This window comes from Nocardioides litoris, from assembly GCF_006346315.1.
Classification (GTDB): Bacteria; Actinomycetota; Actinomycetes; order Propionibacteriales; family Nocardioidaceae; genus Nocardioides; species Nocardioides litoris.
This window is the reverse complement of sequence record NZ_VDMR01000002.1, coordinates 794,612-848,739: the sequence shown is the minus strand read 5'-3', so window position 1 is coordinate 848,739 and position 54,128 is coordinate 794,612. Positions and strand designations below refer to the sequence as shown.

At 76.2% G+C, this 54,128-nt stretch carries 61 protein-coding genes (2 of these 61 running past the window's edge); 26 read left to right on the top strand and 35 right to left on the bottom strand.

The window, feature by feature from the left end; all coding sequences use genetic code 11:
- A protein-coding gene (locus FJQ57_RS12125) for an acetyl-CoA hydrolase/transferase family protein (RefSeq protein ID WP_139980491.1) crosses the window boundary here: on the top strand, positions 1-191 show its 3' portion. 1,024 nt of this gene lie to the left of the window's left edge; 191 of the gene's 1,215 nt are visible here — the last part of the coding sequence; its start codon lies off the left edge, out of view; its stop codon occupies positions 189-191.
- Positions 192-217: 26 nt separating this feature from the next.
- On the top strand, positions 218-1,579 hold the full coding sequence (locus FJQ57_RS12120; RefSeq protein ID WP_139980489.1) for a cytochrome P450: 1,362 nt from the start codon (positions 218-220) through the stop codon (positions 1,577-1,579).
- On the opposite strand, the gene FJQ57_RS12115 is transcribed toward FJQ57_RS12120, so the two are convergent.
- Positions 1,566-1,931 carry a hypothetical protein gene (locus FJQ57_RS12115; RefSeq protein WP_139980487.1) on the bottom strand — a complete coding sequence of 122 codons (366 nt, stop codon included), beginning with the start codon at positions 1,929-1,931 and terminating at the stop codon, positions 1,566-1,568. The genes FJQ57_RS12120 and FJQ57_RS12115 overlap by 14 nt on opposite strands.
- A 74-nt stretch (positions 1,932-2,005) precedes the next feature.
- Here FJQ57_RS12115 and FJQ57_RS12110 point away from each other — a divergent pair, with 74 nt between their 5' ends.
- Complete coding sequence (locus tag FJQ57_RS12110) at positions 2,006-3,217, top strand: PQQ-dependent sugar dehydrogenase (protein WP_139980485.1); 1,212 nt, start codon at positions 2,006-2,008, stop codon at positions 3,215-3,217.
- A gap of 9 nt (positions 3,218-3,226) precedes the next feature.
- On the opposite strand, the gene FJQ57_RS12105 is transcribed toward FJQ57_RS12110, so the two are convergent.
- From FJQ57_RS12105 to FJQ57_RS12085, 5 genes are all read right to left on the bottom strand, one after another.
- The gene (locus FJQ57_RS12105) at positions 3,227-3,589 is read right to left on the bottom strand and encodes a DUF1330 domain-containing protein (RefSeq protein WP_139980483.1); all 363 of its coding nucleotides are present in this window, start codon (positions 3,587-3,589) and stop codon (positions 3,227-3,229) included.
- A gap of 41 nt (positions 3,590-3,630) precedes the next feature.
- A complete protein-coding gene (locus tag FJQ57_RS12100) occupies positions 3,631-3,912 on the bottom strand; it encodes a Fe-S cluster assembly protein HesB (protein ID WP_139980481.1) in 282 nt (93 codons plus the stop codon).
- Positions 3,913-4,060: 148 nt separating this feature from the next.
- Positions 4,061-4,744: a GerMN domain-containing protein gene (locus tag FJQ57_RS12095; RefSeq protein ID WP_170219407.1), complete on the bottom strand. Its 684-nt coding sequence runs from the start codon at positions 4,742-4,744 to the stop codon at positions 4,061-4,063.
- Positions 4,741-6,123 (bottom strand): sensor histidine kinase, encoded by a 1,383-nt coding sequence (locus FJQ57_RS12090; RefSeq protein ID WP_139980477.1) that lies wholly within the window; start codon positions 6,121-6,123, stop codon positions 4,741-4,743. The genes FJQ57_RS12095 and FJQ57_RS12090 overlap by 4 nt, the downstream gene beginning before the upstream one ends.
- Positions 6,120-6,821: a response regulator transcription factor gene (locus FJQ57_RS12085; RefSeq protein ID WP_246081762.1), complete on the bottom strand. Its 702-nt coding sequence runs from the start codon at positions 6,819-6,821 to the stop codon at positions 6,120-6,122. The genes FJQ57_RS12090 and FJQ57_RS12085 overlap by 4 nt, the downstream gene beginning before the upstream one ends.
- A gap of 196 nt (positions 6,822-7,017) precedes the next feature.
- Between FJQ57_RS12085 and FJQ57_RS12080 the strand changes: the two genes are divergently transcribed.
- Entirely contained in the window at positions 7,018-7,326 is a 309-nt protein-coding gene (locus tag FJQ57_RS12080; protein WP_139980473.1) for a PRC-barrel domain-containing protein, read from the top strand.
- A gap of 83 nt (positions 7,327-7,409) precedes the next feature.
- Positions 7,410-8,159, top strand: coding sequence for an SDR family NAD(P)-dependent oxidoreductase (locus FJQ57_RS12075; RefSeq protein WP_139980471.1), 750 nt, complete (start codon positions 7,410-7,412; stop codon positions 8,157-8,159).
- Between the two features lie 24 nt (positions 8,160-8,183).
- Here the strand turns inward: FJQ57_RS12075 and FJQ57_RS12070 are convergent, their stop codons facing one another.
- The 3 genes from FJQ57_RS12070 to FJQ57_RS12060 all read right to left on the bottom strand — a co-directional run bounded on the left by FJQ57_RS12070 (position 8,184) and on the right by FJQ57_RS12060 (position 12,165).
- Positions 8,184-8,981, bottom strand: a complete 798-nt coding sequence (locus FJQ57_RS12070; RefSeq protein ID WP_139980469.1) for a hypothetical protein — start codon at positions 8,979-8,981, stop codon at positions 8,184-8,186.
- A gap of 96 nt (positions 8,982-9,077) precedes the next feature.
- Positions 9,078-11,219: a PQQ-dependent sugar dehydrogenase gene (locus FJQ57_RS12065; protein ID WP_246081761.1), complete on the bottom strand. Its 2,142-nt coding sequence runs from the start codon at positions 11,217-11,219 to the stop codon at positions 9,078-9,080.
- 196 nt (positions 11,220-11,415) lie between these two features.
- Complete coding sequence (locus tag FJQ57_RS12060) at positions 11,416-12,165, bottom strand: SDR family NAD(P)-dependent oxidoreductase (RefSeq protein ID WP_139980467.1); 750 nt, start codon at positions 12,163-12,165, stop codon at positions 11,416-11,418.
- A gap of 126 nt (positions 12,166-12,291) precedes the next feature.
- Between FJQ57_RS12060 and FJQ57_RS12055 the strand changes: the two genes are divergently transcribed.
- Complete coding sequence (locus FJQ57_RS12055) at positions 12,292-13,407, top strand: PAS domain-containing sensor histidine kinase (protein ID WP_170219406.1); 1,116 nt, start codon at positions 12,292-12,294, stop codon at positions 13,405-13,407.
- A gap of 57 nt (positions 13,408-13,464) precedes the next feature.
- On the opposite strand, the gene FJQ57_RS12050 is transcribed toward FJQ57_RS12055, so the two are convergent.
- Complete coding sequence (locus tag FJQ57_RS12050) at positions 13,465-14,187, bottom strand: transporter substrate-binding domain-containing protein (RefSeq protein WP_139980462.1); 723 nt, start codon at positions 14,185-14,187, stop codon at positions 13,465-13,467.
- A gap of 128 nt (positions 14,188-14,315) precedes the next feature.
- Entirely contained in the window at positions 14,316-14,819 is a 504-nt protein-coding gene (locus tag FJQ57_RS12045) for a MarR family winged helix-turn-helix transcriptional regulator (protein ID WP_170219405.1), read from the bottom strand.
- A gap of 92 nt (positions 14,820-14,911) precedes the next feature.
- On the opposite strand from FJQ57_RS12045, the gene FJQ57_RS12040 reads away from it, so the two are divergent.
- Together FJQ57_RS12040 and FJQ57_RS12035 are read left to right on the top strand one after the other, a co-directional pair.
- Entirely contained in the window at positions 14,912-16,117 is a 1,206-nt protein-coding gene (locus tag FJQ57_RS12040) for an FAD-dependent monooxygenase (RefSeq protein ID WP_139980460.1), read from the top strand.
- Between the two features lie 134 nt (positions 16,118-16,251).
- Complete coding sequence (locus FJQ57_RS12035; RefSeq protein WP_139980457.1) at positions 16,252-16,611, top strand: STAS domain-containing protein; 360 nt, start codon at positions 16,252-16,254, stop codon at positions 16,609-16,611.
- A gap of 16 nt (positions 16,612-16,627) precedes the next feature.
- Here the strand turns inward: FJQ57_RS12035 and FJQ57_RS12030 are convergent, their stop codons facing one another.
- The 3 genes from FJQ57_RS12030 to FJQ57_RS12020 are packed head-to-tail and all read right to left on the bottom strand — an operon-like array spanning position 16,628 to position 20,019.
- Positions 16,628-17,443: an alpha/beta fold hydrolase gene (locus FJQ57_RS12030; RefSeq protein WP_139980455.1), complete on the bottom strand. Its 816-nt coding sequence runs from the start codon at positions 17,441-17,443 to the stop codon at positions 16,628-16,630.
- A 28-nt stretch (positions 17,444-17,471) separates the two neighbouring features.
- The gene (locus tag FJQ57_RS12025) at positions 17,472-18,659 is read right to left on the bottom strand and encodes a thiolase family protein (protein WP_139980453.1); all 1,188 of its coding nucleotides are present in this window, start codon (positions 18,657-18,659) and stop codon (positions 17,472-17,474) included.
- Positions 18,660-18,681: 22 nt separating this feature from the next.
- Positions 18,682-20,019: a cytochrome P450 gene (locus FJQ57_RS12020; RefSeq protein WP_246081760.1), complete on the bottom strand. Its 1,338-nt coding sequence runs from the start codon at positions 20,017-20,019 to the stop codon at positions 18,682-18,684.
- Between the two features lie 61 nt (positions 20,020-20,080).
- Here FJQ57_RS12020 and FJQ57_RS12015 point away from each other — a divergent pair, with 61 nt between their 5' ends.
- Positions 20,081-20,695, top strand: coding sequence for a TetR/AcrR family transcriptional regulator (locus FJQ57_RS12015; RefSeq protein ID WP_170219404.1), 615 nt, complete (start codon positions 20,081-20,083; stop codon positions 20,693-20,695).
- 97 nt (positions 20,696-20,792) lie between these two features.
- Here FJQ57_RS12015 and FJQ57_RS23610 read toward each other — a convergent pair whose 3' ends face one another.
- Both FJQ57_RS23610 and FJQ57_RS12010 read right to left on the bottom strand, forming a co-directional pair.
- Positions 20,793-20,918 (bottom strand): hypothetical protein, encoded by a 126-nt coding sequence (locus FJQ57_RS23610; protein WP_281284261.1) that lies wholly within the window; start codon positions 20,916-20,918, stop codon positions 20,793-20,795.
- 10 nt (positions 20,919-20,928) lie between these two features.
- Positions 20,929-21,849 (bottom strand): ferritin-like domain-containing protein, encoded by a 921-nt coding sequence (locus FJQ57_RS12010; RefSeq protein ID WP_139980447.1) that lies wholly within the window; start codon positions 21,847-21,849, stop codon positions 20,929-20,931.
- 398 nt (positions 21,850-22,247) lie between these two features.
- On the opposite strand from FJQ57_RS12010, the gene FJQ57_RS12005 reads away from it, so the two are divergent.
- Both FJQ57_RS12005 and FJQ57_RS12000 read left to right on the top strand, forming a co-directional pair.
- A complete protein-coding gene (locus FJQ57_RS12005; RefSeq protein WP_211348875.1) occupies positions 22,248-23,483 on the top strand; it encodes an Nramp family divalent metal transporter in 1,236 nt (411 codons plus the stop codon).
- Between the two features lie 75 nt (positions 23,484-23,558).
- Positions 23,559-23,798 (top strand): response regulator transcription factor, encoded by a 240-nt coding sequence (locus tag FJQ57_RS12000; RefSeq protein WP_246081759.1) that lies wholly within the window; start codon positions 23,559-23,561, stop codon positions 23,796-23,798.
- Positions 23,799-23,828: 30 nt separating this feature from the next.
- On the opposite strand, the gene FJQ57_RS11995 is transcribed toward FJQ57_RS12000, so the two are convergent.
- Positions 23,829-25,535, bottom strand: a complete 1,707-nt coding sequence (locus tag FJQ57_RS11995; protein WP_139980443.1) for a dihydroxyacetone kinase subunit DhaK — start codon at positions 25,533-25,535, stop codon at positions 23,829-23,831.
- A gap of 165 nt (positions 25,536-25,700) precedes the next feature.
- Here FJQ57_RS11995 and FJQ57_RS11990 point away from each other — a divergent pair, with 165 nt between their 5' ends.
- From FJQ57_RS11990 to FJQ57_RS11955, 8 genes are all read left to right on the top strand, one after another.
- Positions 25,701-26,846: a heme/hemin ABC transporter substrate-binding protein gene (locus FJQ57_RS11990; protein ID WP_139980441.1), complete on the top strand. Its 1,146-nt coding sequence runs from the start codon at positions 25,701-25,703 to the stop codon at positions 26,844-26,846.
- Between the two features lie 7 nt (positions 26,847-26,853).
- Positions 26,854-27,984 (top strand): FecCD family ABC transporter permease, encoded by a 1,131-nt coding sequence (locus FJQ57_RS11985; protein ID WP_139980439.1) that lies wholly within the window; start codon positions 26,854-26,856, stop codon positions 27,982-27,984.
- A 4-nt stretch (positions 27,985-27,988) separates the two neighbouring features.
- A complete protein-coding gene (locus FJQ57_RS11980; RefSeq protein WP_211348874.1) occupies positions 27,989-28,822 on the top strand; it encodes a heme ABC transporter ATP-binding protein in 834 nt (277 codons plus the stop codon).
- Positions 28,819-30,039: a hypothetical protein gene (locus tag FJQ57_RS11975; RefSeq protein WP_139980437.1), complete on the top strand. Its 1,221-nt coding sequence runs from the start codon at positions 28,819-28,821 to the stop codon at positions 30,037-30,039. Before FJQ57_RS11980 ends, FJQ57_RS11975 begins: the two co-directional genes overlap by 4 nt.
- A complete protein-coding gene (locus FJQ57_RS22965) occupies positions 30,036-31,472 on the top strand; it encodes a hypothetical protein (RefSeq protein ID WP_211348873.1) in 1,437 nt (478 codons plus the stop codon). The genes FJQ57_RS11975 and FJQ57_RS22965 overlap by 4 nt, the downstream gene beginning before the upstream one ends.
- Positions 31,469-32,953 carry an Ig-like domain-containing protein gene (locus FJQ57_RS11965; RefSeq protein ID WP_139980435.1) on the top strand — a complete coding sequence of 495 codons (1,485 nt, stop codon included), beginning with the start codon at positions 31,469-31,471 and terminating at the stop codon, positions 32,951-32,953. Before FJQ57_RS22965 ends, FJQ57_RS11965 begins: the two co-directional genes overlap by 4 nt.
- Before the next feature lie 106 nt (positions 32,954-33,059).
- On the top strand, positions 33,060-33,740 hold the full coding sequence (locus FJQ57_RS11960) for a biliverdin-producing heme oxygenase (RefSeq protein ID WP_139980433.1): 681 nt from the start codon (positions 33,060-33,062) through the stop codon (positions 33,738-33,740).
- Between the two features lie 62 nt (positions 33,741-33,802).
- Complete coding sequence (locus FJQ57_RS11955; protein WP_139980431.1) at positions 33,803-34,009, top strand: hypothetical protein; 207 nt, start codon at positions 33,803-33,805, stop codon at positions 34,007-34,009.
- 14 nt (positions 34,010-34,023) lie between these two features.
- Here the strand turns inward: FJQ57_RS11955 and FJQ57_RS11950 are convergent, their stop codons facing one another.
- The 10 genes from FJQ57_RS11950 to FJQ57_RS11905 form a co-directional block, all read right to left on the bottom strand.
- Positions 34,024-35,562: an SLC13 family permease gene (locus tag FJQ57_RS11950; protein WP_211348872.1), complete on the bottom strand. Its 1,539-nt coding sequence runs from the start codon at positions 35,560-35,562 to the stop codon at positions 34,024-34,026.
- Positions 35,559-37,127, bottom strand: a complete 1,569-nt coding sequence (locus FJQ57_RS11945; protein ID WP_170219403.1) for a sensor histidine kinase — start codon at positions 37,125-37,127, stop codon at positions 35,559-35,561. Before FJQ57_RS11945 ends, FJQ57_RS11950 begins: the two co-directional genes overlap by 4 nt.
- Positions 37,117-37,500: a hypothetical protein gene (locus FJQ57_RS22510; RefSeq protein ID WP_170219402.1), complete on the bottom strand. Its 384-nt coding sequence runs from the start codon at positions 37,498-37,500 to the stop codon at positions 37,117-37,119. The genes FJQ57_RS11945 and FJQ57_RS22510 overlap by 11 nt, the downstream gene beginning before the upstream one ends.
- The gene (locus FJQ57_RS11935) at positions 37,500-38,696 is read right to left on the bottom strand and encodes a glycerate kinase family protein (RefSeq protein WP_139980427.1); all 1,197 of its coding nucleotides are present in this window, start codon (positions 38,694-38,696) and stop codon (positions 37,500-37,502) included. The genes FJQ57_RS22510 and FJQ57_RS11935 overlap by 1 nt, the downstream gene beginning before the upstream one ends.
- A gap of 135 nt (positions 38,697-38,831) precedes the next feature.
- Positions 38,832-39,320, bottom strand: a complete 489-nt coding sequence (locus FJQ57_RS11930) for a hypothetical protein (protein WP_139980425.1) — start codon at positions 39,318-39,320, stop codon at positions 38,832-38,834.
- A gap of 104 nt (positions 39,321-39,424) precedes the next feature.
- Positions 39,425-39,964 (bottom strand): RBBP9/YdeN family alpha/beta hydrolase, encoded by a 540-nt coding sequence (locus FJQ57_RS11925; protein WP_139980423.1) that lies wholly within the window; start codon positions 39,962-39,964, stop codon positions 39,425-39,427.
- A gap of 343 nt (positions 39,965-40,307) precedes the next feature.
- Complete coding sequence (locus tag FJQ57_RS11920; RefSeq protein ID WP_139980421.1) at positions 40,308-40,550, bottom strand: DUF6458 family protein; 243 nt, start codon at positions 40,548-40,550, stop codon at positions 40,308-40,310.
- Between the two features lie 123 nt (positions 40,551-40,673).
- Positions 40,674-41,294, bottom strand: a complete 621-nt coding sequence (locus FJQ57_RS11915; protein WP_211348871.1) for a TetR/AcrR family transcriptional regulator — start codon at positions 41,292-41,294, stop codon at positions 40,674-40,676.
- Positions 41,295-41,367: 73 nt separating this feature from the next.
- The gene (locus tag FJQ57_RS11910; protein ID WP_139980417.1) at positions 41,368-41,976 is read right to left on the bottom strand and encodes an NAD(P)H-dependent oxidoreductase; all 609 of its coding nucleotides are present in this window, start codon (positions 41,974-41,976) and stop codon (positions 41,368-41,370) included.
- A 73-nt stretch (positions 41,977-42,049) separates the two neighbouring features.
- Complete coding sequence (locus FJQ57_RS11905) at positions 42,050-42,484, bottom strand: RidA family protein (protein WP_139980415.1); 435 nt, start codon at positions 42,482-42,484, stop codon at positions 42,050-42,052.
- 49 nt (positions 42,485-42,533) lie between these two features.
- On the opposite strand from FJQ57_RS11905, the gene FJQ57_RS11900 reads away from it, so the two are divergent.
- Positions 42,534-43,013, top strand: coding sequence for a MarR family winged helix-turn-helix transcriptional regulator (locus tag FJQ57_RS11900; protein WP_246081758.1), 480 nt, complete (start codon positions 42,534-42,536; stop codon positions 43,011-43,013).
- Between the two features lie 85 nt (positions 43,014-43,098).
- Here FJQ57_RS11900 and FJQ57_RS11895 read toward each other — a convergent pair whose 3' ends face one another.
- From FJQ57_RS11895 to FJQ57_RS11885, 3 genes are all read right to left on the bottom strand, one after another.
- A complete protein-coding gene (locus FJQ57_RS11895; RefSeq protein WP_211348870.1) occupies positions 43,099-44,112 on the bottom strand; it encodes an MsnO8 family LLM class oxidoreductase in 1,014 nt (337 codons plus the stop codon).
- 173 nt (positions 44,113-44,285) lie between these two features.
- The gene (rpmG, locus tag FJQ57_RS11890; protein ID WP_139980411.1) at positions 44,286-44,453 is read right to left on the bottom strand and encodes a 50S ribosomal protein L33; all 168 of its coding nucleotides are present in this window, start codon (positions 44,451-44,453) and stop codon (positions 44,286-44,288) included.
- 58 nt (positions 44,454-44,511) lie between these two features.
- Positions 44,512-45,264, bottom strand: coding sequence for a 3-keto-5-aminohexanoate cleavage protein (locus FJQ57_RS11885; RefSeq protein WP_211348869.1), 753 nt, complete (start codon positions 45,262-45,264; stop codon positions 44,512-44,514).
- A 126-nt stretch (positions 45,265-45,390) separates the two neighbouring features.
- Between FJQ57_RS11885 and FJQ57_RS11880 the strand changes: the two genes are divergently transcribed.
- The 3 genes from FJQ57_RS11880 (at position 45,391) to FJQ57_RS11870 (ending at position 48,666) form a co-directional block, all read left to right on the top strand.
- The gene (locus FJQ57_RS11880; RefSeq protein WP_139980409.1) at positions 45,391-46,656 is read left to right on the top strand and encodes a sensor histidine kinase; all 1,266 of its coding nucleotides are present in this window, start codon (positions 45,391-45,393) and stop codon (positions 46,654-46,656) included.
- Positions 46,653-47,339, top strand: coding sequence for a response regulator (locus FJQ57_RS11875; RefSeq protein WP_139980407.1), 687 nt, complete (start codon positions 46,653-46,655; stop codon positions 47,337-47,339). The genes FJQ57_RS11880 and FJQ57_RS11875 overlap by 4 nt, the downstream gene beginning before the upstream one ends.
- Before the next feature lie 112 nt (positions 47,340-47,451).
- Positions 47,452-48,666 (top strand): serine hydrolase domain-containing protein, encoded by a 1,215-nt coding sequence (locus tag FJQ57_RS11870; protein WP_246081757.1) that lies wholly within the window; start codon positions 47,452-47,454, stop codon positions 48,664-48,666.
- A gap of 80 nt (positions 48,667-48,746) precedes the next feature.
- Here the strand turns inward: FJQ57_RS11870 and FJQ57_RS11865 are convergent, their stop codons facing one another.
- Positions 48,747-49,454, bottom strand: coding sequence for an SDR family oxidoreductase (locus FJQ57_RS11865; protein WP_139980405.1), 708 nt, complete (start codon positions 49,452-49,454; stop codon positions 48,747-48,749).
- A gap of 87 nt (positions 49,455-49,541) precedes the next feature.
- On the opposite strand from FJQ57_RS11865, the gene FJQ57_RS11860 reads away from it, so the two are divergent.
- Together FJQ57_RS11860 and FJQ57_RS11855 are read left to right on the top strand one after the other, a co-directional pair.
- Complete coding sequence (locus FJQ57_RS11860; RefSeq protein ID WP_211348868.1) at positions 49,542-50,120, top strand: TetR/AcrR family transcriptional regulator; 579 nt, start codon at positions 49,542-49,544, stop codon at positions 50,118-50,120.
- A 138-nt stretch (positions 50,121-50,258) separates the two neighbouring features.
- Positions 50,259-51,161 (top strand): SDR family oxidoreductase, encoded by a 903-nt coding sequence (locus tag FJQ57_RS11855; RefSeq protein WP_139980401.1) that lies wholly within the window; start codon positions 50,259-50,261, stop codon positions 51,159-51,161.
- A gap of 307 nt (positions 51,162-51,468) precedes the next feature.
- Here the strand turns inward: FJQ57_RS11855 and FJQ57_RS23605 are convergent, their stop codons facing one another.
- The 4 genes from FJQ57_RS23605 to FJQ57_RS11840 form a co-directional block, all read right to left on the bottom strand.
- Positions 51,469-51,600 carry a hypothetical protein gene (locus FJQ57_RS23605; RefSeq protein WP_281284260.1) on the bottom strand — a complete coding sequence of 44 codons (132 nt, stop codon included), beginning with the start codon at positions 51,598-51,600 and terminating at the stop codon, positions 51,469-51,471.
- A 159-nt stretch (positions 51,601-51,759) separates the two neighbouring features.
- On the bottom strand, positions 51,760-52,128 hold the full coding sequence (locus FJQ57_RS11850) for a DUF5994 family protein (RefSeq protein ID WP_139980399.1): 369 nt from the start codon (positions 52,126-52,128) through the stop codon (positions 51,760-51,762).
- Positions 52,125-52,349: a hypothetical protein gene (locus tag FJQ57_RS11845; RefSeq protein ID WP_139980397.1), complete on the bottom strand. Its 225-nt coding sequence runs from the start codon at positions 52,347-52,349 to the stop codon at positions 52,125-52,127. The genes FJQ57_RS11850 and FJQ57_RS11845 overlap by 4 nt, the downstream gene beginning before the upstream one ends.
- 194 nt (positions 52,350-52,543) lie before the next feature.
- Complete coding sequence (locus tag FJQ57_RS11840) at positions 52,544-53,383, bottom strand: helix-turn-helix transcriptional regulator (protein ID WP_139980395.1); 840 nt, start codon at positions 53,381-53,383, stop codon at positions 52,544-52,546.
- A 97-nt stretch (positions 53,384-53,480) separates the two neighbouring features.
- Between FJQ57_RS11840 and FJQ57_RS11835 the strand changes: the two genes are divergently transcribed.
- Positions 53,481-54,128: the 5' portion of an SDR family NAD(P)-dependent oxidoreductase gene (locus FJQ57_RS11835; protein WP_139980393.1), read on the top strand. It continues 159 nt past the right edge of the window; 648 of the gene's 807 nt are visible here — the first part of the coding sequence; its start codon is at positions 53,481-53,483; its stop codon lies beyond the right edge, outside the window.

Below are 54,128 nucleotides of genomic sequence, written 5' to 3'. Positions count from 1 at the left end.
TCGTGCCGCTGGTCGACGAGCCGGTGACGTCGTTCCAGCCGAGCGCCGTCGTCACCGAGCAGGGCCTGGCCGCGATGTTCGGGCACGACCAGGCCACCCAGGCCCGGCACCTCGTCGACCACGCCGCCCACCCGGCCGTGCGCGAGGAGCTGCGCGAGGAGGCGGTCGAGCTCGGGCTGCTCCGGGCGTAGGCCTGCGGCCCCGCTAGCGTGCGGTGGTGACCGAGGTGAGCCGGACCCGCCCGACCGAGATCGGGCTGCCCGGCCCGACCCCGCGGGACATGCTGCGGTCGATGCGGTTCATCAGCCGGGAGCCGCTGGCCTTCCTCGGCCGGATGGCCGCCGAGCACGGCGACACCGTCGCGTTCCCGATCCCGGGCCCGCCGGTGCTGCTGGTCAACGACCCGGCCGACGTGCAGCGGGTGCTGCGCACCGGTGGCCGCAGCTGGTCCAAGCAGACCGTGCAGTACGCCGCGTTCGCGCGGGTCACCGGGCCGGGCCTGCTCGCGGCCGACGGACCGACCTGGCTCGCCCACCGGCGCGTGGCCGCCCCGGCCTTCCACCACGAGCGCATCGAGGCCCTCGGGGGGCTGGTGGGCGAGGCGGTCGACGACGCCGTCGCGGCCCGGCTGCGCACGCCGGCCTTCGCCTCGGGCGACGTCGCCGACCTCGCCGAGCTGTGCCACCACGTCGGGCTCGACGTCGTCGGACGCACCCTGTTCTCCGTCGACCTCACCGGCCAGGCCGCCGAGCTGCTGCGGACGACGGGATCGGCGGCCGAGCTCGTGGTGCGGCAGGGCCGCTCGCTGGTCTCCACCCTCGCCTGGGCCCCCACGCCGACCAACCTGCGCCTGCTGGCCGCCCGGCGACGCCTGGCCCGGGCCACGGCCGGTCTCGTCGCGCAGCGCCGCGACGCCGTGGGCCCCGGCGCGGCGTCGTACGGCGACGACCTGCTGGGCCTGCTGCTCGACAGCGACCTCACCGACGAGCAGGTGGGCGACGAGCTGGTCACGATGGTCATCGCCGGCCACGAGACCGTCGCCTCGGCGCTGTCGTGGACGCTGATGCTGCTGGCCGAGCACCCCGCGGCGCAGGACCGGCTGCGGGCCGAGGTCGCCGCCGCCGGCGAGGTCTCCTTCCTGCGCCACCGCGAGGCACTGCCGTTCACCCGCGCGGTGGTCGACGAGGCGCTGCGGCTCTTCCCGCCGGCCTGGGTGGTCTCCCGCCGCGCCCGCGAGGACGACCACCTCGCCGGGCGCGACGTGCCCGCCGGCACGTTGGCCATCATCAGCCCCTGGCTGGTCCAGCGCCGGGCCGAGGACTGGCCCGACCCCGAGGCGTTCGACCCCGGGCGGTTCGCCGACGGGGCGACCCAGCGGCCGGCGTACCTGCCGTTCGGGGCGGGGCCGCGGCTGTGCATCGGTCGTGAGCTCGCGCTCGCCGAGATGGTGGTGGTGCTGGCCCGCCTGCTGGGCGAGTTCCGCGTGTCGTTGCCGCCGGGCTACGTGCGCCCGGCCCCCGAGACGCTCGCGGCGGTCCAGCCCGAGGGCGGCATGCCGCTGGTCGTCACCCGGGCCTGACCAGCCGCACCCCGAACGGGTACGCCGCGAGCTCGCGGCCGTCCGGCCCGGCGAGGAGCAGCTCGTGCCCGCCCTCCTCGAACAGGTCGACCAGCACGTCCTCGTGCGCGTAGCGGCCCGGCGGGAGCACCGTCAGCCGGTGCGCCACGGCGCTCGACCCGTCGGGCCGGCGCACGCCGACCTCGAGCTCGACCGGCCCCTCGTCGGCACCCGACCACACCACGACGACCGCGAGCCGCACGGTGCCCGGCAGGTCGGCCACGACCACCTCGCCGAACGCCGCCCCGGCGACCTGCAGCCGGTCGTCGACGGTCGCGGCCGCGAGGCCCGGGAAGAAGCCGTGGACCCGCACCCGGCCAGTCAAGACACCCCCGCCCACGGCCGCCCCACCCCGGCGGGGTTGGCCGCGGGGGAGACGATCGAGGCATGACCCGACGCCGCCGGTCCCGCCCGCTCCTGCTCGCCGGCCTGGCCGCGAGCGCCGCGCTCGTCGCCGGGTGCTCCTCCGACGGCGACACCGAGGACGCGCTCGAGGGCGGCAACACCGCCGCCGGCGCGCAGACCGCGGCCGCCGTCCCCGAGGACGAACGGCCGTTCGACGTCGAGCCGGTCGACACCTTCGGCGAGCCGTGGGCCATGGCCTTCCTGCCCGGGTCGGGCGACCTGCTGGTCACCGAGCGCAGCGGCGTCCTGCACCTGCGCGACCAGGAGACCGGCGCGCGCGTCGAGGTCGCCGGGGTGCCCGAGGTCGTCGCTGCCGGGCAGGGCGGCCTGGGCGACGTGCTCCCCGCGCCGTCGTACGCCGAGGACGGGGCGCTCTACCTCAGCTGGGTCGAGGCGGGCGACAGCGGCACGTCGGGCGCGGTGGTGGGCCGGGCCCGCCTGGTCGACGCCGACGGGGCGCAGCCGCGGCTCGAGGGCCTCGAGGTGGTGTGGCGCCAGGCGCCGAAGGTCGACGGCGACGGCCACTTCTCGCACCGGCTGGCCCTCGACCCCGACGGGCAGCACCTCTACGTCAGCTCCGGCGACCGCCAGCAGGGCGACCCCGCCCAGGACACGACCAACACCCTCGGCAGCATCGTGCGGCTGACCCTCGACGGCGAGCCCGCACCGGGCAACCCGCTGGCCGGCCAGGGCGACGCGTCCGCCGAGATCTGGAGCTGGGGCCACCGCAACCCGCTCGGCCTCGAGTTCTCCCCCGACGGCACGCTGTGGTCCTCCGAGATGGGTCCCGAGGGCGGCGACGAGCTCAACCTGGTCGAGCCGGGCGGCAACTACGGCTGGCCCGAGGCGTCCAACGGCAGCGACTACGGCGGCGGGGAGATCCCGGACCACGCGGAGGGCGACGGGTTCGTGGCGCCCCTGGCCTGGTGGACCCCGAGCATCTCCCCCGGCAGCCTGATGGTGTACGACGGCGAGGCGTTCCCCGACTGGCAGGGCGACGCGTTCCTCGGCGCGCTGTCCGGCGAGGCGCTGGTCCGCGTCGACCTCGACGGCCGCACGGCCGGCGCCATCGAGGCCTGGGACATGGGCCAGCGCATCCGGGCCGTCGAGCAGGCCCCCGACGGGTCGGTCTGGCTGCTGGAGGACGCCGGCTCCGGGCGGCTGCTGCACCTGACGCCGGCCGGGGGCAGCTGACCCCCGACGTCAGGTGATCTCGGACGTGGGCTGCAGGACGGCCTCGACGAGGGCGCCGCTGCGCAGGTGGGTGCCGGCCTGGTAGGCCGGGTCACGCACCATGGCGGAGAAGGCCCGCCGCGTCGGGTAGCGCACGAGCAGGACGGCGTCCCACGCCTGGCCCTCCTCCGCGACCAGGGCGGTGTCGCCGCGTCCGTGGTAGACGAGCTCGGCGCCGTGCACCGTCGCGGTCGCCCGGAAGTGGCGGACGTACTCGGCGTACGCCTCCTCGCCGCCGGGCGCGAAGCGCAGCAGGTTGAGCATGACGACGGGGCCGTCGGGGTCGGCCTCGATGAAGGCCTTGAGGCCGGGGCCGGTGGGGTCGATGGCCACAGGGCCTCCTGGGCGGTCGGGAGTGGACGCCCAGGATCGTCTCAGGCCGCGTCGACCAGCCGGAACTGATGCCGGCCGCGGTCGTCCGTCGTGACGTCGAGGACGTGCCCGTCGAGCTCCGCCTCGACGCCGGGTGCGAGGTAGACGCGGGCGCCGTCGAGGAGGACCTCCTGCGCGCCGCCGGTCGGCTCGGCCACCGCGGCGACGGTCAGCCGACCGTCACCGACCGGGTCGGCGATCTGCAGGCCCGACGCCGACCCGAGCCGCGGGTGGCTGGTGAGGGTGCGGATGACGGACAGGGCGGGCGCGGTGACGGTGACCATGGGGTCCTCCTGGTGATCGGTGTCGGGTCCGGGCCGCCGGGTGGGGCGGCCGACCCCTCCATGCAGCCAGCGGCCGCCGCCGCGGACAAGGGTGCCGCCGGCTTCGGCGCAGACCCGGCGGTCGGTCGTCATCCGGCTGCAACATGCCTCAGGGGCAGCCGCCCAGGCCCGCCCGGTCGGCGCCCGCGACGAGCTGCCGGTAGTCCTCTGCCCCCACCGCCGCCTCGGTGAGCGCCCCACCGGGCAGGGGCACCGGCACGGGCTGCTGCTCGGCCTCCCCGTCGGGGTCGGCACCCGGGTCGACGCCGTCGGTGGCGTCGGTCGCGGTGAGCACGACCGTGTCGACGCCCGGGCCGGAGACGACGGTCAGCACGACCTGGCCCACCGCCAGGGGCAGGCGCTCGGCGCTGATGGCCCCCGACGTCGTGAGGGCGAGCACGGCCGTGCCGTCGACGACCTCGGTCACGCGCAGCGATGACTCCGGCGGCAGGGCGGTGGAGCGGCCGCGGGCGCGCTCGTCGTCCGTGGGCCCGGCGACCAGGGCAGCCACCAGGGCCTCGGCCGCCGCGAGCGGTGGGTCGTCGCACCTCGCGTCGACCGGCGAGGGGGCCAGCCGCGCGCCGTCCTCCCAGTAGACAGCGGGCCCTCCGGGCACGGACTCCGCGGCCGAGGGCGGCGCCGACGGGCCGACCGGGTCGAGCAGGCGGTAGGGCACGTCGGCGTCGTCGACCCGCACCACCGGGTCGTCGGTCGGCACCCCGCACGAGGCCGTCGCCCCGGCCAGCACCCCGGCCAGCACCCCGGCCAGCACCCCGGCCGCCGCGCGCCTCACGACCGGTCCCCCACCGACGGCAGCCGGACCACGAAGTCCGCGCCGCCCCCGGCCCGCGCCTCGCACCACACCTGGCCGCCGTGGTTGACGACGGTCTGCCGCACGATGCTCAGCCCGAGCCCGCTGCCGGTGCCGACCTTCTGGCCGCCGGCCCGGGCGAACCGCTCGAAGACCCGCTCCCGCTCCTCGGCGGGTACGCCGGGGCCGTCGTCCTCGACGTGCAGCTCGACGACCCCGGGCAGCCCGACCACCCGGACGCGCCGCAGGCCGCCGGCGTGGATGGTCGCGTTGCGCACGAGGTTGGCCAGCGCGCGCACGACCTGCGGTCGGTCGACGCGCACCGTCCGGGCCAGGGCGGCGGCGTCGCCCTCGAGCCGTCCCTCGGCCGGCACCGACGCTGCGGCGAGCGACTGGTGCACGAGGTCCGCGACCCCGACGGGGGACGGGTCGCGCTCCCGCGCTCCGGCGTCGAGGCGGCCGATGACGAGCAGGTCCTCCAGCGCCAGCCGGAAGCGCGCGAGCTCGTCGGACATCAGCGCGACCGCGCTCGCCGTGCGCGGGGACAGGTCGCTCGCCCCCTCCAAGAGGCTGAGACTCGTCGTCAGGGTCGTCACCGGCGTCCGCAGCTCGTGGCTGACGTCGGCGGCGAACCGGGCGTCCCGCTCGATGCGCTCCTGCACGGCGTCGACCATCTCGTTGAAGGCCACGACGAGCGGCTCGAGGTCGGGGTCGCCGCCGGCGTCGAGCCGGGTGGTGACGTCGCCGTCGGCGACCCGGGTGGCGGCCCCCGCGACCCGGCGCAGCGGGCGCAGCACCTGCCGCACGGCGGCGCGGCCGACCAGCGCCCCCGCGACCGTGGTCACGACCGCGCTCGTCCACAGCGCGATGGCCAGCGTCGACAGCGTGCGGTCGAGCTCCTCGGCCTCGACCACCTCGTAGTACTCGCCGCCCACGGCGGGCAGCGGCACCCCGACCACGACCGACGGCGGGTCGGTCTCGTCGGTCCACGCCAGCGCCACCGAGCCGTCGGCGACGACCGGCCGGACCTCGTCGGTGAGGTCGGGCCCGGCGGCGTCGAGGCTGGAGGAGTACCAACGGCCGTCGAGCCGCAGCAGGATGACCGCGCCCGGCGGGGGCGAGATCGAGCCGAGCACGTCGCTCACCTCGGCCCCCGAGGTCAGCAGGCTGTCGCGCACGAGCGCGGCATCGGCGTACGCCTGCCGGGTGGCGGTGCGCTCGCGCTGGTCGACCAGCTGGTGCCGGGCCGCCAGGTAGGTGCCCAGGGCCAGCACCGCGGAGATCAGGAGGGCGCCGACCGCGAACGCGAGCGTGACGGTCGCGCGGAGGCCGGCGCGGCGCCGCGGGCGCGGCCGGCTCATCGCACGTCGAGGCGGTAGCCCAGGCCGCGGACGGTGACCAGCACCGTGGGCGAGGACGGCTCGGGCTCGATCTTCTTGCGGAGCCGGCGCACGTGCACGTCGACCAGGCGCTCGTCGCCGTGGACGCTGTGGTCCCACACGTGCTCGAGCAGGGCCTCGCGGCTCAGCACCCGCCCGGCGTGGTCGAGCAGCACGCACAGCAGCCGGTACTCGGTGTGCGTCAGGTGGACCTCCGCACCCGCTCGGGTCAGCAGCGCCGCGCCCCGGTCGAGCACCAGGCCGGAGGCGGGGTCGACGACCTCGAGGTCGGCGTCGGGCGAGCGCTCGCTGCCGGCCATGGCGGGCCGGCGCAGCAGCGCCTTGAGCCGCGCCTTGAGCTCGGGCACCTCGAACGGCTTGGTGACGTAGTCGTCGGCGCCGGCCTCGAGCGCGGCCACCACGTCCTGCACCCCGTCGCGTGCCGAGACGACGACGATCGGCGCCTCGGTGGTGGGGCGCACCCGCTGGATGAAGGAGAACCCGTCCATCCCGCCCAGCACCAGGTCGACCAGGATGAGGTCGGGCGCGCGCGCCGCGACCACCTCGAGCGCCTCCTCGGCGCGCGAGGCCTCGTCGACGTCGTACCCCGCGTCCTCGAGCACCAGGCGCAGCGAGCGCCGCAGGCCCACGTCGTCCTCGAGCACGAGCAACCGGGTCATCACCGCACCCTAGTGGGGCCCCGGTCGCGGCCCGGTCGACCCGCTGCGCTGTCACACGACTGCCGCACGGCGGTCCGGGCCGTCGTCATCTGCGCCGGGCACGCTGGACGTACGTCGACCCGCCCGGTCCCCGGTGGGCCCGGGCGGGGTCGACGCCCAGCCGTCCGACCCAGCAGCCGAGCCGCGGAGGTGCCCCATGGACCCGACCCGAGACGCCGTGCGCCGGGTGCGCGAGGCGCCTGCCCCGCTGCATGGTCGGGTGGTCGTCGACCCCCACGGCCACCGCGTGGGCGAGGTCGACCGGGTCGTGGTCGAGGACGGGACCGGGCGGGTGCTGCAGCTCGTGGTGGCCTCCGGCGGCCTGCGCGGCCTGGCCCGGACCCACCGGCTGGTCCCGGCCGACTCGGTGCTCGGGGTCGACGACCGGGTGCACGTCTCGATCTCGCACCGCACGATCCACGAGGGGCCGAGGTTCGACCTGCCCCGGCAGCAGGTCCGGGGCTGACCGACCGGCTCCACCCCTCCGGCGCTGCCGCCGGCACCGGTCGTCGTACGACGATGGGCCGACCACCTCGGGAGGAGCCCACCATGTCGTCGCCCGCCGCCGCCCGGCTCGACGCCCGGCTCGACGGTCGGGTCGCGCTCGTCACCGGGGGCAGCCGCGGCATCGGGCTCGCGGTCGCACGCGGCCTCGGGACGCTCGGCGCCACGGTCGTCCTGGTGGGGCGCTCGCCCGGCCGGGCGCGCGAGGCCGCCACGGCCCTGGTCGAGGAGGGTGTCGACGCGGTCGGGTTCGACTGCGACGTCGCCTCGGCCGAGGCCGTGGCCGCGCTGCCCGACCGGCTGGGCCCCCTGGCCGCCGTCGACGTGCTCGTCTGCTCGGCGGCGGTCATGAGCGAGCGCACCGCCAAGACGCTGCGCACCAGCGAGGAGGAGTGGCGGCGGGTCATGGCGACCGACCTCGACGGCACCTGGCGCACCATGGCCGCCTTCGTGCCGGGCATGGTCGAGCGGCGCTCGGGCCGGGTCGTCGCCCTCAGCGCGTGCCTGGGCCGGATGTCGGGGCCGGGCACCGCGGGCGGGCTGGCGCCCTACCGGGTCGCCAAGGCGGGGGTCAACGCCCTGGTCCGCAACCTGGCCCACGAGCAGGGGCTCGGTCGGCGCGGTGTCCTCGTCGACGCCACCTGTCCGGGCCACTGCCGCACCGACATGGGCGGGCCGGACGCGCCCCGCTCCGCCGAGCAGGGGGCCGACACGGCGGTCTGGCTGGCCATCCGCCCGGCCGACGGCGCCCGCACCGGCCTGCTGTGGGAGGACCGCCAGGTCGTCCCCTGGTGAGGTCCCGCCCGACGGGAGCGGCGCTCAGCGGTGCCGCACCCGGGCGACCTGGGCGGCGACCCCGACCCCGCCGCCGAGCAGGAGCAGCACCGCGGCCGCGCCCTGCAGCACCACGGCCACGAGCGGACCACCGTCGAAGACCAGCACCACGACGGTGACGGCGGCCGCGACCACCGTGGCGACCGACGCCACCACCGACCGCGGCGCGAGGGCGAGGCGCAGGCCCACGAGCGCCGCGACGACACCGACGATCGCCGCCCGGTGCGAGGGCTCGTAGCCGCTCGGGGCGTCGGGTGCGGCACCCTGGGCGGCCAGGAGCAGCGCGGCCCCGGCGACCGCCACCCAGCCCGGGGCGGCCGACGGCTCGGCGTACCAGCGGGGCCAGGGGCGCGTGCGCGCCTCGCGGGCCACTCGGGTGGCGGCGCGGGCGTGGGCCGCGACCTCGGGGCCGCCGGCCTGCCGGGTGCCGGGGTCGGGGCCGCGGAGCACCCGGCCCGTGCGCACGTCGTCGACGATCGTGGCCGGGTCCTCGCTGCCGGGGACATCGTAGAAGAAGCCGCTGCGCCACGCGCCGACGGCGCCCACGGCGAGGACGACCGCGCCCGCCCCGACGACCGGCCAGGTCGACCCGAGCGCCTCGAGCCCCATCAGGCCGAGCGCTGCGATGATCGAGCCCAGCAGCAGCACCAGCAGGCTGGCCCACACCCAGCGCGGGCGCACCGCGTGCGTCCGGGGCGCCCGGTCGTGGGCCCCCGGCCCGTCCCGCCGGTCGCCGTCGTCCTGCCGGTGCCGGTCCTCGCCGTGGTCGCGGTCGTTCGTCACCCGCCGCCGGTACCCACCCGGGGCCTCGTACGACGGCGGGGCCCGCGGCCCGTCCGGAGCGGACGGGACGCGGGCCCCCGAGGTGGTGCGCCCGGGTCAGGGAGCCGTGGTCGGCTCCAGGCGGACCTCGGTGCTGCCGGTGAGCTCGCCGTCGTCGTACTGCGCGACGAAGACGGCGCTCAGGTCGTCGGTGGCCGGGTCGTGGCCGCCGGGGACCGTCGTGGTGAGCGTGCCCGTGCAGCCGGCGGCCGTGCTCTGCGGGTGGCCGTGGCTGTCGTGACCGAGGATGTAGGTCACGGTGACCTTGGAGCAGTCGACCGGCTGGTCGTCGGTCACGGTCACCTCGTAGGCGACGGAGTCACCGAAGGCGAAGGTGTCGCCCGCGGTCGGCGTCACGAACTCCAGGACCGGCGCCTGGTTGCCCACGACGATGTCGACGTCGGCCGAGGCGTGCCGACCACGGTGCTTGCCGCCGACGTCGGTGACGGTGAGCGTGGCCCGGTAGGACCCCTCCTCGCGGTAGGTGAAGGAGGGGTTCTTGGCGGTGGAGTCGAAGCGACCGTCACCGTCGAAGTCCCACTGGTACTTCAGCTGGTCGCCGTCGGGGTCGACGGTGCCCTCGCTGGAGAACTTCACGCGCAGCGGCGGCATGCCGGACGAGGGGGTCGCGGTCACCTTCGGCTGCGGGCTGCGGTTGCCGCCCACGCCGACGTGGTCGATGCGGGAGAGCTGGGCGTCGGGGTTCTCGGCGAAGTAGCCGTCGCCGTACTCGAGGACGTAGAGCGCGCCGTCGGGGCCGAACTCCATGTCCATCGGGTTGTCCACGACGATGCCCGGGACGACGTCCTCGATGGCGCCGACGCCGCCCTGGCCGTCGAGGTGGACGCCCTTGATCCAGTCACGGCTCCACTCGTAGAGCAGCGGGGTGTCGTCGTACTGCTCGGGCCAGGCGACGGGGGTCTTGCCGCGGGTCTTGCGCACGTCGTACTGGTAGGCCGGGCCGGCCATGGGCGAGATGCCGCCGGTGCCGAGCTCGGGGAACTCGGCGGACTCGTCGAAGCCGTAGAAGATCTCCGGCTTCTCCGTCGGCGGCAGCTTCTTCAGCCCGGTGTTGTGGGGCGAGTCGTTGCGGGGCGCCGCGCAGTCGAACGGCTCGCCGGAGGTCTCGGTGGCGAAGTCGTAGTCGACGTACGGGAGCTGGTCGGTGGCGCAGTAGGGCCACCCGTAGTTGGCCGGCTCCTCGATCTGCACCCACTTGCCCTGGCCGTCGGGACCACGCTCGGGGTCGGGGGTGCGGGCGTCGGGCGAGTAGTCGGCGACCCACAGCTTGTCGGTGCGCGGGTGGATCTCGATGCGGAACGGGTTGCGCAGGCCCATGGCGTAGATCTCGGGCCGGGTGCCCGCCTTGCCCGGGCGGAACATGTTGCCCTTCGGGATCGTGTAGCCGCCGCGCTTGCCCGGCTTGATGCGCAGGATCTTGCCGCGCAGGTCGTTGGTGTTGGCCGAGGTGCGCTGGGCGTCGAAGGCCGGGTTGCGGCCCTCGCGCTCGTCGATCGGGATGAAGCCGTCGGACTCGAACGGGTTGGAGTCGTCGCCGGTCGCCAGGATCAGGTTGCCCTGGGAGTCGAAGACGATGTCGCCGCCGACGTGGCAGCAGATGCCGCGGTCGACGGGCACGTCGAGCACGCGCCGCTCGGTGCCCTGCTTGACCTGGCCGTCGACGAACTTGAACTTCGAGAGCCGGATGACGCCCTTGTACGGCGCGAAGTCGGCCGGCGTGCCCTCGAACGGCGCGTCGCCCTCGTTGATCGAGGTGGTCGTCGGGTCGTCGGCCGGCGTGTCGAGCGGCGGCGAGTAGTAGAGGTAGACCCAGGGGTTCTTCTGCGCGTCGAAGTCGGGCGCGAGAGCGATGCTCTGCAGGCCTTCCTCGTCGTGCTGGTAGACGTCGATGCGACCGGCGATCGAGTTGACCCCGGTCTCGGCGTCGTTGTGCCAGATGACCCCCTCGCGCGTGGTGTGCAGGACGTCGCCGTCCGGAAGCACCGCGAGGTCCATGGGCTCACCGGGACGGTCGTTGAGCGTGACCTTCTGGAAGGCCGCGTCGGGGACGGGTGCGGGGGTGTCCTCGTGGCCCGGGTGGGCGTCCGCCGGGGCGGACAGCCCGCCGGCGGCGGCGAGGGAGAGGGTGACCGAGCTGGCCGCGATCGCGGCCAGGACGCCCGAGAAGCGTCGTTGCACGTGATGGCTCCTTGTGTGGTGGACGAGGCGGGCGCCGCCTGCCCCGTGCAACCGCGTTCCGGTGCGGCCCGAGTGACGCCCGTCACGCAGAACCTAGGGCGTGGTCTAGACCTGGTCAACGACTTGTCCCGCTCCGCGACCCAAAAGGTCCGGAACTTCCGTCTCGGGGAAGCCAAAAGGGCCCGGCCCCGTCGGGTCAGGCGAAGACCGGGCCGGGTCGGCCGCCGTCGAGGGTCACCACGGCGCCGTTGGCGATCGCGGCGCGGGGGCTGGCCAGGAAGGTGATCGCGGTCGCGACCTCTTCGGCGGTGACCGGGCGACCGAGGGCGTTGGCCGAGGCCTGCTCGGCGTACGCCGCGTCGCCCTCGGTGCGCTCGGTGACGGTCAGGCCGGGGTGGACGCAGACGACCGCGATGCCGTCACCGCCGAGCTCGTCGGCGAGGTTCTTGCTCAGGGCCACGACCCCGATGTTGCGCACGGACCCGGCGATCGAGCCGGTGCTGCGGGCGTTCATGCCGCTCACGTTGACCACGGCACCCCCGCCGGCGGCGCGCAGGTGCGGCACCGCGGCGCGCACCACCCGGGCGTAGCCGAGGACCTTGGTGTCGACGTTGGCCAGGAACGCGGCGTCGTCGAGCCCGGCCAGCCCGGACGGCCCGCCCGGGGTGGCGCGCGGGGCCGCGCAGTTGACCACGACGTCGAGCCGACCCAGGCGTGCGGCCGCCTCGTCCACGGCCGCCCGGACCGCGGCGTCGTCGGTGGTGTCGGCGGTGACGGCCACCGTGTCGTCGCCGACCGACCGGGCCGCGGTGGCGAGCGTCTCGGGGTCGCGCCCGAGCAGCGCCACCCGGCACCCCTCGGCGGCCAGCGCCCGCGCCACCGCGAGGCCGATGCCCCGGCTCCCGCCCGTCACCAGCGCCGCACGTCCGTCGAGACCGAGGTCCATGCGGCCACGGTAGCCACGAACCCGCGGCTCCCTGCCGGTGCGGGCCCCTGCCGGTCCCTCGCTCGTCCGGGTGAACGGAGCCGGGGGCGGCCCCGTGCCTCCGGGTGCATCGGCGAGACTGGGCCGGTGACCGACTGGGGCGGCACCACCGAGCAGGCCGACGAGGCGTGCAGCGCCGGCGCGCCCGCACCGTCGACCGGACTCCTGGCCAACGTTCCGGACGCCCACGTGGCGGTCGACCTCGACGGCGCCATCACGGAGTGGAACCCGGCCGCCGCGGCGACCTTCGGGTGGACCCGCTCCGAGGCGCTCGGGCTCGACGTGGGCGAGCTGCTGCTGAACGCGCGACGGGCGGCCAACCACCGTCGCCAGCTCGACGACTTCCGGGCGACCGGCACCTCGACCATCCTCGGCCGCCACCCCGACGTGCCGATGTCGACGCGCGACGGCCGGCTGCTCCGGGTCGACTGCGTGGTCTGGGTCGTCGACGACCCCGACGGCCCTCCTGCGCTGCACACGCTGATGAGCGACGTCACCGGTCGCTGGGCCGCCGTCGACGACCTGCGCCGGGCCACCGACGACCTCAGCGCCTTCTCGGCCGCGATGGCCCACGACCTCCGCGTCCCGCTGACGACCGTCCGGGGGTGGTCGGAGCTGGTCCGCGACCAGGCGGCACCCGGGTCGCCGATCTCCGGGTGGACGGACCGGATCGACGCGGCCGTCGACCGCGGGGTGGCGCTCATCGACGACCTGATGGGCTACCTCGACGTGGGACGGGTCCTCGCCGACCGCACCCCGGTCGACCTGGCCGTCGTCGTGCGCAGGGCGTTCGCCACCGAGGTCGAGGCCCGGCCCCGCCGGGCCGTGCTCGACCTGCGCGAGGTGCCCGTGGTGCGCGGCGACGAGCGCCTCCTGACCCAGCTGTTCGCCAACCTCCTCGGCAACGCCTTCAAGTACGTCCCGGACGACCGCACCCTCGAGCTCGTCGTCGACGCCGTCGTCGACTCGCCGCGGGGCACGACGACCGTGCGGGTCGCCGACAACGGCACCCCGGTCGCCGCGGCCGACCGCGGGCGCATCTTCGCGATGTTCGAGCGCGGGTCCGGCGTGCCGGACGCCACCCACGGGTCCGGCGTCGGGCTCGCGGTCGCCCGGCGCATCGCCGAGCTGCACGACGGCAGCATCGCCCTCGACCCCACCGCGGGCGACGGCAACCGGTTCTGCGTGCGGCTCGGCACCTGACCGGACCCCGCGGCCGATCGGGGGCAGCGGTCAGCGGTCAGCGGGCTCGGGCGACGGTCAGTCGACGGCGAGATCGGGGTCCTGCCCCGACCGGGCCAGCTCGGCCCGGACGAAGCCCGAGGCGAGCAGCTCGCCGACCAGCCCGTCGACCAGGGCGACGGCCTCGTCGTCACGGTCGAGCGGCACCGCGAGGGCCTGCCGGATCTGCATGAACGCCGGCTCGAGGACGCGGTGCGCTCCCCCGCCGGCGCCCCCATCCTCGACGAAGGCGGTCGCCGGCTGCCGGATGGCCGCACCGACCTCCAGGCCCTCGTCGAGGTAGACCTGCAGGCCCTCCGCGCCGCGGACCACCTCGGCCTCTTGGAGGCTGCGGCTGAGGTGGAGGTCGTAGGCGGACCCCTCCTTGACCCCGACCCGGGTGCCCGGCCGGTCGACCTCGGCGGCCGTGGCGGGACCCCGACCGGCCGGGGCGACGTACACGCCCTCGATCGTGAGGTAGGCCCGCGTGAACCGCACCTCGCGGGCCCGGGCGGGCTCGGCAGCGAGGAACGCCACGTCGGCCTCGCCGTGCACGAGGGCGGCGAGCGAGAGGCGGGCCGCGTCGACGCACCGGAGGTCGAGCGGCCGGTCCAGCCGCCGCGCGAGCTCGCGCGCGAGGGCGACGGTCACGCCCGCGGGGTCCTCGGGCGTGCCGGTCGCCAGGACCGGGTTGCCGAGGTTGACCACCACCCGCAGTGCACCGGTCGGGGCGAGCCGCGCCGCGACGTCGAGCGGGTCCACGTGGCCTCCTGGTGGGTTCTGTCCGGCCCCGACCGTCTCACGGCGACGGTGCTCCCCACCCACCTGGGCCACCTGCCAGGACCGGCACCTGCCGGCACCCGATCCCCGCCGGGCCGGGCCGAGGCGCGTCAGGGCCGCGGGCCCCGGAGCCGGTCGACCGCGGAGCGGTTGGCCCGGTCGAGGGCCTCCAGGAAGCGGGCGACCGCCTCGAGGTCACGCGGCTCGGCCGCCTGCAGCGTCGCCGCCACCTCCTGGCCGGCCTCGCGCAGGAACGCGCGCACGGCGTCACGCGCCGCGGGCGTGGGGCGCAGGGTCACCCGACGCCGGTCGGCGCTCTCGCGGGTGCGGGTCACGTGACCGGCCGCCTCCAGCCGGTCGAGCAGCAGCGACGTCGCCCCCGAGGTCATGCCCATCCGGTGGGCGAGCTCGACGGGGGCCAGCGGACGGCCGGCCTCGGCCTCCCAGGCGACGTGGCTGAGGGCCGAGGCGTCGGAGGACGGGAGCCCGAGCCACCGCGCCAGCAGCTGGCCGACCGCGGCGTTGCTGAGGTCCCAGGCGTGCAGGGCGTGCATGACCCGCACGCGCGAGCCGTCCCAGTCGGCGGTCAGCGGGTCCAGCGCGGCGTCGTCCATCTGTCCTCTCGGCCCTCGTCTCGGCGGCCCCGAAGGGGTGAGCAAACCCGATATACCTTTGCTGCAAAGCAACCATCGGAGGTAGGACCACCATGGCACAGACCAGCACCCCCCGTCGGGCCCTCGTCTCGGGCGGGAGCATCGCCGGGCTCTCCGCCGCCTACTGGCTGGCCCTCGACGGCTGGCAGGTGACGCTCGTCGAGCGCGCGCCGGGCTTCCGCGACGGCGGCCAGAACGTCGACGTCCGGGGTGTCGGGCACGAGGTCCTCGACCGGATGGGCCTGGTCGAGACGATCCGGGCCCTCGGCACCGGCGAGACCGGCACGGTCGCCGTCGACGAGGACGACCGGGTCGTGGCGATCTTCCCCGACGTCGGTCCCGACAGCGCCACCGCCGAGCTCGAGGTCCTGCGCGGCGACCTGGCGCGCGCGATCCACGACGTGCTGCCGGCCGACGTCGAGGTCCGCTATGACGAGACCGTCAGCGAGGTCGTCGACCTCGGCGGCACGGTCCGGGTCACGACCACCCGGCGGCCCGCGGAGGAGGTCGACCTCCTCGTCGTGGCCGAGGGCGTCCGGTCGACCACCCGCGACCTGGTCCTCGACGGCGGCGACGTCGAGCTGCGCCCCCTCGGCATCGACATGGTCTTCGGCACGATCCCGCGGCTCGAGTCCGACGACACCCGGTGGCGCTGGATGACGACCACCGGCGGCCGGCAGGCGCACCTGCGCCCCGACGGCCGGGGCGGGACCCGCGCGATCCTCTCCTTCGCCCCGAGCCGACAGGTCTCCGACCTCGACCCCGCCGCCCGGCAGGCCCTCCTGGAGGAGCGGTACGCCGGCGTGGGGTGGGCCGTCCCGCGCATCCTGCGCGGCCTCGCCACCAGCCACGACGTGTACGCCGACTCCCTCACCCAGGTCCGCGCCCGCACCTGGCACCGCGGACGGGCGGTCCTGGTCGGCGACGCCGCCTGGTGCGTCACCCCGCTGGGCGGCGGCGGCGCCACCCTGGCCCTGACCAGCGGCTACGTCCTCGCGGCCCAGCTCTCGCGGGCCACCGACGTCCCGGCGGCCCTGGAGCGGTTCGAGGCCTGGATGCGGCCGCTGGTCGACGACGTGCAGACCCTGCCGCCCGGCCTCGACCGGCTGGCCTACCCGCGCACCGCCCTCGGCCTGCGGGCGTCACGGACGGTCACCCGGCTGGTCACCTCGCGACTGCTGCGCCCGATCGCGGCGAGGGCCACCCAGGTGGCCCACACCGACCAGGAGCTGCCGCGCCTCGAGCCGTCGTCGGCGTGACCGCACCCGCGGTGCGCAGCCGTCGTCCGGTCCGCGCCCGCACCGGCCCGCACCGATCGCGGAGCCCCTCGCCGTCCGCTCCGGCGAGACCTGGACTTACGCTGTAAGGGTGAGACCGGTGGGGGACGACGGGCGTGGCTGAGGACCACGTGACCGGCGGCGACGTGCTGCTGGTCGATGCAGGACCGGGTCGCGTCCTCGTCGTCCTCACCGGGTTCATCGAGCTCGCGGACGTGCCCGACCTCAAGGCCGCCCTGCTCGAGGCCACCCGGGGCGACGGGCGCGAGCTGGTGCTCGACCTCGGCGCCGCGCGCTGGATCAGCAGCCCGGGTCTCGGGGTGCTCGTCGGCACCCACCGGCGGATCGTCGCCCGGGGCGGCCTGATGGTGCTGTGGCGACCCCAGCGCGTGCTCGCCGCCAACCTGAGCATGCTCGGCCTCGACCGGGTCGTCCCCGTCGTCCACGGCGACGAGGTGCCCTTCACCTCCGCCTGAGGCGGCGTGCGCCGCGTCAGGCCGGTCCGCGTGCGGCGGACTGCTCCTCCACCAGGGCCACGCACGCCTCGGGGTCGTCGGAGAACGGCAGGTGTCCACACCCCTCGAGCCGCAGGTGCCGCGCGAACGGCAGCGCCCGCCGGGCGCGCTCGGCCTGGGTCCGGCCCGGCAGCACCCGGTCGAGCGACCCCCAGGCCACCGCCACCGGCACGTCGGGCAGGGCGCCGAGGTCGAGGCCCGGTCCGGTCAGGTCGTAGCCGGCGAAGCTGCGCCGGGCGGCCGCGAACGCCTCCGCCCGCACCAGGCCGTCGAGCTGCCGCAGCAGGTCGTCGCGGGCCAGGGCCTCCGGGCGGGCGACGACGCCCCAGCCCAGGGCGTGCCGCACCGCGGCGCTGCGGCTCGCGGCCGGGACGACGGGCCCCCCGGCTCGGGCCCCCGCGCGGAGCACCGTCAGCAGCGACTGGCACCAACGACGGCCGGCGGCGCCCCAGAAGCCGACCGGCGCGAACGCGGTGACCGCCGACGCGGCCCCCCGGCGACCGGTCTCGAGCGCGACCCCGCCGCCCAGCGAGCTGCCGACCACGTGCGGCCGGTCGAGGCCGAGCTCGCCGAGCAGACCGACCAGCCAGTCGGCGTACCCCACGGGGCCGGGACGGACCGCCGGGTCGGGCTCGGAGCGGCCGAAGCCGGGCAGGTCGACCGCGACCACCTCGTGGGTGCGGGCCAGGGCCGGGACGACGGGGTCGAAGACCTCCAGCCGGCTGCCGAGCCCGTGGACCAGGACCACGGGCGGCCCGTCACCGGTGCGTGTCAGGTGGACGTGGGGTGCCATCGGACCAGCGTCGCAGGTCGCCCGAAGCTCAGCCGACGTTCTCGAGGACCACGGCGAGGCCCTGGCCGACGCCGATGCAGATGGCGGCCAGCCCCCACCGCTCGCCGCTGTCGCGGAGCCGGTGGGCGAGGGTGCCCAGGATGCGGGTGCCGCTGGCACCGAGGGGGTGACCGATCGCGATCGCCCCGCCCCAGGCGTTGAGCAGCTCGGGGTCGCGCAGCCCCCGCTCGGTCCAGGCGTCCAGGCAGGCCAGCGACTGCACCGCGAAGGCCTCGTTGAGCTCGACGGCGCCCACGTCGGCCCAGCCGATCCCGGCCCGGGCCAGCGCCTTCTCGGCCGCCTCGACGGGGGCGAACCCGAAGTCCTGCGGGTCGAGTGCGTGCGCCCCGCGCCCCGCGAAGCGGGCCAGCGGGTCGAGGCCGACGGGGGCGTCGGCCGAGCCGATGAGCACGGCGGAAGCGCCGTCGTTGAGCGGGGAGGCGTTGGCCGCGGTGATGGTGCCGTCGGGGCGGAACGACGGCGTGAGGCCGGCCAGCTTCTCCACGCTGGACCCGGGCCGGATGCCCTCGTCCCGCTCGAGGTCGACGCCCGGCACACCGACCACCAGGTCGTCGTAGCGGCCGGCCTCCCAGGCGGCGTGGGCCAGGTCGTGGGAGCGGACGGCGAGCTCGTCCTGGCGCTCGCGGGAGATGACGAACCGCTCACCCAGGGCCTCGTTGGCCTCGCCGAGCGAGACGGTCCACTCCGCCGGCATCCGCTCGTTGACCAGCCGCCAGCCCAGCGTCGTGGAGACTGCGGTGGTGTTGCCGGCCGGGAAGGCCCGCGACGGCTTGGGCAGCACCCACGGCGCCCGGGTCATCGACTCCACGCCGCCGGCGACCACGACGTCCGCGTCACCGGTCTCCACCGCCCGCGAGGCGGTCATCGCGGCGTCCAGGCTGGAGCCGCAGAGCCGGTTGACGGTGGTGGCCGGCACCGAGGTCGGCAGGCCGGCGAGCAGGACGGCCATCCGGCCGACGTTGCGGTTGTCCTCGCCGGCACCGTTGGCGTTGCCCCACACGACGTCGCCGATCGCGGCCGGGTCGAGGTCGGGGGCCTTCGCCAGCACGCCGGTCAACGCGACCGCCGCGAGGTCGTCAGGACGCACCTCGGCCAGCGCGCCGCCGAAGCGGCCGAAGGGGGTGCGGGCGGCGGCGTACAGGTAGGCGTCGGGCACCCGGCGAGCCTAGTGCCGCGGGTCAGCCCGGCAGGCGCGCCGGGAGCGCGGCGTACCCCCGCAGGATGCGCGTCGCACGCCGCCGCGCGCCGGCCTCGAGGGCCAGGTCCGGGAAGCGTTCGTGCAGCGTGCGCAGCCCCACCTCGCCCTCCATCCGGGCCAGCGCGGCGCCGAGGCAGTAGTGGCGGCCGGAGGAGAAGGACACGTGCTGGTCGGCCTCCTCGCGGGTGACGTCGAACCGCTGCGGGTCGGCGAAGACCTCGGGGTCGCGGTTGGCGCCGGCGAGGAGCGTGGTGACGACCGCGCCGCGCGGGACGGGCCGGCCGCCGAGCTCGGTGTCCGCCACCACGGTGCGGCCGGTGAGGAGCACCGGCGGGTCGTAGCGCAGCACCTCGTCGACCGCGCGGGGCCACAGCGCGGGGTCCTCGAGCAGCGTGCGGCGCTGGTCGGGGTGGCGGTGCAGCAGGGCGATGCCGTTGCCGAGGAGGTTGACGGTGGTCTCGAACCCGGCCGCCAGCACCAGCCCGGCCGTCGCCTTGAGCTCCACGTCGGTCAGCTCGACGCCGTCGTCGTCCTGGGCCAGGACGAGCTGGCTGAGCAGGTCGTCGCCGGGGTGGCGGCGTACGGCGGCGATGTGGTCGTCGAGCCAGCGCTCGAAGCGCCGCAGCGACCGCTCCACGGCGCGGAACCGCCCCAGCGGCAGGCCGATGTCGAGGCTGGGCGCGGCTCCCTCGCCGAACTCCAGGACCCGGGCCCGGTCGGCGTCGGGGACCCCCAGCACCTCGGCGATGACGGTCACCGGGAGCAGCGCGCAGTAGCGCTCGACCAGGTCGACCGTCCCGTCGGGCCCGCGGTGCTCGAGCAGGTCGTCGAGCAGGTCGTCGGCGATCTGCTGGGTGCGCTCGCGCAGGCCGCGCACGGCCTTGACCGAGAACACCCGCGTCACGAGCTTGCGGTAGCGGGTGTGCTCGGGCGGCTCCGTCGCGAGCAGCGAGGGCGGCGTGAGGGGTCCGATGGGCGTGCTGCGCTCGGCCCAGCGACGGACGGGACCGAGGGCGCCCCCGGCTCCGAAGTCGACGCCGGCCCGGACGTCGGGGCTGCCCAGGACCTCCTTGACCACCGCGTGGGTCGCGGTCACGTAGGCGAAGGCGCTCTTGTGGATCGGCCCGTGCGAGCGGACCTCCTCGAAGAGGCCGAGGGGCAGGGCGCCGTCGGTACCGCCCGCGCCGCCCGACGCGGTCGCGGTGATCAGCTGCGCCTGCAGGTCGCCGCGGCGGGCGCCCGCCTGGATGCCGAGCCGGGGCACGGCGTGGTTGAGACCCCACCGGGTCAGGGACGCCGCCTCGTCGACCAGCAGCACAGGGATCCTCCGTCAGGCTCGATACCGTTGAGTATCCAATACTCTGCGGTATCGTGCGCCCGTGTCAACCGCCAGCGGCCGTCGGCGGCCCCCCCGGGCCGAGGTGCGCCAGACCCTCGTCGAGGCCGCGGCCCGCGTCTTCGCCCGGTCCGGGATCGACGCCGCCTCGCTCGACGAGGTGGCCGCCGAGGCGGGGCTGACCAAGGGCGCGATCTACTCCAACTTCGCTGGCAAGGCCGACCTCGTGGAGGCCGTCGTCGCGGCCAACCTGCGCTCCCACCTCGACACCGGCCTGGCCGCCGTCGAGCCCGGCGGATCGATGAACGACCGGGCGCAGGCACTCGGCGACGAGCTCAGCCGCAGCTTCCTCGACCAGCCGGAGCGGCACCTGCTGTTCCTCGAGCTGTGGCAGCGGGCGGTGCGCTCCGCACCTGACGGGCGGCTCCGCGACGACACGCTGCTGGCCCACCGCCGCGAGCTGCACGACACCGTCACCGCGGCGATTGCAGCCAACGCGGCGGACGCCGAGGCCACCCTGCCCCTTCCCCCGGAGGAGCTCGCGACCGTGCTGCTCGCGCTCTCGCACGGCTTCGCGATGGAGCTGCAGGTCGACCGGGCGCACGTCCCCGACGACCTGTTCGGCCGGGTGCTGGCCCTGCTCGTGCGCGAGGGCTGACGCGGCGGGCACCCCCGGCACCCCGGAAGCCGACCCGCGGCCCCGGGCGCACGGGGCGCCCAGGGCTGCGAGCCGGCTCGTCCAGGCCGGGTGGAGCTCAGGCCGCCGGACCGACCGACCGGTCGACGAGCGGCGCGGGGGCCGAGGCCCGCAGCAGCATCCCAGCCCGGGCGAGGACCGCGAGCCAGATGACGACGGCGACCAGGTACTCGGGCGCGATCATCGCGGGCGCCTCAGGCCGACCGGCGGATCGGGCCGTTGACGCCCCGCGGGAAGAACCCGCCGCGGCCCACCGACTTCGGGTTGAGGTACACGATGTTGAGCACCTGGCCCGGGGTCCGGCTGACGACGAGACCGTTGCGGTTGGTCGGCACCAGGTTGGCGTCGCCGTTGCCGCGCCGGATGCCCTGGTCGAGGTCGCTCTTGCCGTCGAGGGAGTCGCGGGCGTTGGAGATCTTGTTGGCCTGGGACTGCAGGCCCTTGGAGAAGAGCGCGGTCCGCACGATGCCGGCGTGGTAGGCCTCCACGGCGAGCAGGCCGGCCGCCGCGTCGAGGTAGGTCTTGTTGTCGATCAGGGGCGCCGCGCCCTTGTACGCCGTCACGCCGACGTCCTCGAACAGGAAGGCGCCGAGCAGGAAGTTGTTCTCGTTGGCGTAGGGGTCGAAGGTCTGGTCGGCGCCGATGAGGCCGGCCGCCCGCGCAGCGGCGGTGAAGCTGCTCCGGATGTCGATGCGGGGCCGGGCGACCTTGGCCTTGCCGAGGGCGGAGCGCAGGAGCTTGACGTGCGCGAGCTCATCCCCGGCGATCTCCTCGGCGTACTTGCGGATCGCCGGCGTCTCGAAGTTGACCTGGCGACCACCGGTGACCGCGCCACGCTGGCCCCGGCCCCCGGTCATCTTCTCGCCCAGGCCACGACCGAAGGCCGCCTGCTGGTAGAACTCCGCCTCCAGGTACTCCAGGTTGAGGGCGAAGTTCAGGATGGCCGAGTCGCTCGGGCCGGCCGCGTTCGCCGCACCGGGGGCCAGCGCGCCGAGGGCGCCGGCGCCGACGACGCCGAGGCCGCCGGCCCCGGCCGCCTTCAGGAACCGGCGCCGGTCCGCGGGGTTCTCCGCGCTCCGCGTGATCATGTCATTCAGGACGAGCTTGCCGAACATGAATTCTCCTGGGGTCGAAGGTGCGACTGGGCGCGACAATTCACCCGACCACGTCGGAATTGTCTGCCAGCCACGAAGAGGTTGCGTCGAAATAGACCGATCACCGGAAATCGGCGTCCACGGACGCGCAACCGTGCTGTGTCGTGACGAGGTCCGTGGCCAGCATTGTTGCTGGTCACGGCGCCTTTCGGAGGCGTCTGCGTCACCCGGCGGAGCATCACGCAACACCCGGCGACCCAGGTTTGTCACCACCCTGGACCGAAATTCTTCTCAACTTCCGGCGGCCATGAATTCCTCATGCCGGCTCCGTGAGAAATATCGGCCCCAGGTGGTGACACGGCGGGTCCCGCGGGTTTATCTCTCAGAGGTCGAGGTCGTGGCGAACCACGGAGGTGGCGGTGTACCAGCAGTCGACGAGCACGCGGGCCCGAGCCCGGTTGCGAGGCTCCCTGCCGCTGCTCGGCCCTGCCTTCGTGACGGCGATCGCCTACGTCGATCCCGGCAACTTCGCCACCAACGTCACCGCCGGCTCGACGTACGGGTACCTGCTGGTCTGGGTGGTCATCGTGGCCAACCTGATGGCCATGCTCGTCCAGTACCTCTCGGCCAAGGCCGGCATCGCGACCGGCAAGAGCCTGCCGGCGCTGTGCCGCGAGCACTTCCCCCGGCCCGTGACCCGCGGGCTGTGGGCCCAGGGCGAGCTGGTGGCCATGGCGACCGACCTGGCCGAGGTCGTCGGCGGCGCCATCGCCCTCAAGCTCCTCTTCGACCTCCCGCTGCTGGCGGGCGGGCTCATCACCGCGGTCGTCGCCTTCGGCCTGCTCACGCTGCAGAGCCGCGGGCACCGCCCCTTCGAGCTGGCCATCACCGGCCTGCTGGGGGTGATCCTGCTCGGCTTCCTGTACGACGTCTCGCGCAGCGGGCTGCAGCCCCTGGCCCTGCTCGACGGTTCGGTCCCGCGCTTCGAGGGCACCGACAGCGTGCTGCTCGCCGCCGGCATGCTGGGCGCCACGGTCATGCCGCACGCCATCTACCTGCACGGCTCGCTGACCAGCCGTCGCTACCGCCGCACCACCGAGGCGGACCGCGTGGCCCTGCTGGGGAGCCAGCGCACCGACGTCATCGTCGCGATGACGGTCGCCGGGCTGATGAACCTGTCGCTGCTCGTGGTGGCGGCCGAGACGCTCAGCGGCGGCCCGGCACCGGTCGACACGATCGAGGGGGCGCACGCCGGGCTGGGCACCGCCATCGGACCGGTCGCGGCCCTGCTGTTCGCGCTGGCCCTGCTTGCCTCGGGGTTCGCCTCCTCCAGCGTCGGCACCCTCGCGGGCCAGGTCGTCATGGAGGGCTTCCTGCGGATGCGGATCCCGCTCGTCGTACGCCGCCTCGTGGCGCTCACGCCGGCCCTGGTGGTGCTGGCGGTCGGTGTCGACCCGACCCGCGCCCTCGTGGTCTCCCAGGTCGTGCTGTCCTTCGGCATCCCGTTCGCGCTGGTGCCGTTGATCCTCTTCACGCGACGGCCCGACATCATGGGGCGCCTGGTCAACCGCCGGTCGACGACCTGGGTGGCCTCGGTCGTCGCCGCGGCGATCATCGCGCTCAACGGTGTCCTCATCGCCCTGACGTTCTCCTAGGCACGGACCCATCCGGCGGCCGGATCGCGCCGAACACCCCGGGCGCCCCCACGCACCGAACACCCGGGAGACACCGTGTTCCACAGTGCTGCACCGACCCCCGACGAGGGCCGCCTGACCAGCCGCGAGACCGAGATGCTGCACCTCATCGCCCTGGGCCTGACCAACCCCGAGATCGTCGCGGCGACCTCGTTGTCCATCAACTCGGTCAAGACGTTCATCCGCTCGGCCTACCGCAAGATCGGGGTCGACAAGCGGGAGCACGCCATCGCCTGGGCCCGCGACCGCGGGTACGGCCAGGCCACCCCGGCCTGACCGGCGGCCCTCACGTCCGGGGCCGCGCGGTCACCGGCCGGCGACGAGGTCGTCGAGGTCGTCCCCGACCCCGGCGTCCGGAGTGCCGAGCCCGCGCCCGACGATCGCGGCGAGGATGATCGCCACCACGACGGCCCCGGGGTCCGGGGCACCCAGGGCCCGCTCCCCGAGGTAGCTCGCCCGGCCCCGGGTGGCCACCAGCCCCGCGGTGGCGCGGGCGCCGTCGATGGCTGCGACCACCGAGTCCCGGTCGAGCGGCCGGGGCGGGTCGCCGGCCACGGCCGGGGCGAGGGCGTCGAGCAGGGTGCGGTCCCCCGGCACCGCGCCCCCGACCCGCGAGACCGCGTCCTGCCCGGCCCGCAGGCCCGCGGCCAGCGCCGTGGGGAGGTCGCCGTCGGCGGTGCCCTCGGCGGCGCCGGCGACCTCGGCGAAGACCAGCCCCAACAGCGGTCCGCTCGACCCGCCCACGTCGTCGAGGAAGGCGCCGGCGACCGCGGCGAGGTCGGCGGCGAGGTCGGCGTCCGGCCCGGGCGCCCGGCGGAGCGCGGCCTGCATCCCGTTGACCACGTTGGTGCCGATGTCGCCGTCGCCGGCGCGCTGGTCGAGCGCGTTCAGGTCGGCCCGCCGCGCGTCGAAGGTCGCCGCGAGGCCGGCGAGCCAGACCGACGGCTCCCGGTCCTCCGGGGCGCCCTCGCGGGCGTCACCGTCACCGTCGGCGTACGCCGCGGGGGCGTCGTCCACGGGCCGGGGGGTCGGCAGCGCGACGGTGTCGTGCGGGGCGAACCAGTGCGGGAGCCAGTCCTCCTCGACCGCCGTCAGGGTGATCGAGAAGCCCCGCATGTCGAGGGCGGAGACGACCGTGCCGGTGACCGCGCTGCGCACGCGGCGCCCGGCCTCGTCGAGCACCCGGGCGGCCTCGGTGGCGACGTGGGCGAGCTCGAGGTTGCCGGTGCCGCCCAGCCCGTTGACCAGCAGGAGGTACCCCTCGGGGGCGTCCGGCAGGGCGGCGAGCAGGTCGCCGACCATGCGCGCCACGAGAGTGCCGAGGTCGTCCCGGTCGATGGTCGCCGCCGCGGTCTCGCCGTGGATGCCGACGCCGTACTCCACGGAGCCCGCAGCCACCTCGAAGGCGGGCTCCCCGGTCTCCGGCGAGGTCTGCGCGCCATGGGCGACGGCCAGGGTCCGTGACCGCGCGGCGACCCGGCGGCCGAGGTCGACGAGGTCGTCGAGGTCGGCGCCGGTGTCGGCGGCCGCGCCGAGGATCTTCTCGACCACGACGGTGGCGCCCGTGCCGCGACGACCCACGTCCTGGCCCTCCGAGCCGAGGTCGTCGTCGACGAGCACCTCGGCGACCCGGTGGCCCTCGGCCCGGAGCCGCTCGGCGGCGATGGCGAAGTTGATCCGGTCGCCGGTGTAGTTCTTGACGACGTGCACGATGCCGCCGGGCTTGGCCACCCGGGCGGACGCGGCGTGCACCTGCCGGTTGTGGGGCGAGGTGAACACCTCGCCGGGCACGGCGGCGTCGAGCCCGCCCACGCCCACGAACCCGGCGTGCATCGGCTCGTGCCCTGCCCCGCCGCCGCTGACGAGCGCCACCCGGCGCCCGGCGGCCGGCTGCCGCGCCCACACGTACGCCGGCGCGGTGCTGACCCCGACCGCGGACCCGGCCACGAGGACGAGACCGGGGAGGGCGTGGACGGACGGTGAGGCACCGTCGGCGAAGAAGCTGCGGGCCATGTGGTCGTCTCCTCGGGGCTGTCGGGTGTCGCCTCCGTCCCTACCACGACCGGACGACCACCGGGCGGCCGACGGGTCCGACCGACCCCGCGTCTCGGCAAATTAGGTTAGGCACGCCTTACTTAGGCTAGCCTTGCCTGACTCGCCGCCGACGACAGGACGTCCATGCCGCACCCCGTGGTCCCGCACCGCCGCACCACCGCCGCCGCCCGGGCCGCCCTCGCCGTGGCGGCCCTGGTGCTGACGGCCCTGGTCGCGGCGTGCAGCCCGGCCGTCGACGCCGCCGGCGGCGAGACCGGTGACGGCCGGTCGGCGACCGCCGTCCCGGCCCTGGCCGACGTCGCCCCCCTCGCCGACCCTCGGGGCTGGGACGGCCCGGTCTCCGTGCGGCTGCCCGACCCGGCCCTCGACCCGGTCGACGACCCGCGGCCCTCGCTGCCGGCCCGGGTCACCGACGCCCAGGGTGACGAGGTCGTCGTGACTGACGTGAGCCGCATCCTCGCCCTCGACATCTACGGCACGCTCGCGCACACGGTCTTCGAGCTCGGGCTCGGCGACCGCGTCGTGGGCCGCGACGTGTCGGCCCAGTTCCCCGAGGCCGCCGACCTCCCCCTGGTGACCCAGGGTGGCCACGAGCTGAGCGCCGAGGCGATCCTCGCCCTCGACCCCACGGTCGTGCTGACGGACTCCTCGCTCGGGCCGTACGACGTGCTGCTGCAGCTCGAGGACGCCGGCATCCCGGTCGTCTTCACCGACTCCCGCCGCGGCATCGACAACATCGCCTCGCTCACCCAGGAGGTCGCCGACGCGCTCGGCGTGCCGGCGGCGGGGCGGGAGCTCGGCGCCCGGCTGGAGCAGGAGGCCCGGGCGACCGTCGACGAGGTGGCCGACGTGGCCCCGCAGGACCTGGCGGGCCGCCTGCGCACCGTCTTCCTCTACGTCCGCGGCCAGGCCGGGGTCTACTACATGTTCGGCGAGGGCTCCGGCGCTGACGAGCTCATCACCGCGGCCGGCGGCTACGACGTCGCCGAGGAGATCGGCTGGGACGGCATGCAGCCGGTCACCGACGAGGCCCTGGTCGAGGCCGCGCCCGACGTGCTGCTGATGATGGACGAGGGCCTGGAGTCGGTCGGCGGGGTCGACGGCCTGCTCGAGCGGTTCCCGGCCCTGGCCAACACGCCGGCCGGCGAGCACCGCCGGGTCGTCTCGATGGACGACGACGTGGTGCTGAGCTTCGGCCCTCGCACGGCCGACGTGGTCGGCGCCCTGGCCGTCGCGCTCTACGCACCCGACGCCCTGTCGGCCGGGTGAGGGCCCGATGACCCAGACCGTCCCGGCCGCCGCCCCACCGACGCCGGCGCCGACGCCGACGCGGGGGCGACCCGGTCGGCCCGGCCCGGCCGCGCCACGGCGTACCCGGGCGGCGCACGTGGCCTTCGTGGTCGCGCTCCTGGCCGGGGTCGTCGTGGCGAGCCTCGTCGCGGCCGGCTCGGGCCAGAGCCCGATCCCGCTGCCGGAGGTGGCGGGCTCGGTGCTGCACCGGCTCGGCCTCGACCTCGGCCCCCTGCCGACCGCGCCCCGCGGCGACGCGACGCTGTGGACGGTGCGCTTCCCGCGGGTCGCCATGGCGCTGGTCGTCGGCGCCGCGCTCGGTGCGGCGGGGGCCCTGATGCAGGGCGTGTTCGGCAACCCGCTCGCCGAGCCGAGCGTCGTCGGCGTCTCGGCCGGGGCCGCGGTGGCCGCGGCGGCGTCGATCACCTTCGCCTGGACCTTCGCCGGGGAGTGGACCATCGCCCTGTGCGCCTTCGCCGGCGGCCTCGTCACGACCCTCGCGGTCTACGCGCTCTCCCGCGCCGACGGCCGCACCGAGGTCGTCACGCTCGTGCTCACCGGCATCGCGGTCAACGCCGTCGCCGGGGCGGGCCTGGCCTTCCTGCTGTTCGTGGCCGACACCCAGGCCCGCGAGCAGATCGTCTTCTGGCAGCTCGGCAGCCTCAACGGCACCCGCTGGCCGTACGTCGGCGTCGTGGCGCCGTTCGCGGTCGTGGGCTGCCTGGCCGCGCTGGCCTGCGCCCGCCGGCTCGACCTGCTCGCCCTCGGCGAGCGCCCCGCCCGCCACCTCGGCGTCGACGTCGAGCGGCTGCGCATCGGCCTCGTGGTCGTCGTGGCGCTGCTGACCGCGGCCGCGGTCAGCTTCTGCGGGATCGTGGCCTTCGTCGGCCTGGTCGTGCCCCACGTCGTGCGCATGGTCACCGGGCCGGCCCACCGGGTCGTGCTGCCGGCCTCGATGCTCGCCGGGGCGCTCGTGCTCGTGGTCGCCGACACCGTGGCCCGCACCTTCGTCGCCGGCGCCGACCTGCCGATCGGCATGCTCACCTCGCTCGTGGGCGGCCCGTTCTTCTTCTGGTTGCTGCGCCGCACCCGGCGCAGCGCCGGTGGGTGGGGGTGACCCGGTGACCGCCTCCACGGCCCTGCTCGCCCGCGGCCTCGTCGTCCGGTACGGCGCCGCGACCGTCCTCGACGGCGCCGACCTCGAGGTGCGCCACGGCGAGGTGCTCACCCTCGTGGGGCCCAACGGCGCCGGCAAGTCGACGTTGCTCGGCGCCCTGTGCGGCGACGTCGACCTCGCCGGCGGCAGCGTCGAGGTCCTGGGCCGACCGCTCTCGTCCTGGCGGCTGCGCGACCTGGCCCGCGAGCGCGCCGTGCTGGCCCAGGAGCACCGGGTCTCCTTCCCCTTCCCGGTGGCCGAGGTCGTGCGGATGGGCCGGGCGCCGTGGCGCGGCCGTCCCGAGGAGGACCTCGACGACGACGTCGTCGCCGAGTCCATGACCGCGACCGAGACCACCCACCTCGCCGACCGGCCGTTCGTGGCGCTCTCCGGCGGCGAGAAGGGACGCGCGTCCTTCGCCCGCGTGCTCGCCCAGCGCACCGGCGTCCTGCTGCTCGACGAGCCCACCGCCGCCCTCGACCTCGGGCACCAGGAGGCGGTGCTGGCCCGCGCCCGCGCGCGGGCCGACGAGGGCGCCGCCGTCGTGGTCGTGCTGCACGACCTGAGCCTGGCCGCCGCCTGGTCCGACCGGGTCGCGCTGCTGGCCGCCGGCCGGGTCGTCGCCGACGGCCCCCCGACCGACGTGCTGCTGGCGTCCCGGCTCACCGAGGTCTACGCCCACCCCGTCGAGGTCCTGCGCCACCCCGCCACCGGCGACCTGCTCGTCCTCGCCGACCGCTCGGCCCGGCCCCCGGCCCGACCCCCGGCCCGCCTCCCGCACGGACAGGAGCACCCGTGAAGCGCCTGCTGCACGCGACCCTCGTCGCCCCCCTGCTGCCCGCCCTGGCCGTGGCCACCCCGGTCGCCGCCCCGCCGGCCCACGCCCAGGGCCGGGTCGAGGTGGCCAACGACCGCGGCGGCGCGGAGGCCGACCTGCGCTACCGCACGTCGCTGACCGTGCGCGGTGCCGGCTTCCAAGCCGTGCCGGGCGGGTTCGGGGGCGTCTACGTGATGTTCGGGTGGGTCCGCGACCCCGGCGGAGGAGCCTGGCGCCCGACCCGGGGTGGCCTCACCGGCCAGGACTACCGCTACGTCCCCGACGCCGAGGACGCCGCCGACAGCCAGGGGTACCTCCGCTTCGTCGCCTTCCCGGGCAGCTCGACCGCGGGCGAGGCCACCGCCGTGGTCGGCCGCGACGGGTCCTTCGAGGTCGACCTGACGGTGCCCGGGCCCGTCTTCCGGAGCGTCGACCGCGCCGGGGAGGTCGTGGAGGTCGACTGCCGCGAGGTCACCTGCGGCGTCATCACCCTGGGCGCCCACGGCGTCAAGAACGGCCGCAACGAGACCTTCACCCCCGTCCGCTTCGCCCGGGTGTACGACGCCGAGCCCGCCGCCCCCGCCGAGGCCGAGCCCGACCCGAGCCCCGCCGCGGGCGGAGCCGGACCCGCCGCCGGCGCCACCCCGCCGACCGCCCCCGCTGCCGCCGGCCCGACCGGCGCGGCCGGCGCGGCCGGGCCCGGCCGGACGGCGCGCGCGGCCGGACCCGCCGCCCTCACCGTCGACCGGGCGACCGCGATCGCCGGGCACACCCTCGTCTTCTCCGCCCGCGGCTTCACCCCCGGCGAGCAGGTCGTCGCCGTGCTCGGCGACGGCGAGGCCGCGCTGGGCCCGGTCGTCACGGGCACCGCGGGCGAGGTGGCCGGCGCGCTGTCGCTGCCCCTCGACCTCCCGGTCGGCACCCACGAGCTCCGGCTCGTCGGCGCTGCCTCGGGCACGACGGTGACCGAGCGCTTCCCGGTGGCCGCTGGCGACGCCGCCCCCACCGACGCCCCGACCGACGCCGCCGCCGCTCCGGCCGACGGCGGGCCCGGGCTGGGCCTCACCCCCGGCACGGTCTTCCTCGTCGTGGCCCTGGCCGCCTTCCTGCTGGCCCTGGGCGGGCTCGTCCGCAGCCTCCTCGCCCGCGGGCGACGCCCGCGCCCGGCCACCGAGACGGTCGCGGGGGCCGCCGCGTGACCGGCGACCGGCGGCGCGCCGCCGCGACGGCCGCCGCGACCGCGGTGCTGGCCGTGCTCGCCGTGCTGGCCGTCCTGGGCCCGGCGGCGCTCGCCCTCGGGCCCGGCCCCGCCCGGGCCGCCGACCCCACCACCGAGCCCACCGCCGACCCCACCGCCGACCCCACCGCCGACCCCACCGCCGACCCCACCACCGAGCCGACGTCGGCGCCGCCGACCGAGCCCGACGGCGCCTTCACCGTCGACGACGCCCAGCTGCGCTGGGCGGTCAACGACGAGGTCAACAACCGGGCGTTCGCGCCGGGCACGGTCAACTTCCTCTCGGCCGGCGTCGTCCCCGACCCCGGCCGCGGCGGGCAGCGCATCGTCGACGGAGCCTGGACCAGCACCGGGGCCCGCGCGTGGTGGCCGACCAGCGGCGACGTGCGCGTCGAGAAGCTCCGGCCCGACGGCACCTCCGCCCCCGCGACCTTCGCCGGCCTCTCGACCACCGTGGCGGGCACGCCCCTGAGCGGCACGAACGGCCCGTTCTCCGGCCACCAGGTGGTGCTCGACGGCGGCACGGGCGAGGTCGACACCGACGCGGGCACCGCCACCGTGCAGTGGCGCGGGTCCTTCTCGGTCGTCCTCTACTCCGGCATGACCTTCTTCACCGTCACCGACCCGCGCCTGGTCCTGACCCCGTCCGGCGGCACGCTCACCGCCACGCTGGGCGGCTACCGCAGCGCGATGGACGACCAGTCGGTGTGGCAGGCCGTCCCCGCCCGCCCGGGGGTCGTCCTGGCCCAGCTGCCCGCGGTCGACCTCGGCGCCGCCCTCGGCTTCAGCGCGCTGCCCCGCTACCGCGGCGTCACCCACGACGCAGCGGCGGACGCCGCCCCGCAGGTGCGCACCGGACCGCACTGGGGTGCCTTCCCCCGGTCGTTCCTCGACTTCCAGCGGGTCGCGGGCGCCGCGGCCTACTGGTACTCCAGCGGCGGCTCGGCCGACGCCCACAAGGTGCCGGCGCCGGTGACCGTCAGCTACGCGGCCGGTGCGCCCCTCGCCCCGCCGGTCGAGCCCGACCACGGCGGCTCGGCCGGCGGCGGCCCCACCGCGAGCCCGACCACCGAGGCGGGACCCACCCCGCCCCCGGCGGCCTCGACCACCTCGACCGACGGATCGACCTCGCCCGCGCCGGCCGCCCCGGCGTCCCCGGCCCCGGCGCCACCCGCCGCACCGGCACGCCCGGCCCCCGCGGCCGACGCGGTGCCGGCTGCAGCCGCCCCGGCCGGCCAGCCCGGCGTCGTACCCGTCCTGCACGCCCTCCGCCCGACCGCCGCGGCGGCCGCGGGCCCGCATTCCGCGTCCCTCCCCTGGTGGCTCGGAAGCGCGCTGCTGCTCGCAGCAGCCGCACTCACCTTCACCAGCCACACCCTGAGAGGCAGACCATGAACCCCCTCGCCCGCCGCGCCACCACCGCGCTGACCTCGCTCGCCGTGGCCGCAGCCGGTGCCGTCGCCCTCGGCGCCGCCCCGGCCCAGGCCGCTCCGGTCGCGGTCACCGACGCGACCTTCACCTGGGACCTCAACAACGAGGCCACCGCCGGCGCCTTCGCGCCCGGCACCTGGAACCTGATGTCCGCCGGCCTGGTCGGCGACCCCGGCGCCGGCGGCCAGACGCTGGCCGACGGCGGCGCGACCTGGTCCAACGGCAAGCCCGCCGGCTGGTCGGCCACCGCCGGCGACGTCACCGTGGAGGACCTCCAGCCCGACGGCAGCTGGGCCACCGCGACGTTCGCCGGCACCCGCACCAACCGGTCCGGCGTCCCCGCGAGCCCCTTCACCGGGGCGCGCGGCGAGACCCGGCTGGCCTTCGGCGGCGGCACCGGGACCGTCGACGCCGCGACCGACTCAGGCACCATCACCTGGGACGGCGACGCGACGATGCTGTTCTACTCGGGCATGACGTTCTTCAGCCTCTCCGACCCGGTGCTCTCGCTCACCGACGGCTCGGGCACCGTCACCGCGACGGTGAGCGGCTACGCCACCTCGCAGGACGACAGCTCGGAGTGGCAGGCCCTCACGCCGGTCCGCGTGCCCGTGGCCGCCGTGAGCGGCGTGGACGTCGGCGAGCAGGGCCTCACCGCCACGCCGGCCTACCGCGAGGTCGTCTACACCGCACCGGCGGGCGGGTCGCCCCAGAGCACCACGTCGGCGGCCTGGGGCGCCTTCCCGCAGGCCTTCGTCGACTTCCAGCAGCAGGTCGGCCAGGGCCCCTACTGGTACTCCACCGGCGGCTCGGCCGACGCCCGCAAGGTCGCCAACCCGTTCACCGTGGCCTTCCAGCCCGCCCCGCCCGCCCCGGTCAGGGCGACCTCGACCGTGTCGGTGAGCGCCCCGGCCGTGCGCCACGGGCAGCGCGCCGTCGCCGTGGTCACCGTGGCCAGCGAGGGCAGCACGGCCGGCACCGTCACGCTGCGCAGCGGCTCGACCGCCCTCGGCGCCCCCGTCGCGCTGACCGACGGCCGCGCGGTCGTCGACCTCGGCCGCCCCGCCGCCCGCCGGCACCCGCTGACCGCCACCTTCTCCGGCAACGACGACACCGCCGGCTCGACGGCCTCGACCGTCCTCGTGGTGAGCCGGGCCGTCACGTCGACCACCGCCCGGGTCGGGGCCTTGCCCACCCGCCGCAAGGCCGGCCGGCTGGTCGTCACCGTGGCCTCGCCGACCACCACCCCCACCGGCCGGGTCACGGTGGTCGTCCGCGGCGGCGGCAAGGTCGTCAAGCGCGCCACCCCGGCCCTGCGGGCCGGGCGCGCCGTCATCAGGTTGCCCAAGACCGCCCCGCGCACCTACCGGGCCGTGGTCACCTACTCCGGCAGCACCGACGTCTCCGGCTCGCGCCGCACCACGACGTACCGCGTGCGGCGCTGAACCACCCTCGAGCCGCCCTCGACGCCCGGCGGCCCGCCGCCGGGCGTCGAGACCCCCCGCACCACCCCCGCCAGCCCCCGCCACCCCCCGCCACCCGAGGACCCCGATGACCCTGACCGCTCCCGCCGGCCCGGCGACCACGCCCCGCCTCTCGACCGCCGTCCGCGAGGGCTCCCGCGCCGAGCACGAGGCGACCGAGGGCTCCCCCTTCATGACCCGGCTGCTCGCGGGTGGGCTCGCCCCGGCGGCCTACGCCGACTACCTGCGGCGCCTGCGCGTCGTCTACGCCGCGCTGGAGCGGGCGGTCCGCGCACACGCCGCCGACCCGGCGGTCGCCGCGGTGCACGACCCCGCCCTGGAGCGGCTGGCCGCGATCGACGCCGACCTGGCCCACTGGGCGCCCGGGCCGGCGGTCACCCTCCCCGTCGACTCCCCCGCCGCCACGGCGTACGCCGACCGGCTGGCCGCCGCGTCCGCCCAGGCCGCCGACGGGTGGGGCGGCGCCCTCCTTGCCCACCACTACACCCGCTACCTCGGCGACCTGTCCGGCGGCCAGGCCATCGGCCGGCTCCTCGACCGCGCCTACGACCTCGGCGGCCAGGGCACGGGGACCGCGTTCTACGCCTTCCCCGGCATCCGGCCCAAGCCCTACAAGGACGCCTACCGCGCCCGCCTCGACGCGCTCGACCTCGACGCGTCCCAGGTCGACGCGGTCGTGGCCGAGGTCCGGGTGGCCTTCGAGCTCAACGGCGCCCTGTTCGCCGAGCTGGACGCCCTCACGGACTGACCGAGCGACGACGGGGCACCGGTCGGGGACCGCCCGCCGCGCCGACCCACCGGGAGTGCCCGATGTACGACGACCACCGCCCCTGCCGGACCTGCGGGGCCCCGGTCGACGTCGGGCCGCGCCGGCCCGGCGCCGACGACTCCGACGACGCCCCCGACGGCCCCGTCGGCCCGGCGGGCGGCGTGGTGGGGGGCGGCGACCCGACGCTGGACGTCCGCACCTGCACCAACGCGGACTGCCCCACCCGGCACGGCGACGGGAGCCCCTAGACCCCCGGCCGGCCTCAACGGTAGGGCTGGCCGAGCAGCGGCCACACCACGAAGGTGAACGCCGCGACCAGGCCGGCGCTCAGCGGTGCCAGGAACAGCGAGAGGCGCAGCAGGTCGGGGGGCCGGTAGGTCACGGTGCCCTCGACCCGGGCGAAGAGCGCGACGGGCTTGGCGCTCGAGGGCAGCGTGTGGCAGAAGCCCGCCGCGGCCGTCGAGGCGAACGCCGCGGCCACCGGGTCGACGCCCACGGTGGGCGCGAGGGCGACCACGATCGGCACCAGCACCGACGACCGCGCCGAGCGCGACTGCACGAGCAGGTGCATCAGGGTCGAGACGACGATGACGACGAGCAGGAACGGCACGGCCGCGGCGCCGGAGTCGGTGAACCCGGAGAAGACTCGCCGGGCGAACCATTCCGCCGCGCCCGACGACGTCAGCGCCGACCCCAGGGCCAAGGTGGCGGCCAGGAAGAGCAGCAATGACCAGGGCGCGGCCTTGAGGGCCTTGGACAGGCTGACCGAGCCGTAGCGGGGCGAGGCCGCCACCAGGGCGCCGACCAGCGCCACCACGGCCGGGTCGACGCCGTGCAGCGGCTCGCTGCACCACAGCACGACCACGGCGGCCAGCAGCAGCGCCGCCCGCGACTCGGCCACCGAGAGCGGACCGGTGACCGGGCCGGGCGCCTGGGCCTCGAAGTCGGCCGGGGCCAGCACCAGCGACCGCCGGCGCTCCTCGGCGTCGGTGAAGAGCCGCAGCACCAGTTCGGCGGCCAGGTGCGAGGACACCACGGCCAGGGGCAGGCCGAGCAGGACCCAGTCGACGAACGAGATGCCCTCCCCCACCGCGGTGCGCAGGATCTCGCTGGTCACCAGGTGCGCCCCCGCGCCCAGCAGCGACCCGACCGCCGAGAGCAGGATGACGGTCGGGAAGAGCAGGGCGAGCGCCTTGACCAGCCGCGGCCGGTCGGCGAAGACCGCCGCGAGGGCCAGGAAGACCGGCAGGGCGAGCGCGGCGCGACCCGACGTCGACGGCACGGCGAAGGTCGTGACGACCAGGGCCGCGGTCAGCAGGTGGGCCAGCTGCCGGGGCGAGCGCGCCGCCGAGACGACGTACGCCGTGGCGCGGGTGGCCAGGCCGGAGGAGGTGACCCCCGCCGCGATGACGAACGCGGCCAGCAGCAGCCACACCGTGTCGTCGCCGAGGGTCTGGAACATCTCGTCGGTCGACAGCACGCCGAGCAGCACCAGCGAGACCGTGGCCCCGAGGGCGACGTAGGTGTCGTCGAGGGAGGTGAAGACCCACGCCCACACGGCCAGGGCGAACACGACCAGCGTGACCTGGCCGTCGCGGCCGAGCCCGGCGTCGCGGTCGCCGGCGCCTCCGGCGCCCCCGGTGAGCAGCACGATGCCGCCGACCAGCAGCACCATCGTCAGCCCGGCGACGACGTAGGGCCGCAGCGACGACCAGCCGGGGCGGGGTGGCCGGCCGTCGGGCCCGTCGACGGCGGCCAGGGCCTCCTCGCGGGGCGGGACGGTGGTCCAGCGGGTCCTCACCGGGCCCCCGTGGCCGTGGTGTCGCCGGTGGTGTCGCCGGAGGTGGCGCCGGTGGTGGTGTCGGTGGTCTCGGCCGTGTCGTCGCGGGTGTCCTCGTCGCGGGTGGCGTCGCGCCTGCCGGACCTGGCCGGGACGGGCGGCCCCAGCGGCACCCGGACCCCGAACCGGGCGCCCTCGCCCGGCGCGGTCTCGACCCACGCGCTGCCGTCGTGGGCGTCGGCGACCGCCCGGACCACGGCGAGCCCGAGACCGGTCGGCGCGTCGGGCCCGCCGGCGTCGTCGTCGGCCAGGTCGGTGTAGCGGTCCAGCACGTGCTGGGCCTGCTCCTCCGCCAGCCCGGGGCCGTCGTCCTCGACCCAGACATCGAGGTGGGTGGCGCCCGCCTCGACCCCCAGCCGCAGCGGCCGGGGCCCGGCGTGCTCGGCGGCGGCGTTCTCGGCCAGGGCCACGGTGGCCGCCCGGAGCAGGCCGGGGTCGACGTGGGCGGCGCCGGACCCGGTCAGGCGCAGCTCCCAGTCGTGGTCGGGAGCGGCCCCGGCCGCGGCGCGCGCGAGGTCGTCGCCGAGCCGCGCGACCTCGACGTCGGCGGGGTCGGCGAAGCCGGGCAGCTGGCTGGAGGTGAGCAGCGCCATGTCGTCGAGGGTCGACCGGATGCGTCGCGCGGCCCGTGCCCGGTCCTCGGGCGGGGTGGTCGGGTCGGCGAGGAGGTCGACCGGCCCTCGGATGTGCCGGTCCGCGACCCGCACGAAGTGGCGCTGGGAGCGGAAGGACCCCTCGAGCCGGTCGAGCATGGAGTTGAAGGTCGAGGCGAGCGCGGCCAGGTCGTCGCGTCCGCGGACCTCGATGCGGCGGCTCAGGTCGGCCCGGGTGATGCGGGCGGCCGCCCGCCGCACCGTGCGCACGGGGGCGAGGATCTGCCCGGCGACGACGAACGCGATCCCCGCGGTGAGCAGCAGGCCGCCCAGGCTGACCCCGACGATCAGCTGCGTCGTCCGGGCGACCTCGGCGCGTCCCGGCTCGACGAACGCGGCCACGAGGAGCTCGCCGGTGCGGACGCCGCCCCGGTCGACGACCTCCGCGGTGCCCCACCGGAAGGACCGGCCGTCGACCTCGGCGATGCCGGAGGCGGCCTCGGACTCGACCAGCTCCGCGACCAGGTCGGGATCGTCGAGCAGGCCGTAGCGGTCGTCGAGGTCCTGCACGACCAGCGGGGAGGTGCCGGCCGGCACCCCGGCGTCGTACCCGACGAAGACCTCGGCCCGACCGGGAAACTGGCGCTGCAGGTAGAGCTCGAGGAGCCGTCCGGCCGAGGCGAACGGTCCGCCCGTCTCGGGGTCGCGGCCCTCCGCGGCGAACGTGCGGAACTCGTCGACCTCCTGCTGCACGCTCTCGTTGGCCGCGTCCTCGACGTCGGTGAGCAGCGCGCTGCGCACCGTGAGCACGACGGCCAGCAGCACGAGCGAGGTGGCCAGGGTGATCCAGGCGACGATGCGCAGGCGGGCGGGGATCGGTGACCCCGTCCGCACCGTCGTACGCCGCCCGGCCCGGTCGGGCTCAGTCGTCATCGCCGTCGTCGTCCCGGTCGTCGGCCCCGTCATCGCCGTCATCGTCGCCGTCGTCGTCGGCCGGCGGCACCGACGGCTCCACGACCCGGGGGCCCGGTCCGCGGGTCGGCGGCCCGGACGGGGCGGGCGAGGTCGGGGCGGGCGCGGTCGGGGCGGGCGCGGTCGGGGCGGGCGTCGCCGGGGCGGGCGTCGTCGGGGCGGCCCCGGGGTCGGCCGGCTGCCCGCCCGTCCCGGGGTCGCCGTCGAGCCGCACCGCGGGCGCGTCGACGTCGGGACGGCCGGGGCGCTCGGCGAGCACCTGGGAGGCCAGGGCGAGGGCGAGGGGGACGGCCAGCAGCACGGCGAGCACCGCCGCCCGGGCGAGCAGCGCCATCAGTGCCGCCGGCTGCCGGACTCGGCGGCGTCGAGCTCCTGCCAGGCCAGCCGCCGCCCGACCAGCATCATCCGCAGGGCCTGCTCGGCTGCGGCGATGAGCAGCTCGTCGGCCCGCACGAGGGCCTCGTCGAGGGTGCACGGGGCGGTGAGGATCGAGCCGTAGGCGTCGAGGCCGGCGTCGACCGCCGCCTGCACGCCCTCCCCGACGGTGCCGGTCAGGGCGATGACGGGCACGTCGAGGCGGGCGGCGTGCGCCGCGACCTCGGCCGGCACCTTGCCCCGGGGCGTCTGCCGGTCGATGGCGCCCTCGGCGGTGATGACCAGGTCGCACTCGGCGAGCAGGTGGTCGAAGGCGAGGTACTCGGTGATGATGTCGAACCGCGAGTGCAGGGTCGCGCCCAGCAGGGCCGACAGCCCGGCGCCGAGACCGCCGGAGGCGCCCGAGCCGGGGGCGGTGCGCACGTCGGTGCCGGTGGCGGCCTCGACGACGTCGGCGTAGTGCAGCAGTGCCTTCTCCAGCACCTCGACCGTCTCCTCGTCGGCGCCCTTCTGCGGGCCGTAGACCCGGGCGACGCCCTGGGGGCCGGTGAGCACGTTGGTCCAGTTGCAGGCCACGTCGAGGGTGCACTCGGCCAGCCGGGGGTCCAGGCCGCCGAGCTCGATGCGGTCCAGGCGCAGCAGCTCGCGCCCGCCGGGGCCGATCTCGTCGCCGTCGGCGTCGAGGAGCCGGGCACCGAGGGCCTGGGCCATGCCGGCCCCGCCGTCGTTGGTGCCGGAGTCGCCGCAGCCGACCAGGATGCGCCGCGCGCCCCGGTCGAGCGCGGCCGCGACGAGCTCACCCACGCCGCGGGTCGTGGTCTCGAGCGGGTCGCGCCGCCCCGGCGGCACGTGCCGCAGCCCGGCCGCGGCCGCCATCTCGAGCACGGCGGTCGGCACGCTCTCCCCCGCGAGCATCCCGAAGTGGGCCTCGACCGGCTCGCCCACCGGCCCGGTCACCCGGACCGGGTGCAGCTCGCCGCCCACCGCGGCGACCAGGGCCTCGGCGAACCCCTCCCCGCCGTCGGCCAGCGGGGCCTTGCGGATCAGGGCGTCCGGCACGGCCCGGCGTACGCCGCTGGCGACGCAGTCGGCCACCTGACGGGCACTCAGGCTCTCCTTGAAGCCGGACGGGGCGATGAGGATGCGCAGGCGCATGGGACGGGCTCCAACGTGGTCGGTCCGGGTGGCGGTCGTACCCCAACCTGACGGGTCAGCGTGAGGCGGGTGTGAGCCCTCGATGAGCCGGTTCTCACCCGCGGCCCAGCCGCGACCGGCACCTCCTGCGCGCCGTCAGCGCAGCCGGTCCATCTCCCTGAGCACCGCGGCGACGGGCGGCCCGTCGTCACCGTCGGCCACGAAGAACACCCCGGCGCCGAGGGCCTCCTCCCCGCTCGGCGTCGCCCGCAGGACCGGCGTGGTGTTGCGCACGGAGCCCCGCAGCTGCCAGGCCCAGTCGTCGCAGCCGCCCGCGGCCGACGGCTGGCGGAAGACCACGGGGTACGACGCCCACCAGCGTGCGAAGCCGGCCCTGGCCCGGTCCGCCGCCGGGTCGAGGCCCCGACGTCCGAGGAAGTGGACCTCCCCCACCGTCCAGACGTCGGCGCGGTGCTGCCGGGGCGGGAAGAGGGAGACCACGGGGCGGTCCGGCGGGCCGGCCGTGCCGGCCCACGTCGACCCGTGCCCGCTGCGGACGGAGGGCGGCCCCAGCAGGGCGGCAAGCCGGTCCGGCACCAGCGTGTCGGTGCCCGGCGCCGCGAGGTAGTGGTAGGTCGAGCCCACGGGTGGAGTGTGCCCGACCCGCTCCGGTCCCGAGTGCCCGACGGCGGCTCCCGCGCCCTGCTGCGCCGTCGGTCAGTCGGTCAGTCGGTCAGTCGATCAGTCGATCAGTCGATCAGCCGGTCGAGCAGCTCGAAGGACTCGTAGGGCTGGTCGACGTCGCCGAAGTGTCCGTCGTCGCGCACGACCTGCGTGCCCCCGAGCCGCTCGAGCATCGCCCGACCCTGCCGGTCGTCGCAGCCGTACGGGTCGACGCGGGAGTTGACGAAGTACAGGTCACGGACGTGGGCGCGGATGGCCGACCAGTCGTAGGACTCCTGCAGCACGGGTTCGTCGGCGTCGTTGGGCGGGGTGCAGTAGCCGGCCACCAGGATCGCCTGGTCCACCCGCACGTCGATGTGCTGCAGGACGGCGAGGAGCAGCGCCGCGCCCCCGGAGTGACCGACCAGCACGGTGTGCTCGTCGAAGGTGTGGGCTCCCAGGACCTTCGGCAGGAACGTGGCGATCGGTTCGACGTTCAGGCCGGGGTGGTGGGGCGCGTCGACGACGTAGCCGCGCTCGGCCAGCCTCCGTCGCAGCCACGGGAGCCACACGACGTCGGGGTGCGCGCCGGTCCCGTGGAAGATGATCGCCCTGCGCTGCGCCACGTGGCCCTCCGCGGTGGTCGAGGTGCTCCGACCGCCCGTCGGCGGCCAGGTCGCACGTGTGCGTGGTGGTCGTTCCTACCACCCGGGCGCGGGTCCTCCTCGCCGGGTGGGCCGCCAGGGCGCGCCCCGCCGTCCGTGGGGGTGGTGACGACGGCGGGGCGCGCGGTCCGGCGGGCTCGAGGGCGCGCGGCCCGAGGGCGTGGCGGCTAGAGGGCGGTCTGCCGCTCCTCCTCGCAGCCCCGGCACCCGAGGACGCGGGTGGCGTGGCCGTCCTCGAACTCGATCTCGAGCAGCCGCCACTCGTGCCCGTGGGCGATTGGCGTGGTCTCCTCGGCCGTGGCGATCAGATCCCGTTGCTGCGGTTGTCACGCACGGTCTGCGAACCGTCCGGGTGGGTGACGGTCTGCGTGGTGCGGGCGCGGCGGCCGTTGTTCCACGTGAACGCGGTCAGGGCGATGACCACGACGCCGACGGCCGCCATGATCCACCCGACCATCGTCAGGTCGATGCCGCTGACGCTGTCGGTGACGGCCAGGGCCAGCACCAGTCCGACGACGAGCAGGAACGCTCCGAAGCCGTATCCCATGGGTCTCTCCTTCGCTGTGCCCCGCGGGGCGGTGGAGGCGCCCGAGCGCACACCGAGGACTGTCCTCGACCCGTACCTGCAGCCGGCGGGGCTCCCCGTTACGTCGCGGGCCGAAGTCCACCCCTACGGGGGGCACGCCCGGCCGCGGTCCGGTCGGGTCCCGACCACGACCTGCGAGGCGAGCAGGTCGGTGAGGGCCGCCTCGGCCTCGTCCCGCGCGAGGTCTCCCCGCAGCGCCGCCTCGGACAGCGCGTCGGCCGCGCCGAGGAAGGCGATGGCCGCCGCCGCGGTCCACTCCGCGGACGGATCGGTCTCGGTGATGGCCCGCCGGCAGGTCTCGACGTACCGCTCGTCGGAGCGACGCTTGACCTCCGCGAGGTCGGGGGCGCCGGCCAGCGCGGCCACGACGCCGCCGATCTCCGCGCCGTGGTCCAGGACGCAGGCGACGTGGCACCGGGCCACGGTGGCCAGCTGCGCCGCGAGAGAGCGCTCCGCGGCGTCGAGGGCGGCCACCAGCAGGCCGGTCTGGCGCCGGTCGTAGTCCTCGTAGAGGGCGACCAGCGCGCCCGTCCGCGTGCCGAAGTGGTCGTAGACGACCGGCTTGGACACGCCGGCGCGCACGGCGAGGCGCCCCAGCGTCAGGGCGTCCGCCCCCTCCTCCACGACGACCCGCCGCGCCACCTCGACGAGCTGGCGGCGCCGGTCGTCGCGCGACATGCGTCGTCGGGCTGCCGTCGTCGTCATCGTGGGCATGATGGCAGGCCGGGGTCGGTCCCGGCCGGTGCGCATCGGTCGGCGGGGGCCACCTCGCCGCGGGTCACCCCGCCACGCGGGGTCGGACCGCCGCGGCCGCCTCGTCCACGGCCGCCTCGAGGGCCCTGCTGCGCACGGCCGGGTCGCGGCTCTCGGAGTCGTGCAGGAAGACCACCCCGCCCGGGACCGCGCCGCAGTACTCGACGACGCCGTGCACGAGCTGGGTGTGCATCGACTGCGCGTAGCGGTGGCGCTCGTAGAGCGCGTGGTCGGCGCCGGCCACCGCCACGAGGTGGATCGTGAGGCGGCCCAGGCGCGGCGTGATCCCCGTGTCCGGATCGTTGTCGAACGCCCACCCGTTGACGAAGACCCGGTCGATCCAGCCCTTCACCAGGGCGGGCACCGACCACCAGAACACCGGGAACACCAGCACCAGGTCCGTGGCCCGGTCGAGGCGCTCCTGCTCCGCCACGACGTCGGCGGGCGCCCCGCCCGTCCACGCCTGGTAGTGGCCGAGGTCGGTGGAGGAGAAGACGGGGTCGAAGCCCTCCTGGTGGAGGTCGGCGACCTCGACCGTCCCGTGCTGGGCCAGGCGCTGCGCGACCCGGTCGGCCACCGCCCGCGTGAGGGAGCCGGGGTCGGGGTGGGCGGAGACGATCAGCGTGTGGGTCATCCCGCCAAACTACCAATGGTAGGTAAGCCCGTCCGGGCCTCGCGGCCGGATCCGGGCGGCCGGGCGTCGAGGTTCAGGCGGCCGGGCCCACGGCGTCCCCGACCACCGCGACGGCCTTGAGCTCGACCAGGTGCTCGGGCACGTGCAGCGCCGCGACCCCGACCAGGGTCGCCGGCGGGGCGGACGTGCCGCCCAGCCGCTCGCCCGCCCGGTCCGTCCCGGCCACGACGTCGCCGATCAGCTCGGGGCGCCAGTCGGCGACGTACATCGTGAGGTCGACGACGTCGCGCAGGGTGCCGCCGACGGCGGCCAGGGCGGTGGCCACGTTGGCGTAGCACTGCTCCACCTGGCCCGCGAGGTCGCCGGCGGCGACCAAGGTGCCCTCGGCGTCCCAGGAGACCTGACCGGCGACGTGCACGAGGCGGGTCCCGTCGCCGAGCGGGACCAGGGAGACGTGCCGGTAGACGTCGTTGCGGGGCAGGCCCGGGGGATCGAGAAATGACTTCATGCTTGAAGCATGTGAAACTTCAAGCGTGAAGTCAAGGTACGGTGCGGTGGTGGCGGCGGACGTGCGGTGGCTCTCGGAGCCCGACAAGGAGGGCTGGTCGGGGTTGCTGTCGCTGCTCCTCGTCCTGCCCGCCCGCCTCGACGCCCCCCTGCGGGCCGCGACCGGGCTGACCCTGTTCGACTACGTCGTGCTCAGCGGGCTCTCCGAGGCACCGGGGCGGCGGCTGCGGATGAGCGACCTGGCATTCTTGTCCCGCGGCTCGCTGTCGCGCCTGTCCAACGTCGTGCGCCGGCTCGAGGAGCGCGGCCTCGTCACGCGGAGCCCCGACCCCGACGACGCCCGCTCCACCACGGCCGCCCTGACCGACGCCGGCCTCGACCTGGTGCGCGAGGCGGCCCCCACCCACGTGGCGTCGGTGCGGGCGGAGGTCGTCGACCGGCTCGACGCCGACGACCTCGCCGCCCTGGCCCGCATCGCGGCCCGGCTCGGGGTCCGCCCGACCGACCAGACGCAGGGCCGCGTGCGCTGACGCGCGGCCTGCACGACCGTGTCGTGTCCAGCCGTCCGCCTGGGATCCCCGTACGCCGAGCTGGGCGGGCGGCGCGACCCGTCGCTCAGGCCGCGGTGCCGGGGCGGTCGAGCGACCGTGCCGATGCGGGGAACAGCCCGGCCAGCGCCTCGTCCGACGCGGCGAGCGCGTCGCGGTCGAAGGTGGAGCTGAAGACGAGCAGCTCGGCGGCGCCGGTGCGGTCGACCAGGGCCTCGAGCCGGCGGCGCACGGAGGCGGGGCTGCCGGCGACGACCCGCGACCGGCTCGCCTCGACGTCGGCCCGGACCCGCGGGGGCACCTGCGCCGCCGCGGCGGCCTGGACGGCCTCGACCGGCTCCAGCGCGGGGAACGAGCCCGTGCGGCGCGAGGTGGCCCAGGCCCAGGCCTCGGGCAGCGCCAGTCGTCGGGCCTCGTCGTCGGTGTCCGCGACGAGGACGTCGGCCGACACCAGCACCGTGGGACGACCGTCGCCGCGGAAGCCGGATCGGTAGCGGGCCAGCAGGTCCGGCAGGTCGGGGCTCTCCAGGACCGGGCCGCCGACGACGACGGGGAGCCCGAGCGAGGCGGCCACCTCGAGCCCGGCGCCCGTCGCGAGCACGAACCGGGGGACGCCTCCCGGGACGGCGGGGCGCGCGGTGACCTCGGCCGTCCCGTCGAGGTAGGAGCCGAGCGCGGCGAGGTCGGAGGCGAAGGAGTCGGGTGCGGACGCCGGGCTCCGGAGGGCACGACGCACGGGCGGGGTGAAGCCGAGCGACCGGCCCACGCCCAGGTCGACCCGGCCGGGGAACAGGGCCTCGAGCACCAAGAACTGCTCGGCCACCACGAACGGCTGGTGGTTGGGCAGCATCACGCCGCCCGAGCCGATGCGGATCGTCCGGGTGCGCGTCCCGATCGCGGCCAGCAGGACCGCGGGCGCCCCGGAGGCGATGCCGGGGACGGCGTGGTGCTCGGCCACCCAGAACCGGTGGAACCCCAGCGCCTCCGCTCGGACGGCACGCTCGACCGTGTGGCTGAGCGCCGCGCCGTCCGGCTCGCCGGCCCGCGTGCGGGACCGGTCCAGCAACGACAGCTGCACCACGGGCGTTCCCCTCTCGACACGGTGCTGGGGCAACGCCGCGGACGCCACCGGTGTTCCTGCGACGGTCGCAGGGTGCGGCCCCGACGCCGCCACGCCTGCCGCAACGCCCGGGGTGCGACGAAGCCCCCGTCGGGCCGTGCACCACGGCCGACGGGGGCTCCGCTCCCCCACCCCTACCGGGTCTCGACGAACTCGACGTGCCGGCGGACGGTGGGGTCGAACTTGCGCAGCCGGAGCCGCTCGGGGCTGTTGCGGCGGCTCTTGGCCGTCACGTAGCGGTAGGCGGACTCGGTCGACGCCATCTGGACCTTGCCCCGCAGGACGGACGAACGGTGGGCCATGGTGCTCCCTTCTCGGCCGCAGCGTGCGGCCACCCGCACAACCTCGCGGGGCCCCCCGTCATTCCGCGGCCAGCCCGCCCGCGGCCGGCCCGCGGCCGGCCAGGGCGACGGCCGCCTCGACCAGCGCCGCGTTGCCCGGGGCAGGGGTGCCGTCGGGGAGCTCGCCGGTGTCCTCGAGCCCGATCCGCAGGCCGTGACCGCGGGCCGCCGCGTGGCGCAGCACGGGCCAGGTGGCCCGGCCCATGCCGTGGTGCACCTGCTCGAGCACGACACCGCCGGCGCGGAGCAGGTCCTCGATGGCCGTCGAGCGGGCGCACGCCGCGTCGGGGTCGTCGTCCATCGGCTCGACCACGACCCGCACGTAGCGGTCGAGCCCGCCCCGGCGCAGCATCGTCTCGGCGTCGTCCTCGGTGAAAACGCACGCCTCGACCCCGACCCCGCGGCTCCGCAGCAGGTCGGCGAGCTCGGCGATCCCCTCCTCGCCCTGGTTGGCCGGCACGAGGTCGGGCAGCACCCGCCAGGCCGCCACGGTGGCCAGGCGCGCTCGTGGGTCGGGCTCGACCTGCGCGAACGTGGTCATCGAGATGGGCACGCCCGGGCACGCCCGCCGCACGGCGGCGACCGTCGCGCCGACGGCGGCCTCGTCGAGGGTCTCGACGCCGTCGTCGTCGAAGGCGTGCAGGTGCAGCAGGGTCGCCCCGGCCGCCACCGTCGCGGCGGCGTCGGCCGCGACCTCCGCGGCCGTGCGCGGCATCGCCGGGTGGGTGGAGTCGCCGTTGAGCGCGACCTGCAGGGTCCGGGAGGAGGGCACCCGGCCAGCCTAGGAGCGCAGGACGGCCCGCGAGCCGGGCCGCGGGCGGGCCGCGGGCGGGCTCGTCCGTCCGTGGCTAGGCTCGACCCGCGGCCGGGTCGTCGGGCCGCAGCGAGGAGGTGCCCGGTGACCCGCTCCGACGTCGCGGTCTCCGCGGCGTGCGGCACGCTCACCGTCGCCCTCCTCCTCACCGCCGGGCTGCTCGGGGACGACGCGACCAGCGTCCCCGACCTCGGCAGCCCGGCGTGGTGGGCCACGGCCCTGGCCCTGGTCGTCCAGGCGCTCGCGCTCCCTGCGGCCCGGACCCGGCCGCGCCCGGTCGTGCCGGCGCTGGCCGCGGTCGCCCCGATCGTGGCGCTGGCCGGGGCCGAGGACGCCACCAGCATCACCTCGCTCGCCGTCGTCGTGGGTGTGTTCTCCGGCGTCGCGCGCCACGGGCTCCGCCCGCTCCTGCCGGCGCTCGTGCTGGCCGGGCTGCTGCTCGTCACCGGCGGCGCCCTCGCCACGACCAGCTACGGCACGGCGACGGCGGCCGCCGTCGCCGGCGCCCTCCTCCAGTACGGCGGCACACTGCTCCTCACCCTGCTGGCCGCGTCGTGGATCCGGGCCCAGCGCGAGGTCCGCGACGCGCGGGCCGCGGAGGACCGGGCCGTGCTGCGCGAGCAGGACGCGCTCCTGCACGCCGCCGTGGCCCGGGAGCGCACGGCCATGGCCCGCGAGCTCCACGACATCGCCGCCCACCACCTCAGCGCGATCGCCCTCCTGGCGGCCGCCGTCGAGCGCCAGGTCGACCGCGACCCCGAGACGGCCAAGCAGGGGGCGGCCCAGGTGCGCCGCCAGAGCCGCGACGTGCTGCGCGACCTGCGCCGGCTCGTCGGGCTGCTGCGCGAGCAGGGGGCCGCCGGCGACGTACGACCGGAGACGCTGGCCAGCGTCCGCGACCTGGTCGCCGCCGTCGCGGCGTCGGGCGTCGAGGTGTCGGTGACCGAGCGCGGCGACGACCCCGGGCGCGACGTCGGCCCGCTCGCGCAGCTGGCGGCCTACCGCGCGGTCCAGGAGGCCCTGGCCAACGCCGCCCGCCACGCCCCGGGCGCCGCCTGCTCGGTGGTCGTCGACGGCGAGCACACCGAGGTCGTGGTGGTCACCGTGCGCAACGGCCCACCTCCCGCGGTCGCCGACGTCCCGACCGACCACGTGACGTCCGGCACCGGCGGGCACGGCCTGCTCGGCATGCGCGAGCGCGCCCAGCTCACCGGGTCCGAGGTGAGCGCTGGGCCGACCGACGACGGCGGTTGGTCGGTGGTCGTGCGGGTCCCCCGCGAGCCGGCCGGGGTCGCTCCCGAGCCGGCGCAGGGGACGGCGCAGGGGACGGCGCAGGAGACATCTCGATGAACGCCGTCGTGCGGGTCGTCGTCGCCGACGACCAGCCGCTCGCCCGCGTCGGGCTCGCGACGCTGCTGGGGGCCGAGCCCGGCATCGAGGTCGTCGGGGCCGCCGCCGACGGCCGCGAGGCCGTCGAGCTGGCCACCCGGCTGCGACCCGACGTGGTGTGCATGGACGTGCGGATGCCGGTGCTCGACGGCATCGCCGCGACCCGGGAGCTGGCCGGTCCCGACGTGGTCGACCCGGTGCCGGTCCTGGTCCTCACCACCTTCGAGGTCGACGACTACCTGTTCGCCGCCCTGGAGGCCGGTGCCTCCGGGTTCCAGCTCAAGGACGCCGAGCCCGACGAGCTCGTCCGGGCGGTGCGCTCCGTCGCCGCCGGCAACGGCACCCTGGGCGACTCGTTGACCAAGCGGGTCATCAGCGAGGTCGTCGATCGTCGCCGCGCCCAGCCCCTGTCGGTGGGGCGCCCCACCGACCTGCTGACCGCCCGCGAGCTCGACATCGTGCTGCTGCTGGCCGAGGGGCTGTCCAACGACGAGATCGCGCGCGAGCTGGTCGTCGAGGTGGCGACGGTGAAGTCCCACCTCGCCCGCATCCTGCCCAAGCTCGGCGTACGGTCCCGGCTGCAGGCGGCCGTGTGGGCCTACCGCAACCGCGTCGTCGAGCTGCCCGACCCGCCCCCGTCCTGAGCCGGCCCCGTCGAAAGGTGCACGCCGGAGGTTGCACCTTTTGCCGCTCGTGGACCGCAGCGCCCGTTCCTAGCGTGGACGACGTCCCAGACGACCACTCGAGGAGCTCCCCGTGCCATCCCTCCGCCGCACCCTGGCCACCCTGGCCGCCCTGGCCGCCGTCACCACGTCGGCGACCGTGTCCTCCCCGGCCCCCGCCCTGGGGGCCGGCGCCGGGACGGCCCCACCGGCCGCCGGCGCGACCAGCGGCACGGCCCGCCCGGCGCTCGGGCGCGACGCCGTCCTCCAGCGCCGGCTGGAGCGGCTGGTCCGCACCACCGGCCTGCCGGGCGCCGTCGCCACCGTCCGGGGGCGTGACGGCCGGGTGCGCACCTACCGCGCCGGCGTCGGCGACCTGCGCACCGGTCGTCCGATCCCCCGCGACCCGCGCGTGCGCATCGCCAGCAACACCAAGATGTTCACCGCCGTCGTCGTCCTCCAGCTCGTGGCCGAGGGCCGGGTGCGGCTGGACGCCCCGGTCGAGCGCTACCTGCCCGGCCTGCTGCGCGGCCCCGGCGGCGACGGGCGTCGGACCACGGTCCGCCAGCTGCTGCAGCAGACCAGCGGGCTGCCGGACTACGACACGCTCCTGGTCGGGGAGGGCCAGAGCCTGCGTTCGCTCGCCGAGACCTACATCGAGCCCCGCGACCTGGTCGACGCGGCCCTGGCCGGGCGACGGGCCTTCCGCCCCGGGCAGCGCTGGGAGTACAGCAACACCAACTACGTGGTGCTCGGCCTGCTCGCCCAGCGGGTCACCGGCCGCCACATGGGCGCCCTGGTCCGCGACCGCATCGCACGGCCGCTGGGTCTCAGCGACACCTACTGGCCGGCGGCCGGCGAGCGGCGCATCCGGGGCGCCCACCCCCGCGCCTACCTGGCCGACGGCCCGGACGGCGCCTGGCAGGAGATCACTCGGATGGACCCGTCGTTCGGGTGGGCGGCCGGGCAGCTGGTGGCCTCGCCGCGCGACCTCGGTCGCTTCATGCAGGGCCTGCTCGGCGGTCGGCTGCTCCCCGCCGACCTGCTGCGCGAGATGCGGAGCACGGTGCGGGCGCCCGGGTTCGACGCCGACCCGGGCTGGCGCTACGGCCTCGGCCTGGCCAGCCACCGCCTCGGCTGCGGGGTCACCGGCTGGGGCCACGGCGGCGACATCCAGGGCTTCGAGACCCGCAACCTGGCCACCGACGACGGCCGCTGGGCGGTGGTGGCCGTGACCGGGCTCCCGAGCTCGCTGGAGCAGGTCCGCACGGTGAGCCGGATGGTCGAGACCGCGGTCTGCCGCTCCTGACGGCCCCAGGGCGGCCCCGCACGGCGACGGCCGTGCGGGGCCGCTGCCCGCGTGGCCGCCCCCGTGCTGGGTCGTCGGGCTCAGCCGCCGAAGAGCCGCCGGTAGCGCTCGGCGGGGTCGAGCGACAGGCCGGCCTTGACCGCCCGCGTCCAGTCGTCGGCCAGCACCTCCAGGGTCCCGGACTCGACCGCGTCGAGGGCTGCGTCGGTGAGCTCGGCGGGGCGGAGCTTGGGGGCGTCCATGCCGGCGGCCATGTCGGTGTCGACCAGGCCCATGTGCACGCCGACGACGAGGGTGCCCTGCTCGGCGAGCTCCTGCCGCACGCTGTCGGTCAGGCTCCAGGCCGCGGCCTTCGAGGCGGCGTACGCGCCGGCGCCGGGGGCGGTGAACCACGACAGCGCCGAGACCACGTCGACCACCGCACCGCCGCCGCGGGCCGCGAGGACCGGGGCGAAGGCCCGGACCACGTGCAGCGGCCCGAAGAAGTTGGTCTCCATCTCCCGCCGCACCTGGTCGAGGTCACCCGTGACGAGACGGGTGCCGGTGGAGATGCCGGCGTTGTTGACGACCAGGTCGACGTCGCTCGCCAGCTCCGCGGCGGCGGCGACCTGGCTCGGGTCGGTCACGTCGAGCCGGACCGGGACGACGCCGTCGCCCCCGGCGACGTCCCCGCCGCGCGAGGCGGCGTACACCCGCAGCGCCCCGCGGGCGAGCAGGCGCTGGACGAAGTCCGCCCCGATGCCCCGGTTGGCCCCGGTGACCAGCGCCGTGGCGCCCTCGATGTGCATGGTGTGCCTCTTTCTGTAGCGATCACTACGGATGTTGCGGACGACCGTAGCACGTTCTGTATCGACCACTACGGTATGGTCGGAGCCATGGCGGGCCGACCACGCAGCTTCGACCGCGGCACGGCCCTGGCTGCAGCCGTCGAGCAGTTCTGGCGCACCGGCTACGAGGGCACCTCGATCAGCGCGCTGGTGCGGGCGATGGGCATCACGCCGCCGAGCCTGTACGCCGCCTTCGGCGACAAGGCGCAGCTGTTCGGCGAGGTCGCCGAGGTGTACGCCGCGCGCACCCTCGAGGGCGTCGACCAGGCCTGCGCCCTGCCCACCGTGCGCGAGGCCGTGGCCCGGATGCTCGACGACACCGCCCGCGTCCACACCGACCCGGGCACCCCGCTGGGCTGCCTGCTGCTCACCGAGCCCCGCCTCGACGGCCAGCGCGACGCCGTGCGCCGGCGGCTGGTCGACCGCATCGAGCGCGGGATCGCCGACGGCGACGTGCCGGCCGACGTCGACGCCGGGGCGCTGGCGTCGTTCCTGGTCGCGGTCATGCGCGGCATGTCCGGGGCCGCCCGCGACGGCGCCTCGGCCGAGGAGGTGCACGCGGTCGCCCGCACCGCCCTGGCCGCGGTGCCGGCCCCGCCGGCCCCGCCGGCCCCGCCGGCCCCGTGAGCGGCCCGGCGAGGGCCCGGAGGGCCGGTCCCCTCCCCCGCGTCGGGTGGTCCGCCGCTCGCGCGAGCCGGACGAGGGTGGGACGTCCAGAGACCGCACCCGCCTGAGCGGGTGCCGCACAGAGCTCGAGGAGCGACCATGGCCGACCAGTACGTGATGCAGGACCCGACGTCGATGTACGCCGACAAGGTGCCGGACGAGCAGTACCTCGACGGGCCCGGGACCGACCGGGAGATGGCGCAGAACGTGCCCGCCGACCACGGGGAGGAGACCTACCGGGGGTCCGGCCGGCTCGAGGGCCGCAAGGCCCTGGTCACCGGGGGTGACTCGGGGATCGGCGCGGCGGTGGCGATCGCGTTCGCCCGTGAGGGCGCCGACGTCGCCATCGTCTACCTGCCCGAGGAGGAGGAGGAGGACGCCGCCCGCGTGCTCGGTCTGGTCCGCGAGGCCGGCCGGACCGGGGTCGCGCTCCCGGGCGACCTCACCGACGCGGAGTTCGCACGCGAGGCCGTCGCACGGGCGGTCGAGGGACTCGGTGGGCTCGACATCGTGGTCAACAACGCCGGCAAGCAGCAGCACGTCGAGGACGTCGTCGACATCAGCGACGAGGAGTTCGACCAGACCTTCAAGACCAACGCCTACGCGACGTTCTGGGTGACCAAGGCCGCGGTGCCCCACCTGCCCCCGGGCTCGACGATCATCAACACGACCTCGATCCAGGCCTACGCGCCGTCTCCGCACCTGGTGCACTACGCCGCGACCAAGGCCACGGTGAACAACCTGGCCAAGGGGCTGGCCGCACAGCTGGCGCCGAAGGGCATCCGGGTCAACGCCGTGGCGCCGGGCCCGATCTGGACGCCCCTGCAGCCCGCGGGCGGCCAGCCGCCGTCGGCGCTGCCGAGCGCGGGTGAGCAGACCTACCTCGGGCGGTGGGGGCAGCCGGCCGAGCTCGCGCCGGCGTACGTCTTCCTGGCCAGCGGTGAGTCGTCGTACGTCGTGGGCGAGACCCTGCACGTCGACGGGGGCATGCCCACGCCCTAGGGCTCGGGAGCGCGACCAGGCCCCGACCGGCGACGCGCGCTGCACCGTCAGCGCGGGCGGCGGTCGGGGCGGGTCGCCACCGGGGACGCAGACGTGGTCCGACAGCCCGGTCGGTCCCCGGCCGGGCTGTCGGTTGACTTCGATCACCCCAACAACGCGGAGTGGAGGCACCACCCGGGTCGTGGTGAGTCACTCGAAGATGAGCCCATCATGCGGGCGCCCGGGGAGGACCCGGGTCACCCCGACAGGTTCACCCCGTCGCCGGCGGTCCCGCGAGGCCGCCTGCAGCTGCAGGTCGGGCGACCGCTCAGGTCGCGATCGCGGCGAGGTGGGCGTCGTGCTCGGCGCTGGCCGCCACGCGGGTCGGGTAGGCGCCGGTGCCCTCCCAGCCGCAGCTGCAGCCGGCCGAGAACAGACCCTCCACGAGGAGCAGGTCCACCCCGTGATCGGTCATCTGCGGGCGTGGCTCGAGCCCGACCGCGCGGCGATCCCGGCGTCGCTGTGGCCGTCGCTGTGACCGTGGGTGGGCGGCTCGACCACCTCGTGCCCACGACTGGTCAGGTCGGCCGGAGGCCCAGGGGTGGCGTCGACCGGCCCGTCAGGCCGGGCCATCGGGCGCCTCGACCGAGCGCTCGGTCCCCTCGTGCACGACGGCGAGGCGCAGCCGCTCGCCGGTCGACAGCGTGGCGATCACCAGACGGGTGTCGTCCCGGGGGAACGAGCCGACCTTGCAGGCGCCCCGGCTCGTCACGACCTTGCGCACGCCGTGCCCCTCCTGGTCGACCGCGTCGTCCCAGTCCGGGCGCGAGTAGAGCAGCCGCGTGACCCGGCCGACCTCGACGGGGAAGCCGTCGACCAGCCGGGGGAGCTCGACGGCCAGGAGCCGCGAACCGGGCCACCACGTGCCGTCGGGACCCGCCGCTGCCGGCTGGTCCTCGATCGTGAGCCGGATGTCCTGGGCGGTCATGAGGTGGCGCCGGTGTCGGCGCGGCCCGGGAGGTCGACGCGGGTCTCCGGCTGCTCGGAGCCGGTCCTGCTCCCCGCGGTCGGCTCGGAGCGCCCGAAGGCGGGAGGCGCGGGGTGGAGCCACCCCGGGGCCGCCGGGTCCACCAGCGTGCGGCGGCCTTGCGGCCCGCGCCGGAACGCCGTGACGGCGTCGTCGGCGCGGAGGATGTCGACCAAGGACATGGTCTGCCTTCCATCAAGCTGTTGGGCGTTCGCACCGAAGCTCGATGATGCGGACACCCTACGCCTGCTGTGGCCCAGGTCACCCATCGTCGCGATGCCGGCCCAGCGGTGAGCGACCGCCCCGACCCACCCCGGGCCAGTGTCGAGGGGTGGCCGGGACACTCCTGCGCGACAAGCGCCACCGCCTCGTCCCGTCAGCCGGACGTGGTCGACCCGAGCAGACCGAGGAGGGCGAGGCCGTCGGCCGCAGCCGAACCGGCGGGAGCGGTGTAGAGCACGAGGTGCTGGTCGCGCTCGGGGAGCACGACGCTGTCGCAGTCGAGCGTGAGCCGTCCGACGGCGGGGTGGTCGAAGGTCTTGGTCAGCATCGGCGGAGGGGCGACGTCGTGGCGCTCCCACAGCCGGGCGAAGTCCGGGCTGCCGGCACGCAGGTCGTCGACCAGACCCGCGACGTCGGGGTCGTCGGGGTAGCGGGCCCGGGTGGCCCGCAGCTGGGCCGTCACGGCGATCCGGAAGGCGGCTTCCTCGGTGATGCCGTAGAGACTGGTCCGGCAGGGCGGGGCGAGGAAGGCGCGCCGGGCGAGGTTGCGCTGCTCCGGGGCGAGCGTCGCGAAGTCCTCCATCAGCAGCCCCGCGAGGTCGTTCCAGACCAGGACCTCGTACGCCGCAGACAGCACGAACGCCGCCGTGTCGGGCAGGCGGTGCACCAGCGCCGCGATGCTGGGCCGGACGTCACGCCGGTGCAGCCGCCGACGCTCGTCGGCCGTGCCGGCCAGCACGAACAGGTGCCCGGCCTCGCCCTCGTCGAGCCGCAGCGCGCCCGCGAGCGCCGCGCACACCTCCGCCGAGGGACGCGAGGCCCGCGCCTGCTCCAGCCGCGTGTAGTACTCCGTCGAGACGTGCGCCAGCACCGCGACCTCCTCCCGCCGCAGCCCGGACGTACGACGCCGCGGGCCGGACGGCAGGCCGACGTCCTCGGGCGCGAGCCGCTCACGGCGCGAGCGCAGGAACGCGCCCAGCTCCTGCTTGTCCACCACGCCATCCTCCCCCCGCCTTCGTTCCGGGGGCAGGTCGGAGCCAGGTACGAGCTGTGCCTGGCTCGGCCGGCGCCACCGCCGCAGCGTGGAGGACATGACCACCACCCACGACACCCAGCCCACCCACCAGCCCACCCACCAGCCCGCCGGCCTCCTCGACGACAAGGTCGTGCTCGTGACCGGCGCGAGCCGCGGCATCGGCGCGGCAGCCGCCCGGCTCTTCGTGGCCGAGGGCGCTCGCGTCGTCCTCGCCGCCCGGAGCGTCGACGCGCTCGACCGGCTCGTCGAGGAGCTCCGGGCCCACGGCGGCACCGCGCACGCCGTCCCGGTCGACCTGGCCGACACCGCGGCCGTCCGCGCTGCGGTCGAGGAGGCCGGCTCGGTGCACGGCCGGCTCGACGGGGCGTTCAACAACGCCGGCATCGTCCAGCCGCCCGGGCCGCTCGACCAGACGAGCGACGCCGACCTCGAGGCCCAGTTCGCGGTCAACTTCCGCGCCCACTGGACCGCGATGACCGCCGAGGCCGCCGTGATGCGCGCCCACGGCGGCGGGGCGATCGTCAACACCTCCAGCATCGGTGCCCGGCGGGCCAACCCCACCCTCCCGGCGTACGGCGCCATGAAGCGCGCCCTGGACAGCATCACCGAGTCCGCCGCGGTGACCTGGGCCCGGGAGGGCATCCGGGTCAACGGCATCACCCCCGGCGCGACCGCGACCGAGATGATGGCCGCGTGGGACGCC

What these genes read in the sequence shown, in the direction of transcription:
- FJQ57_RS11875 (WP_139980407.1), top strand. Translation starts at nt 46,653, where the DNA reads ATGAACGCCGTCGTGCGGGTCGTCGTCGCCGACGACCAGCCGCTCGCC.
- FJQ57_RS22510 (WP_170219402.1), bottom strand. Translation starts at nt 37,500, where the DNA reads ATGGCGCTGCTCGCCCGGGCGGCGGTGCTCGCCGTGCTGCTGGCCGTC.
- FJQ57_RS12040 (WP_139980460.1), top strand. Translation starts at nt 14,912, where the DNA reads ATGGCACAGACCAGCACCCCCCGTCGGGCCCTCGTCTCGGGCGGGAGC.
- FJQ57_RS12100 (WP_139980481.1), bottom strand. Translation starts at nt 3,912, where the DNA reads ATGGTCACCGTCACCGCGCCCGCCCTGTCCGTCATCCGCACCCTCACC.
- FJQ57_RS12080 (WP_139980473.1), top strand. Translation starts at nt 7,018, where the DNA reads ATGGACCCGACCCGAGACGCCGTGCGCCGGGTGCGCGAGGCGCCTGCC.
- FJQ57_RS11990 (WP_139980441.1), top strand. Translation starts at nt 25,701, where the DNA reads ATGCCGCACCCCGTGGTCCCGCACCGCCGCACCACCGCCGCCGCCCGG.
- FJQ57_RS12110 (WP_139980485.1), top strand. Translation starts at nt 2,006, where the DNA reads ATGACCCGACGCCGCCGGTCCCGCCCGCTCCTGCTCGCCGGCCTGGCC.
- FJQ57_RS11910 (WP_139980417.1), bottom strand. Translation starts at nt 41,976, where the DNA reads ATGACCCACACGCTGATCGTCTCCGCCCACCCCGACCCCGGCTCCCTC.
- FJQ57_RS12010 (WP_139980447.1), bottom strand. Translation starts at nt 21,849, where the DNA reads ATGTTCGGCAAGCTCGTCCTGAATGACATGATCACGCGGAGCGCGGAG.
- FJQ57_RS12075 (WP_139980471.1), top strand. Translation starts at nt 7,410, where the DNA reads ATGTCGTCGCCCGCCGCCGCCCGGCTCGACGCCCGGCTCGACGGTCGG.
- FJQ57_RS11935 (WP_139980427.1), bottom strand. Translation starts at nt 38,696, where the DNA reads ATGCGCCTGCGCATCCTCATCGCCCCGTCCGGCTTCAAGGAGAGCCTG.
- rpmG (WP_139980411.1), bottom strand. Translation starts at nt 44,453, where the DNA reads ATGGCCCACCGTTCGTCCGTCCTGCGGGGCAAGGTCCAGATGGCGTCG.
- FJQ57_RS12085 (WP_246081762.1), bottom strand. Translation starts at nt 6,821, where the DNA reads ATGACCCGGTTGCTCGTGCTCGAGGACGACGTGGGCCTGCGGCGCTCG.
- FJQ57_RS11920 (WP_139980421.1), bottom strand. Translation starts at nt 40,550, where the DNA reads ATGGGATACGGCTTCGGAGCGTTCCTGCTCGTCGTCGGACTGGTGCTG.
- FJQ57_RS11960 (WP_139980433.1), top strand. Translation starts at nt 33,060, where the DNA reads ATGACCCTGACCGCTCCCGCCGGCCCGGCGACCACGCCCCGCCTCTCG.
- FJQ57_RS11905 (WP_139980415.1), bottom strand. Translation starts at nt 42,484, where the DNA reads ATGAAGTCATTTCTCGATCCCCCGGGCCTGCCCCGCAACGACGTCTAC.
- FJQ57_RS12030 (WP_139980455.1), bottom strand. Translation starts at nt 17,443, where the DNA reads ATGGCACCCCACGTCCACCTGACACGCACCGGTGACGGGCCGCCCGTG.
- FJQ57_RS11850 (WP_139980399.1), bottom strand. Translation starts at nt 52,128, where the DNA reads ATGACCGCCCAGGACATCCGGCTCACGATCGAGGACCAGCCGGCAGCG.
- FJQ57_RS12060 (WP_139980467.1), bottom strand. Translation starts at nt 12,165, where the DNA reads ATGGACCTCGGTCTCGACGGACGTGCGGCGCTGGTGACGGGCGGGAGC.
- FJQ57_RS11965 (WP_139980435.1), top strand. Translation starts at nt 31,469, where the DNA reads ATGAACCCCCTCGCCCGCCGCGCCACCACCGCGCTGACCTCGCTCGCC.
- FJQ57_RS11865 (WP_139980405.1), bottom strand. Translation starts at nt 49,454, where the DNA reads ATGCACATCGAGGGCGCCACGGCGCTGGTCACCGGGGCCAACCGGGGC.
- FJQ57_RS23610 (WP_281284261.1), bottom strand. Translation starts at nt 20,918, where the DNA reads ATGATCGCGCCCGAGTACCTGGTCGCCGTCGTCATCTGGCTCGCGGTC.
- FJQ57_RS11985 (WP_139980439.1), top strand. Translation starts at nt 26,854, where the DNA reads ATGACCCAGACCGTCCCGGCCGCCGCCCCACCGACGCCGGCGCCGACG.
- FJQ57_RS11995 (WP_139980443.1), bottom strand. Translation starts at nt 25,535, where the DNA reads ATGGCCCGCAGCTTCTTCGCCGACGGTGCCTCACCGTCCGTCCACGCC.
- FJQ57_RS12090 (WP_139980477.1), bottom strand. Translation starts at nt 6,123, where the DNA reads ATGAGCCGGCCGCGCCCGCGGCGCCGCGCCGGCCTCCGCGCGACCGTC.
- FJQ57_RS11955 (WP_139980431.1), top strand. Translation starts at nt 33,803, where the DNA reads ATGTACGACGACCACCGCCCCTGCCGGACCTGCGGGGCCCCGGTCGAC.
- FJQ57_RS11860 (WP_211348868.1), top strand. Translation starts at nt 49,542, where the DNA reads ATGGCGGGCCGACCACGCAGCTTCGACCGCGGCACGGCCCTGGCTGCA.
- FJQ57_RS11945 (WP_170219403.1), bottom strand. Translation starts at nt 37,127, where the DNA reads ATGACGACTGAGCCCGACCGGGCCGGGCGGCGTACGACGGTGCGGACG.
- FJQ57_RS12045 (WP_170219405.1), bottom strand. Translation starts at nt 14,819, where the DNA reads ATGGACGACGCCGCGCTGGACCCGCTGACCGCCGACTGGGACGGCTCG.
- FJQ57_RS11915 (WP_211348871.1), bottom strand. Translation starts at nt 41,294, where the DNA reads ATGACGACGACGGCAGCCCGACGACGCATGTCGCGCGACGACCGGCGC.
- FJQ57_RS11855 (WP_139980401.1), top strand. Translation starts at nt 50,259, where the DNA reads ATGGCCGACCAGTACGTGATGCAGGACCCGACGTCGATGTACGCCGAC.
- FJQ57_RS11845 (WP_139980397.1), bottom strand. Translation starts at nt 52,349, where the DNA reads ATGTCCTTGGTCGACATCCTCCGCGCCGACGACGCCGTCACGGCGTTC.